The following is a 56,551-nucleotide window of genomic DNA, read 5'->3' as shown; positions in this document are numbered from 1 at the left end:
CACGCGAACCTGCGCCGCCCCGGTACGAGAACCTCTCAGCGGTCGCGCGAACGTCACCGCTGAGATCCGTGTGCCGTGTTCGACCCACGCGCTTTCAGCCGTCTCACGGCTGAACCAAGACGGTCGGCGCCTCGCGCGCCGCCGCCGCACGGCGGCCGGAGCCACCACTCGGGGGATGGCTCCGGCCGCCGGAGCGGAACCCGTGCAGTGCTGAGCCTTCCTCTGCCGAATCACTGCGCAGCCGGAGAAGTTCCCGGTGCGGCAAACACCGGTACACGTGCACTTCTTGATGCCCCCTCACCGGTGACAACTGGCTGAATGGCTTGCTTCCTGCCAGTCGGACCTGACCGGCCGGACCTGGAGAACGTAGTGGTCTCCACCGTCGGGGCCTTGCCCGCCTTCTCGTACTCAACACCCTTGCGAACGAGGACGGTTGCGTCACCGCCGTCGTCCAGGATCATGTTCGGGCCGCCGGTGGGCGAGTCCGGCCAGGTCAGCGTCTGCTCCGTGCACCACCAGTACTCCTGAAGCGACTCGCCCTTCCACGCGAACACCGGCACGCCCTGAGGGCTGTCCGCAGTGCCGTTCGGGCCCACCGCGACCGCGGCGGCCGCGTGGTCCTGGGTCGAGAAGATGTTGCAGGACACCCAGCGCACCTCGGCACCCAGCGCGACCAGCGTCTCGATCAGAACCGCCGTCCGAACCGTCATGTGCAACGAGCCGGTCACCCGGGCGCCGGCCAGCGGCTGCGAAGCGGCGTACTCCTTGCGGATCGCCATCGGACCGGGCATCTCATGCCCGGCGAGGGTGATCTCCTTACGGCCGAAATCGGCGAGGGAAAGGTCCGCTGCCCTGAAATCACCGGTGATCAGTGAGGGCATCGATACTTCCCGTTTCCTGTGTCTGATCTATGTGTTGAAGGCCCCGGTGAATGTCCAGGGCTGCCGTGGAGCGGTTGAGGGTGATGTAGTGAAGACCGGGGGCGCCCTCGTCCAACAACCGCTGTGCCATCGCGGTCGCGTGTTCGACACCGAGCTGGTACGAGGCCGATGGGTCACCCCGCGTCAACTCCAGCCGGTCCGCCAGCTTTCGGGGGAACACAGCGCCGCTCAGTTCGGCGAACCGGCGGATCTGGCGTACGTCGGTGGCGGGCATGATCTCCGGGATGATCGGGGTGTCGCAGCCCGCCGCCGCCACTCGGTCGCGGAACCTCAGATACGCCTCGGCATCGAAGAACATCTGCGTGATGGCGTAGTCGGCACCGGCCCTGCACTTGGCGATGAAGTGGCGCAGTTCTGTCTCCGGAGACGTAGCGCGGAAGTGCCCTTCGGGGAAGGCGGCCACGCCAACGGTGAATGCGCCCAACTCCCGTACGAGACTCACCAGTTCATGGGCATAAGTGAAGCCGTCAGGGTGTGGGGTCCAGGTGCCGCGAGGGTCGCCCGGTGGGTCACCACGCAGTACCAGCACGTCACGTATGCCGGCGTCCGCATAGTGACCGATGATGCTCCGCAGTTCGGCGACCGAGTGGCCGACAGCCGTGAGGTGGGCGGCCGGCCGCAGGGTTGTCTCCGCAGCGATCCTCTTGGTCACGGCGATCGTGCGGCCCCGGGAGGACCCGCCCGCGCCGTATGTGACCGACACGAACGTAGGAGACAGCGCCTCGACCCTGCGGATCGCGTGCCACAGTGCCCGGTCCCCGGCCTCGGTCTTGGGCGGGAAGAACTCGAACGAGAACGTCTTCTCTCCCGCGGCTATCAACCCGGGCGTCCTCGGCGCCGGGTTCATGAGAGCTCGGCTGCCTTGCGCAGTGCGTCGACGCGGTCGGTGCGCTCCCAGGTGAGGTCGGGCAGGTCGCGGCCGAAGTGGCCGTACGCGGCGGTCTGGGCGTAGATGGGGCGCAGCAGGTTGAGGTCGCGGACAATGGCGGCGGGGCGGAGGTCGAAGACCTCGGAGATGGCGGCCTCGATCTTGCGAGTGTCGGCCTTGTGGGTGCCGAAGGTCTCGACGAAGAGGCCGACGGGCTCGGCCTTGCCGATGGCGTAGGCGACCTGGACCTCGCAGCGGGCGGCGAGGCCTGCCGCGACGACGTTCTTGGCAACCCAGCGCATGGCGTACGCCGCCGAACGGTCGACCTTGGAGGGGTCCTTGCCGGAGAAGGCGCCGCCGCCGTGGCGGGCCATGCCGCCGTAGGTGTCGATGATGATCTTGCGGCCGGTCAGGCCCGCGTCGCCCATGGGGCCGCCGATCTCGAAGCGGCCGGTCGGGTTGACCAGGAGGCGGTAGGTGTCGGTGTCCAACGTGATGCCGTCGTCGGCCAGTTGGGACAGGACGTGGTCGACGACGTGCTCGCGGATGTCGGGGGTGAGCAGGGCGTCCAGGTCGATGTCGCCGGCGTGCTGCGAGGAGACGACGACGGTGTCGAGGCGGACCGCCTTGTTGCCGTCGTACTCGATGGTGACCTGGGTCTTGCCGTCGGGGCGCAGATAGGGGACGGTGCCGTCCTTGCGGACCTCGGACAGGCGGCGGGAGAGCTGGTGCGCCAAGTGGATGGGCAGCGGCATCAGTTCGGGCGTCTCGTCGCAGGCGTAGCCGAACATCAGGCCCTGGTCGCCTGCGCCCTGCTTGTCCAGCTCGTCCCCTTCTTCACCTGCGGCGGTACCTGCCATACGCTGCTCGTACGCGGTGTCCACACCCTGCGCGATGTCGGACGACTGCGCGCCGATCGACACCGACACGCCGCAGGAGGCGCCGTCGAAGCCCTTCTTGGACGAGTCGTAGCCGATTTCGAGGATCTTCGCGCGGACGAGCGACGCGATGTCCGCGTACGCCTTCGTCGTGACCTCGCCGGCCACGTGGACCTGGCCGGTGGTGATCAACGTCTCGACGGCGACTCGTGAGTTCGGGTCCTCCTTGAGGAGCGCGTCGAGGATGGTGTCGCTGATCTGGTCAGCGATCTTGTCGGGGTGACCCTCGGTCACGGACTCCGAGGTGAACAAGCGGCGGGACATCTACTCATCCCCTTCTTCGCGGGTATGGCGGGTATGGCGGAAAGATCACGGCATTGGCCGGGCCGGGGTCCCGGTGGGCCTCACCGGGGCCCCGGCAGAGGCGGCCCGCCCTGAACAGCCGTGGATCACGGTGTCCCGGAGACGTGGGTGGCGGGGAGTGCTTGTGCCCGCTCCCGCAGCAGGTTCTTCTGGAGCTTGCCCGTCGAGGTGATGGGCAGCTGTCCGAAGACGACGCGCTGCGGAGCCTTGAAACGCGCGAGCCGGGACCGCACGAATTCGATCAGCTCCTGTTCGCCGACAGAGCCTCCGGGGCGATGGGTGACGAAGGCGATCGGGACCTCGCCCCAGACTTCGTGCGGGCCTGCGACCACAGCCGCTTCGGCGACCTCGGGGTGCGCGGTGAGCGCATTCTCCACTTCCACCGAAGTGATGTTCTCGCCACCGGAGATGATGACGTCCTTGGCGCGGTCCCGAATCTCGACATAGCCATCGGGATGACGTACCGCGAGATCCCCGGTGCGGAACCATACGCCGTCGGATGCCTTGGCGGTGGCTTCGTCGTCCCGGTAATAGCCCAGCATGAGGTTATTGCCGCGGAGCAGGATCTCGCCGAGTGAACTCCCGTCGGCGGGAACCTCCCTTCCTCCGCGGTCGACTACACGCGCGGGTTCGCCGACAACATTGGCGATGCCCTGCCGGGCGACTCTGTGCGCCCATTCGTCAGGAGACAGTTCCGGCCACTCAGGTTGCTGGACGCCCAGCAGAGCGTTTCCGAACGTCTCTGTGAGTCCGTAGAAATGCGTGACGTCCAGGCCCAGTTCGTTCATCCGCGCAAGCAGCGTTGGCCGCGGCGGCGCGCCACCGGCAAAGACTCGTACGGAGTGCGTGACGGTAGCCGCGTCGGGATGCCCGGCGAGCATCGCCAGCACGGTCGGAGCCGCGCAGAGATGAGTGATGCCCTCACATTGGAGCACTTGCCAGATCTCGGCCGGGTCGACCTTGCGCAGGCAGTGGTGCACTCCGCCGGCCGCGGTGACCGCCCACGGGAAGCACCATCCGTTCGTATGGAACATCGGCAGGGTCCACAGATAGCGGGTCGCCGTATCCATCTTGGTGTGGAAGGCCATCGCGAGTGCGTTGAGATAGGCGCCCCGATGGTGGTACATCACTCCCTTCGGGCGGCCGGTGGTGCCGCTGGTGTAGTTGATCGACAGCAGCCCCCGCTCGTCTGTCACCTCGATCCGGAGCGGTGGGGCGGTGTCGACCGCATCGTCGTAGTGGTCCGAGACGAGGACCCCGGGCTTCTCGGGGAGTTGCCTCAGCGCGTGCTTGAGAAGCGGCTCCAGTTCGGTGTCGACCAGAACCAGTCGGGCACCGCTGTGTTCGAGAATGTAGGCGATCTCACCGGCGGACAGCCGGGTGTTGAGGGCGATCAGCACCGCGCCGGCCAGGGGCACGCCGTAATGTGCTTCGAGCGTCATATGGGTGTTGGGGGCGAGCACACATACCCGGTCGCCCGGCTGCACACCGTTTTTCGCGAGCAATCCCGCCAGTCGCTGGGCCCGTTCCCACAACTCGGCGTAGGTACAACGGAATTCTCCGTCGACTACGGCGGGGCGGTCGGCGAACACGGCAGCGGCACGCCGCAGGAACGAGACCGGTGTCAGCTCGGTGAAGGCATGACCGGGCGCGTACGGTGGCGGCACTGTCATGCACGCCTCGCGACAATCGCGAACATGTCCAGCGAGAGCGGAAGGACGGAGTGGAGGGCGAGGCCCGAGCGGTCGAACAGGTCGGAGTACTCCTGTTCGCTACGCTCGGTTCCACCGACCAGAACCATCATCTGCATGTCGAACCAGAGGCCGAGGGACGATTCGCCAGTCGGCGGGATCGTGCGCTCCAGGACGATGACGGTGCCGTCCGGGTCCATGGCGTCACGGCAGCGCTTGAGCAGGTCGACGCAGGATTCGTCGGTTCGGCTGTGCAGGATGCGCGACCACAGGTAGACATCTCCCCCGGAGGGCAGCGTCTCGGTGTAGTCGCCCGTTGCGTAAGAGACCCGCTCCGTCAGTTCGCGGCTCGCCATGGCCTGCTTCGCGGCTTCGATCACATGCGGCTGGTCGAACAGCACACCTTGGGTATTCGGGGACGCCTTCAGGACCTCGGAGAGCAGCCCACCGGTGCCTCCAGCGATGTCGACGACCGTCCGGGTCTTGGAGAAGTCGAAGACGCGGGGCAGATCGGCGAAGAATGCGCCGCCGGCCATGGTGCCGTCGAATCGGCGAGCGGATTCTTGATTGGCGGTGAAGTACGGGTACATCGAGGCGCCAAAAGTGGCCTCGAACGCCGGTTGGCCGGTCTGGACATTGTGAAGAAGATTTCCCCACGTCTGGTAAAACTCTTCGCCGTACATAAGCACGAGGTCACGCAGGGAATCCGGCGCATCCTCCTTGAGGAGCTCGCTGCTCGGCGTGAGCGAGAAACCGGTTTCCTCGTCTCCCTGCAGTACGCCGAGCCCGACGAGGAAACGCATGAGCTGGAACAGTGAGCGCTCGTGAGTGCCGGTGACCTTGGCCAGCTCCCGGCTGGTGGTGTGACCTGCCGCTATGTGCTCGGGGAGGTTCAGCTTGGTGGCCACATAGACGCTCTGCGACGCCCAGTAGCCGGTCATCAGGTCCAGTACATTGCGAGTCGGTGACGCAGTCATTCGCATAGCCTTTCCAGTATTGAAACGCCTGGCTGTCCCAGGTTTCATGGTCTTTCTGACTCCGCACGCGCTCTGCGGAGCCCGCGCGTCGCATGAGCCGGACACCGATCCGTACTCATCGGTGTCCGGGGGCCCGTTTCGGGACGTTCTGAAGCCGCAGCTGGCCACGAGCCAGCGGAGTGCCGTCCACATCGGTCAATATCTCTACGGACCAAACCTGTTGGAGTTCTCCTTGGAACACCGGATGTGCCGTCACTAAGGCCAGGCCCTTGGCCGTGGTGACGAACACATCTGTCGCGTTGTGCACACCGACGGCGAAAAGGCCATGCTCCTCGACGGCTCGTGATGCGCCCACGCTGGCCGCTCGCTCGACAACGGTGCTGTAGACGCCGCCGTGAACGACGTCCCAGGCGTTGTGGTGTTGCGGGCCCAGCTCTATACGGCCCGTCACAGCGTCGGCCCTGACCTCGTCGAACTCCAACCCCAACGCCGCCACAAAGCGGTTCGCCGAATCGAGGCTCAAATCGGGAAATGTGGCCATGCCTTCTCCTGTCACAGCTGAATAGGCGTCAGGCGAGGGCCTGGTTCCGGTCGATGTTCTGCAGGCGGACCTGGCCGCGAGCGAGGGGCTGTTCATCAAAGATCGTGACCGCCCAGATCTGCTGAGTACGCCCTTGGTGCACAGGCTCGGCGAGGACGCGAGCACGGCCATGGGTCCGCGATCGCAGCAGGTCGGTGGAGATGTTCAGGGCCACGGCGTGCTGGCCGCGCCCGGCCACCGCCGCTGATGCGCCGATAGAGGCCGCACTTTCGACAGCCGTGGTGTAAACGCCGCCATTCACGATTCCCCATGGGGTGTGATGGTCCGTACCGAGGTCGATATGCCCGCGTACGCGGGTGCCACTGACCTCATCGACGACCAGTCCGGATGCCATGACGAATTCACTGGCGTTGGCCAGGTCGAAGTCCGGCAGTGGGACCGAAGTGGCGTTGTCGCTCACAGAACTTCCTGTTCGTCGGCGGACTTCTGTTCAGCGGAACGCTTGGACACCGGTCACCGCCTTGCCAATGGAGAGCATGTGCATTTCCTCGGTGCCCTCGTATGTCAGCACGGTTTCCAGATTGACCATGTGCCGGAACACCGGGTATTCCAGGGTGATTCCGTTGCCGCCCAGGATGGTTCGAGCGCTACGGGCGACATCGAGCGCCGCGCGTACATTGGCCAGTTTGCCCACGCTGATGTGCGTCGGATCCAGCCGTCCGGCGTCCTTGAGCCGGCCGAGCCGGGACGCCAACAGGGAGGCCTGGGCGACCTGTACGGCCATCTCCGACAGCTTTTGCTGGATCAGCTGGAAGCCGGCGATGGGCCGGCCGAACTGCTCCCGCTGGCCCGCGTAGGCCAGCGCCGTCTCGTAGCAGTCACGGGCGGCGCCGACCGCACCCCAGATAATCCCGAATCGTGCCTCGCTCAGGCAGGCCAGCGGACCGGACAGCCCCTTTGCCCCGGGCAGCACCGCATCTGCGGGCAACCGCACTGATTCAAGGACGAGTTCACCGGTTGCCGAAGCGCGCAGGGAGAGTTTCCGCGTGATCTGGTTGACAGTGAATCCGGGAGTGCTGGTCGGGACGACGAAGCCCCGAATGCCCTTTGCCCCCTGCTCGGGATCGGTCTGTGCCCAGACCACGGCCACATCGGCGACCGGGCTGTTGGTGATCCACATCTTCGAGCCGTCGAGCACCCAGTCGTCCCCGTGGCGCCGGGCACGCGTACGCATCGCGCTGGGATCCGAACCGGCGTCCGGCTCCGTCAGGCCGAAGCATCCGATCGCCTCGCCCGCCGCCATCGCCGGAAGCCACTGCTGCTTCTGCTCCTCCGAGCCCCACCGGTGGAGGGCGTACATGGCCAGCGACCCTTGCGTCGATACGAACGAGCGCAGCCCCGAGTCGACGGCCTCCAGCTCGCGGCAGGCCACGCCATACGCCGTAGCACTGGCCCCCGCACAGCCGTATCCCTCCAGATGCATCCCCAGCAGTCCCAGTGCCCCGAGACGCTTGGTGAGATCCTTCGGCATGGTGCCGGCTTCGAACCACTCGGCGATATGGGGAGCCAGCTCGGACCGAGCGAAGGACCGTACGGTGTCTCTGATATCTCGTTCAGTCTCTCCGAGTTCTTCATCAACCGCGAGAATGTCTATGGGGTCCAGTTCCGAAGTGGAAAGCGGGGACATGTTCTACTTCCTCCTCGTATCAGGGAAAACGGAACGGTCAGTCACGCGGAGATTTCCAGTACGGCACGCGCGATGGAATCGCTGTCGCCCACCGTGATGGAATTGACATTGGGGCGAATTCCGGTCTCGGTGACCCAGTTCGCCCCTTCCGTCGGCACCCCGAACACATAGCGTTTGGGGTGAATGGATCCGTCGCTCCTGATGACACGGAAAGGCCGCTCGGTGACCGCCACACCCCCGGTGATGTACTCTCCGGTTGAAGTGGTCTGCACCGTGAAGTGCTTCACCTGCTGCTGCTCTTTGAGATGAACGAGAATCGAGTTGTTCGTTCTGGCGAGATCCACCTTGGGGAGTCGCGCATCGATCAGAATCGTACTCTTGTGGAGGTCATCGGGAACTATCGAACGCCCGACGAATACTCCTTCTGCGCGGTCGACATCCACAGAGAATTGAGGCCCGGCCACTTCGACTACACCGGCGTTCATCAAGGCCACCAGCTCTTCGATACGGCTCCAGGGCGGCCCCAGAGACAAAAACGCGTGCAGGGAATTGAACCAGCCCTCCACATCCTGCTGGTAGGAGCTGCCTTCGATGCCGCCGTTGTTCATCACGTAGCGCATCTCGTTGCGGATGTCGCGCAGGACGTCCAGCGCGGACTTCACGGGGCTGCTGATGTTTCCCTGACGCGCTTCGAAAATATCGGCCACAAGATAGGGCCGTAAGAACTCGGTCCAGGAACTGGGCGAATCCACATCGCTTTCAGTCCACGGCTGAGCCACTCGGGACCAGTCCCAGTACTGCTGCTCAGGCACATGGAACTTGCGCAGGACGATGCGTTCCGATTCGCAGGCCCACGGCAGGTAGCTGTAGATCAAATTGAATTCTGCTGCGGCTTCTTCCGATTGCCCGATCTCTACCAGGCGCGTGTAGTAGACGGTTTCGACTTCCTTGGCGATCAACGGCCAGCAGTCACGTCGGAAGTCCAGCGCGCCATCGGGTTCGGCGTTCGACCGTAGCTTGTCGATGTGCGCTTCGGTGAGGACCTTCGGCTCGTAGCGCCTGTCGCCCTTTTCGTTGTCTGCCCTGCCGTGCAGCGGCACACCCCGCCGCGAACCGCACACGATGTGCGGCTCCTTCCCGGAGGGGAGGTAGCTCAGTCCACGGTCGTCTCTCACGTACTTGCCGCCGCGGCCGGCGGTGAGCAAAGACATGTAGTCGAAGAGGGACAGGCCGAGGCCGCGGATAAGTACGGGCTGACCGGGGGCGATTCCGTTCAGGTCGACATCGGCCGGGTTGGCCGGCGGATAGAACAGTCCCCCCACTTCATCGGCGAAGTCCCGAAGGGACTCTTCCACGGCGGACAGTTCCACCGCTCCGTGCCCCGTGGCCAGCACCAGTTGGTCAACCTCGACAGTCTGGCCGCTGTCCGAGGTGACGAGCTGGCCGCCCTCGTCGGTGTCGACCACCGAGACGACCTTGCCGCGGTGCTCGCGTATCTGGATGGTGGCAGGGCAGTTGCGCACTATCTCGTGGTAGGCCCATTCGAGATAGTGGCCGTAGAAGGACCTGCGGCAGTAACTGTTCTCGTGGACTTCCCTGGCCTCTGCGAGAACCTCTTCGGAGTAACTTTCCGAGATCTCGCCGGCGGCCAGCTTCGTCGACCACTCGTACAGGCTTGGCCCCCTCCGGACCGGGCCGGACATCATCACAGTGTCGTCTGCAAAGGCGGTGATCTGAGAGGAGACGATGTTCATGATGAGGTAGGGGGACTGGTCAGTCCGCCAGACATCACCCGAACCAAAGTTATGCGGTTCGAAGAGGTTGATGACGATCGGGGTGTCGATCCGCTCGCGCGCATTCTCAACAATGCGTTCCAGGACAGACAGCCCGCGAGGGCCCACGCCAACTACTCCAACTGTTTGCACTGTCCTCTGTTTCATAGTGGGACTCCGTCAGGTTTTCCCAATTATGCTGGTGTGGAACATGCAGACCGACGAGCCTGTGACAGGTTGCTGCCTTGGCGGCAGAGTTGCCAGGGTCGTTGATCAAGAAATTTCATCGCTAATCTGCTTGATCGACCGTACGGTGTCGATCGCGGCAGGAACTCCGCAGTACACGGAGCATTGCAGAGCGACCTCTACCAGTTCATCGACCGAACACCCGTTACGTATTGCACCGCCGATGTGGAGTTCGAGCTCATGCTTGCGATTGAGCGCCGTCAGAATGGCGACGGTGAGCAGGCTCCTGGTCTTCGTGTCGAACGTCGGCCGCTGCCAGATGGTGCCCCACGCGAATCGCACCACCAGATCCTGCAATTCGGCTGCGCCGGCCCATGTATCGGATACGCCGTCAACGTATTCATCGCCCAGGACCTTGCGCCTCAGCGCATCGCCGGCTGCCCACTCGGATCCGGACATGCGTAACCCCCTGAAATACATGGACTTCTTGCCGCCGTAGGGCGGGCAGCTCCTGACAAGAGTTGTCGACGTGGCTTCGGGAAAACTCTGGCAGTCGGCCGTCACATGACGAAAGGTTCATGAACCTTCATGATCGCGACTGTCGTAAACAGGAGGGCCGCGAAACGGGCGTGCTGGACTATTCGCCTGCAGGGGTGGGTCTGTGCACCGGAGCAACCCCTTGGTGCGACACCGCACATGTGCTGCGCCCGCGCCGACGAGAAGCGAATGGGTCCGACCCTGGGAAACGCGACTGCCCGGCAGCGGCGGAGCCGTTGCCGGGCAGTACGGCCCCTGTGACGAGGCCGCCCCTCAGAGGCGGGGGGTGGTGCGCACTGGCGTCGCGAACAGGTCGGTCAGTAGGCGGTGCGGGCCGTTGCGCAGTGCCACGCTGACCCGGTCGTCGCGCAGCGTCGGGTCCGCGCCGGGCCCTTGGCGGATCAGGAGGTCCTCAGGAGGGGGGGAGGTGTCGCAGGCAGGGCACCAGCCGTGGTCGGTGATGTCGGTACCGCACGTCACATGGCTGAAGATCCGCCGTGCGCCTTGTGGGGCGAGCCACTGTTCTCCCCAGAGCGCCAAGGCGAACACCGCCGGCCAGAGGCTGACGCCGCGCTCGGTGAGGGCGTAGTCGACCTCGGCCTTCGTGGCATGCGAGTGCCGCTCCAGCACCCCCATGGCCACCAGAGCTTTGAGGCGATCGGCGAGCACGGCCCGCGGGATGCCGAGATGGGCATGGAAATCGCCGAAGCGCCGTACCCCGTAGAAGCAGTCTCGGAGTACGAGGAGCGTCCAACGCTCCCCGACCACTTCGAGTGCTCGGGCAAGCGAACAGTCCTGACCTTCATAACCGCGCCCCAATGCCACGGTGCCAGCTTAGCAGTATGTTCACCGAACCAAGTGGTTCAATGAATGAACCACCCCTGCTAGAGTTCCCGCACTCAGTACACCGACTCCTTGGGGGTAGTAGTGACGACCGAAGCGGTCGCGCCCCGTTCCTCCGCCCGTGCGACTCTCGCGGTCTCGTGCGTGGCTACTCTTCTTGTGCTCATCAACTTCACCGCCCCCGTATCGACTGTGCAGGTCATCAAGACGGCACTCGGCTCCGGCCCGTCGGGACAGACCTGGATCCTGGGCAGCATCAGCGTCGGCCTCGCGGCATGCCTGATGGTGGCGGGAACCCTCGCCGACGACTACGGCCGCAAGCGGATATTCGTGATCGGCGGCGCGCTGCTCGCGCTCGCCACCGTGGTGTGTGCCATCGCGCCCTCCACCCCGGTGTTCGTGCTGGGCCGGATCGTCCAGGGCGGAGCGAGCGCCGCGCTCCTGGCATCCAGCCTCGGCCTCCTGGGCCATGTTTTTGCCCCGGGCCCCGAGCGGGCACGGGCCACCGGGCTGTGGGGAGCGATGGTCGGCGGCGGTATCGCCATCGGACCGGTCTTCTCCGCCCTGCTGGGAAAGGTCACTGATTGGCGGGTCACCTATGGGGTCCTCGCGGTTCTCGCCGTGCTGGTCATGCTCTGGGGCATCCGGACCCTGGAGGAGTCGCGCAGCGAGCACCGCCGCAGCTTCGACATCGCCGGTGTGCTCACCCTCGGCCTGGGCATCACGCTGCTGATCGCGGGGCTCACCGAGGGGCGCAGCGGCTGGACCCAGCCGCATGTCGTGATCTTCCTGGTGGCAGCGGTGCTGCTACTGGCCGGCTTCGTATGGGTCGAGAAGCACGTCGCGGAACCGATGCTGGACCTCGGACTCTTCCGGCGCCCCGCGTTCATCGCGTCGATCGTCGGTGCGCTGGCGACCGGCATGGGCGTGATCGGACTCATGACGTACGTCCCGACCGCGGCACAGAGCATGCTCGGACTGAGCCCTCTGGGGAGCGCCGGCCTGCTCGCGTTCTGGTCCGGGCTCTCCTTCGTGGCCGCACCGCAGGCCCGTCGGTTCGTCACTCGCGTCGGCGATCGCCATCAAGTCGCGGTCGGCCTGGTGGTGTGCGGAATCGGCGAACTCGCCCTGATCGGAATCGACGAGCAGTCCTCGTGGTGGCGGTTCGTGCCCGGCCTGGTCCTGGCGGGTCTCGGTAGCGGAGTGGTCAACGCGGCCCTGGCCGGGCTGGCCGTACGAAGCGTGCCGGCCCATCGTGTCGCGGTGGGCTCCGCGGCGAACAACGCATCGCGCTACCTCGGTTCGTCGTTGGGGGTCGCGCTGGTCGCGGCCGTTCTGGCGCTCGCTCCGCGTGGTGGCGGAGCCGCCCATGAGATGGGTACCGGCATGAGTTACGCCGCAGTCATCGCTGGAGTGCTGACGATCGTCGGAGCCATCCTCGTCGCCGTCTGCCGGGAACGCCCGGAACCGGTGAGCACTGTGGAGACCTCGGACAGCCCGAAATTGGCACAGTCGGTGTGAGCCGTGTGCGCCGCCCCGGCCGCGCGGGACTTGCACACGGCCGGGGCCTTCCGACGGAGCACCGGGCTCCGCGATGAGCAGAGTCGCTACGGGAACGAAAGATGCGACACAGCGGTCGGCACACAGCGGCCCGTCGTGTGGGACGTGCCGTTCCCCTGAGGAAGGCAGTCGGCGTTCACGCCCCCAGCCCCCCGTGTTCCCGCAGCAGAAAGCCCAGTTGAAGGCGGCTGGACGCACCGAGCTGCTGCATGATCTCGGAGACATGGCGTTGACACGTGCGAACTGAGATGCCCAGTGCGCGGGCGGTCGTACGATCGTCGGCCCCGTCGATCAGGTGCTGGAGTATGGACCGCTTGGTCTGGTTCACGACCCTCTGGGTGAACGTTCTCTCCCGTGGTGCGTTGATGGGTTCAGCGGTGGACCACAGTGCATGGAACATGTCGACGGCAGAGGCGATGAGGTCGGAGTTGCGCACCACGAGCGCTCCGCCCGGCACACTCTGGAGCGGCACGAAGAGCACTTCGCGGTCGAAGACGGTGAACCGGGCGAGATCGCCGCTGACCGTCCTGACCTCGGCCTCTTCCCCGGCGGTCCCCTCCGTGAACTGCGCTGTCGGCGGATGGAAGCGCGTCGCGTACTGATAGAGGGCGCGCATTCGTACGCCGCGCTTGAGCAGCGCTTGGTACCGGTGGCGGACATCGAGTAGTTCTGAATCCGGCCCGGGTCTGCCCGGCCGGGCAGACAGGACTTCCTGGCGGCACTCGTTGGCATGTCGCTCCAGGGCCCGGGTCACTTCTTCGGGCGATTCGATCCGCTCCCACTGGGGCCCTTGGAAGGAGTGTTGCTGCGCTTCGTAGATCAGGCCGAGTTCGGCGAGCTGACCGCGCATCCACAGCAGGTCCAGCTGTGCGTTCTGCACCTGTTCCTTCCGCTTCTCAAGGAGGCGGTCCGACACACTGGCGGGGTCGACGACGGCCAGACAGTCGGCTCCCACTCGTCGTACCAGTCCCGAGTCAATCAGCTGGTTCACCGCTGGGACGCTGATGTCGTCGTGACCATCGGACAGTAAATCCTCGCCCCTCACGAGACCTTGTTGGGCGATATAGCGGTAACAGGCCAACTCCGCGGAAGTTAACTCCACCGACCTGGCATCGACCGCTGTTCGTTCGTTTACCAACGTGTCCATTTGAGTACCTCTCTGCTACATCGAACGCAATAAAGGCATGGGGAACTGCGTGGCATCGCGTGGGAGTACACGGTTGCCTCTGGATATCTGCTTCGCGACGTATCGGCCACGATGGGCCCATCGCCGAGCCTCTGCCGATGCCTCCTGCATGTCCTTTGCGTGACGTTAGGGGGATCAAACGCCACTGACGGTGGTGGGCGTGCAGCGCGAAGTGAATCTGCCGACTGCTCAGCAGTCGACCGAGCTGCTGCGCCACAGCGTAGATGCAGGGAATGGGTGGCAACTGTTAAAAATCACCCCAGATCGCCAGGCGCTTTTCCAAGGTATTACCTGCAACTTTTTGCACACCATGTTCTGTTTGAGGGCGACCCCAGTTGGTTACAGGGCTGCAGGCGTCGCACGAGCCGCGGCAGACAGAGCCGCCCGGCCCCGGAGTAGAGCTGGCTGCGGGCGGGGCCCGGGCGTGGGCGAGGTCTTGCAGATTTCCGTTTCTCCGTGCTCGACCGCGCATTGAGCCGGCCTTGACGCCTCGCTGCTCTGTTGGCTGCGGAGCGTTGACGTAGGATCCTGGGCCCATGAGCATGTCTGCGGGGTGGCCGTCGTATCAGCCCTGCATCCGCGCCCCTGAGCCGGGGCGCTATGTCACTGCTAGGGGGACAGTGTCATGCCTGAATCGGTGCCTGCATCTATAAACGCCCCCGGTGGCCGGAATGCGGCGCCCGCGGCCCTCGAACTCGGGCCGGCCGGGCTGCTGCGAGCATGGCGTGCCGCCGCCGGCGAGAAGCGCGGCTTGGGTAGACCGCTTACCCAAAAGGAGGTGGCGCGAGGCATCGGTCGGAGCGTGCGCTGGTACATCGAGCTCGAAGGCAGTGCCACGCCCCGCCTTGAGCGATCGGTACTCGACGCGCTCGCCCGGGAACTGATGCTCGACGCCGACCAGGAGGCAAGCCTCCACCTGCACGCCCTGGGGGGCGCGGTGACCAGGGCGGCCCCCTCCCTCAGTGCCGAAAAAGCGGCCTTGCTGCAGCACCTGCTCGACCAGCAAATGCCCAATCCAGCGTACATTTGCGACGTCAACTGGGACATCATCGGATATAACGCAGCAATGGTTGAGTGGTATCCCTGGGTGCTGCAAAGTGGCGCGAACCTTATGCGCTGGGTTCTGTGCAGCGATGAGGCCCGTAAACGCTTCGTCAATTGGGAGCAGGACGCCATTGTCCATCTGGAACAGCTACGCTATTCCTTGGCTGAACATCCCCGTAACATTCAGCTTCAAGAATTACTTGAGTGTGTTCTTCAGGACTCTGATTGCAGGCGGTTGTGGGATGCCAACGTGAATGTCAGGAGGAGTGGCGACGGTCATCACTTCTTCCAGGTCCTGCCGCCTCACGGCTGCGAGATCGTCCACCTGGTCAGAAATATCCTGTATCCAGCCTCTCTCCCTCACTCCCGCCTGGTCGTGATTAATTCGCTCGGAAACGACGACGCGGCGCCGGAGTCAGTCGACAGTGAGTCGGCAGTGCCCCTGTCGACTCACCTCAACAAGCGGTCAGTTCTGCAGGCCCGACGAGTACAAGCAACTGCTTCGTGCGCTGCTCCCAAGTGATCCGCAGCGAGCGGTGGACCGGCATGATGAGCTTCTGCCCGGCCAACTGGCTCGAATGCAATATCTTGCCGAAATGCGCCGGGAGCTGAGCGAGCAGAACCTCGACAAGGGCTCACCCGCAAACGCCTGCACGGTCTGTCAGACGGCGATGGGACGAGTGGCGGCCGGGCCGGATCCGGAGCCGCGCCCCGCATGGCAGTGGCTGCGGCGGTCTGCTGAAGCGACGGAGGAGTGAGACGGTGAGCCTCCCGGCTCGATACGCATCGCCAGCCCTACGACACCCAGGCGCGTTACGGGCACAAGCGTGGGCAGGGGTGGTTCGGTGACAAGGCCCACGTCGCCTTCCCGCCCGTCGGCGGCTTCCGCTGTCACGAGCGGACGCGCTGCATCCGGGCGAACACCAGCGGCAGGGGCCTGACTTTCCGCCCCGCGCCCACTACGAGGCCCGGCAGCGTATCCACGCGCAGCCGGTCACGGACGCGTGGAAGCAGCGCTACGCCCGATGTTCCGGAGTCGAAGGCGCCGTCGCCCAGGCATCCCGTCGCAGCGACATCCACCATGCCCGCTACCGGGGACTGGACCGGGCTCGCCTCCAGCGCGTCCTGACCGCACTGGCCATCAGCATCGTCCGCATCGACTCCTGGCTCAAGGGGCAGGAATCAGCGGGAAGTTGGACCACACGGCTCACCCGCCTCCATCGTTCCCTCGCCCCCCCGCTCTGTGAAGGGGCCGGCAGCGTCCCAACGGGGGAACCTCAATGCGCCAATCGTCAGAGGTCCGGGAGCAGGTGATGAGGAAGGCGGAGTCCGGGCGCAGGCGGGCAAGCTCCTCCGGGAGCGCCGGACCGGCAGGCTTGCCCCGCAGGTCAAGATCGCTCGGGCCCGCCTCGCCGACGGGAGTACGGGAGCGGTGTCGCCCCCTTGTTTACGTGCTGCATGCAGCTTCTTGCTCCTGCGTTCCGACCTCGTGAGGTGGCGCCGGGTCAACCCCGTCGTGCGACGATGCCGTTATGAATCGACTGGCTGACTCTCAGTCGCCCTACCTGCTCCAGCACGCGTCCAACCCGGTGGACTGGTGGCCGTGGGGGGAGGAGGCGATGGCGGAAGCGAAGCGGCGCGATGTACCCGTACTCTTGTCGGTCGGTTACTCCGCGTGCCACTGGTGTCACGTCATGGCGCACGAGTCCTTCGAGGACGAGGCGACCGCCGCCCTCATGAACGAGCACTTCGTGTCCGTGAAGGTGGACCGCGAGGAGCGCCCCGACGTCGACGCCGTCTACATGGAGGCCGTGCAGGCCGCCACCGGGCAGGGCGGCTGGCCGATGACCGTCTTCCTCACCCCGGACGCGCAGCCCTTCTACTTCGGTACGTACTTCCCGCCCGAGCCGAAGCACGGCATGCCGTCGTTCCCGCAGGTACTGGACGGGGTGCGGGCCGCGTGGGCGGAGCGGCGGGCCGAGGTCGACGAGGTCGCCGGGCGGATCGTGCAGGACCTGGGCGAGCGGTCGCTGGCCTTCGACTCGCCCGAGCTGCCCGGCGAGGAGGACCTGGCGGCGGCACTCCTCGGGCTGACCCGCGAGTACGACGCACGGCACGGCGGCTTCGGGGGAGCGCCGAAGTTCCCGCCGTCGATGGTGCTGGAGTTCCTGCTGCGGCACGCGGCGCGCACCGGCTCCGAGGGGGCGCTGCAGATGGCGTCCGACACGTGCGAGGCGATGGCGCGCGGCGGCATCTACGACCAGCTGGGCGGCGGCTTCGCCCGCTACTCGGTGGACCGGGAGTGGGTGGTGCCGCACTTCGAGAAGATGCTGTACGACAACGCGCTGCTCTGCCGGGTGTACGCGCACCTGTGGCGGGCCACCGGATCGGACCTGGCCCGCCGGGTCGCGCTGGAGACCGCCGACTTCCTCGTCTCCGAACTCCGCACCAACGAGGGCGGGTTCGCGTCCGCGCTGGACGCGGACAGCGACGACGGGACCGGCAAGCACGTCGAGGGCGCGTACTACGTCTGGACGCCGGAACAGCTGCGCGAGGTGCTGGGCGAGTCCGACGCGCTGCTGGCGGCGGCGTACTTCGGGGTGACCGAGGACGGCACCTTCGAGGAGGGCGCATCGGTCCTCCAACTCCCCCAGGGGGACGGGGTGGTGGCCGACGCCGCCCGCGTCGAAGGCATCCGGGAGAGCCTCCTCGCGGCCCGCGCGCAGCGGCCCGCCCCCGGCCGGGACGACAAGGTCGTCGCCTCCTGGAACGGCCTCGCGATCGCCGCGCTCGCGGAGGCGGGCGCGTACTTCGAGCGCCCGGACCTGATCGAGCGGGCGACGGAGGCCGCGGACCTTCTGGTACGGGTGCACATGGACGACACGGCGCGACTGGCGCGCACTTCCCGGGACGGCCGAGCAGGCGCGAACGCGGGGGTGCTGGAGGACTACGCGAACGTCGCGGAGGGCTTCCTCGCACTGGCCTCGGTGACCGGCGAGGGGGCGTGGCTCGACTTCGCGGGCTTCCTGCTCGACCACGTGCTGATGCGGTTCGTGGGGGAGGGCGGCGCGTTGTACGACACGGCGCACGACGCGGAGAAGCTGATCCGCAGGCCGCAGGACCCGACGGACAACGCGACCCCTTCGGGCTGGACGGCGGCGGCGGGAGCCCTGCTCTCGTACGCGGCCCACACGGGCTCCGATGCGCACCGGGAGGCGGCGGAGGGGGCACTGGGCGTGGTCAAGGCCCTGGGCTCGCGGGCCCCGCGCTTCATCGGCTGGGGGCTGGCGGCGGCGGAGGCGGTGCTGGACGGGCCGCGGGAGGTGGCGGTGGTGGGGGACCCCGCCGATCCGGCGGCCCGCGCCCTCCGCCGCACGGCCCTGCTGGGCACGGCGCCGGGCATGGTAGTGGCCTTCGGCGCACCGGACAGCGACGAGTTCCCGCTGTTGGCGGGGCGGCCGGGGGCGGGGGCGTATGTCTGCCGACGGTTCGTGTGTGCGGCGCCGACGGGGGATGTGGGTGTGCTGAGGGAGCAGGTGCAGGTGCAGGTGGGAGGGGCGGGGGTGTAGGCGGGCGGTCGCGGAGGGGCGTGCCGCGTGGGGGGGCAGCCCCCTTGCCCACCCTTCCCCAAGCTCTTAAGGAGCAGGGGAGACCCCACTGCCCCCGGGGGGCGGCCCCGCTGCCCAAGAGGGCTAGGGGGTCGGCGGCGTCAGCCGCCCGGAGGGCAGGCTTTTAGGGGCGCGGGGAACTGCGCGGCCAGCCACGACGTACCCGCACGTCAATCACCCGCCGCCCCGCGCAGCGGTCGGTGGCCCTACCCTGCCGGGTCCGGGACCCGTTCCTCCGCTCGGTCCGGGAGCCCGGTACTGGCCCCGCGCCGCCGCCCGTACAGCCACCTGTCCACCACCAGGAACCGCCCCGCGAACACCAGCACCATGCTGAGCGCCGTCGCCGCCACCGGTGCGAGGGACGCCGTCGTCACGAGCAGTGCGGTCAGTGGGATCCGGGCCAGCAGGTCCGCGTTGCCGACCGCCGCGAAGCTCAACAGCCGGGCGGGCCACCGCCGTTCGCCCCGTTGCGTGCGATAGAGGAATGCGTCGACCAGGAGGAAGTTCCAGAGCAGCCCCGCCTGGTTGGCGATGATCTCGGCGGGGGCGTAGTGCATACCCCCCGACCCGTTCAGCACCCACAGCAGCGCCAGGTTCGGTACGAAGCCGGACAGGCCGATCAGCCCGAAGACGACCATCCGGGCCCGGGGGTCGGCCGTCCGCAGCGTCACCAGGTGGCGCAGGAAGCGCAGCCCCTCCCGCACCGTCGACTTCGACTCGCCCGCATGCCGTTCCCCGAACGCGTACGGCACCTCCGCGATGCCGCGCGGCCGGCACCGTACCGCCAGCTCCAGCAGGATCTTGTACCCCAACGGCTGCAGCCCGCCCGCCGCCGAGGAGTCCACCGCCTCCCGCCGGATCGCGAAGAACCCGCTCATCGGGTCGCTCAGCCCCCGCAGCGCCCGCGGGAACAGCGCCTTCGTCAGCAGCGTCGACGCCCCCGACACGACCAGCCGGTACCCGCCCGCGAGCCCCGGCCGGCTGCCGCCCGCCGCGTACCGGCTCGCGACGACCAGTTCGGCGCCGCTCGACTCTCCCCGCGCGATCAGCTCGGGTATCAGCTCGGGCGGATGCTGGAGATCCGCGTCGATCACGACGATCCACGGGGCGCGGGCCCGCCCGATGCCCTCGACGACCGCCCCGCCGAGCCCTGCGGCCGGTACCTCCCGGTGGTGCAGCACCACCGTCAACGGGCAGCCGGGCGCGGCCCGTTCGATCACCTCGCAGGTGCCGTCCGTCGAGTCGTCGGCGAAGATCACCTCGGTGGTGAGGGGCGAATGCGCGAAGGCAGAGGCGAGCCTCCGTAACAACTCCCCGATGTTCTCCGCCTCGTTGAAGGTCGGTACGACGATGGAGAGGTCCACCGGAGGGTCGGGCTCCGAGGTCACCGAGCCTCCTGGGACTGGGCGTTGCCGACGGGATGCGCGCCGGTTCGTTGTGCGCGCCGGTTCGTTGTGCGGGCCTGCCCACCCTGCCCGACCGCGCCCCGCTCGGCCAGAGCGCGACCGCCACCCTCTCCTCAAGCGCCTTCTCCCCAAGCCCTCATCCGTCGAGCCGGGTGAGGCCCCCCTCGAAGGTCCGCAGCATCCGGTCGATCAGCCCGACCAGATCGTCCCGCTGCCCGCGCTCCGCCCAGTACAGCGTCGTCTCCAGTACGGCGGCGAGCAGCCCGGTCGCGAAGATCCGCACCTCCAGCTCGCCGGCGTCCCGCCCGGTGCGCTCGGCGATCACCCGGCACAGCATCCGGCTGGTGACGCTCACGCTCTCCACCATCCGGGCCCGTACCGCGGGCACCTCCAGCATCAGCCGGGTGCGCAGCAGCACCTCTTCCGGTGCCGCGTCGAGCGAGTGGCGCAGGGCGGCCGTCAGTACGGCCCGCAGAGATTCGATGAGCGGCTCTTCGGCCGGGCGCATCCGCAGGGCGCCCTCCATCACCGGGTCGTACTCGTCGGTGAGGACGATGTCCTCCTTCACCGGGAAGTACCGGATCACGGTGCTCGGCGAGACTTCCGCCTCCGCGGCGATCTGCTCGATGGTCGTGGCGTCCCAGCCCTGGGCGGAGACCAGCCGGAAGGCGGCCCGGCGGATTTCGAGACGCGTCTTGATCTTTTTGCGTTCGCGCAGACCGGGGCGGGCGTCCGGGCTGCTGGGGGAGGTACGGGGCGCGGTCATGGCGCCATTGTCGGCGATCTTCACGCACCTTTGACGGCCGATCGATCGTACGGGCGCGGGCACGGTCTCAGCCCGAGTAGGCCACCAGCGAGATGCCGACGTAGTGCGCGACGAAGGCCGCGAGGGTGAAGGAGTGGAAGACCTCGTGGAAGCCGAACCACCGGGGGGAGGGATTGGGGCGCTTGAGGCCGTAGATCACGCCGCCCGCGCTGTAGAGCAGCCCGCCGACGACGACCAGGACCAGTACGGCGATGCCGCCGGCCCGCATGAAGTCGGGCAGGAAGAAGACGGCGGCCCAGCCCATCGCGATGTAGCAGGGGGTGTACAGCCAGCGCGGGGCGCCGACCCAGAAGACCCGGAAGGCGATGCCCGCCAGTGCCGCCGCCCAGACCGCCCAGAGCAGGGTCCTGCCGGTCGACTCGGGGAGCAGCAGCACGGTCAGCGGGGTGTAGGTGCCCGCGATGATCAGAAAGATGTTCGCGTGGTCGAGGCGGCGCAGCACGGCTTCGCCGCGCGGACCCCAGGTGCCCCGGTGGTAGACGGCGCTGACGCCGAAGAGCAGGCACGCGGTCAGCACGAAGATGCTGCACGCGACGCGGGCACGGGTGGAGTCGGCGAGTGCGATCAGCACGATGCCGGAGGCCAGTACGGCGGGGAACATGCCGGCGTGCAGCCAGCCGCGCATGCGGGGCTTGACCGGGGGCGGGGCGATCTCGGTGACCTGGGCGGGCACGGCATGCGACGTCATGCCCCGAATGCTACCTACGGGTCCGTAAGTTCTGGCTACGGCCCAGGGGTCGCATTCGTCACGGGGTGCGGGAGCGGTCGGGAGTGGTGATGCTCACGTGTGCGGCCCTCTGGACATATGGGCGGAACACCCGGATGATCAAATGAGTGCGGTCGGCACCGGATGAGCGCCAGAGGGTCTGTTCCAGCTACACATGTGAAGCATCCGGGTCGCAGCCCCCACGGGGCAACAAACCACAAAACCCCTCAACAAGGAGCAATCGTGGCGCGCGACATCGCGGCTCCCACCACCGTCCCGACCAACCACCAGGAGCTCGTCTCCTGGGTGGGCGAGATCGCAGCCCTCACCGAGCCCGACCGGATCGTCTGGTGCGACGGTTCCGAGGCCGAGTACGAGCGGCTCTGCGCCGAGCTCGTCGCCAAGGGCACGTTTCTGAAGCTCGACGAGACCAAGCGCCCGAACTCGTACTACGCCGCCTCCGACCCGTCCGACGTCGCCCGCGTGGAGGACCGCACCTTCATCTGCTCCGCGAAGGAGGAGGACGCGGGCCCGACGAACCACTGGAAGGCCCCCGCCGAGATGCGGGAGCTGTTCCAGGGCAAGGAAGGCAACGGCGGCATCTTCCGCGGCTCCATGCGCGGCCGCACGATGTACGTCGTCCCGTTCTGCATGGGCCCGGTCGGCTCGCCGCTGTCCGCGATCGGCGTCGAGATCACCGACTCGGCGTACGTCGCCGTCTCGATGCGCACGATGACCCGGATGGGCCAGGCCGTCCTCGACGAGCTCGGCACCGACGGCTTCTTCGTGAAGGCCGTGCACACCCTCGGCGCCCCCCTCCAGGAGGGCGAGGCCGACGTCCCCTGGCCCTGCAACACCACCAAGTACATCTCGCACTTCCCCGAGGACCGCGAGATCTGGTCCTACGGCTCGGGCTACGGCGGCAACGCCCTGCTCGGCAAGAAGTGCTACGCCCTGCGCATCGCGTCCGTCATGGCCCGCGACGAGGGCTGGCTCGCCGAGCACATGCTGATCCTGAAGCTCACGCCCCCGAGGGGCGAGTCGAAGTACGTCGCGGCCGCGTTCCCGTCCGCGTGCGGCAAGACCAACCTCGCCATGCTGGAGCCCACGATCTCCGGCTGGACCGTCGAGACCATCGGCGACGACATCGCCTGGATGCGGTTCGGCGAGGACGGCCAGCTGTACGCGATCAACCCGGAGGCCGGCTTCTTCGGCGTCGCGCCCGGCACCGGCGAGCACACCAACGCCAACGCCATGAAGACCATGTGGGGCAACTCCGTCTTCACGAACGTCGCGCTCACCGACGACAACGACGTCTGGTGGGAGGGCATGACGGAGGAGGCTCCGGCCCACCTCACGGACTGGAAGGGCAACGACTGGACCCCCGAGTCCGGCACGCCCGCCGCGCACCCCAACGCCCGCTTCACCGTCCCGGCCGGGCAGTGCCCGATCATCGCGCCCGAGTGGGAGGACCCCAAGGGCGTGCCGATCTCGGCGATCCTCTTCGGCGGCCGCCGCGCCACGGCCGTGCCGCTGGTCACGGAGTCCTTCAACTGGCAGCACGGTGTCTTCCTCGGAGCCAACGTCGCCTCCGAGAAGACCGCCGCCGCCGAGGGCAAGGTCGGCGAGCTGCGCCGCGACCCGTTCGCCATGCTGCCGTTCTGCGGCTACAACATGGGCGACTACATGGGCCACTGGGTGAAGGTCGGCGCGGACAAGGCCGACCAGTCCAAGCTCCCGAAGATCTACTACGTGAACTGGTTCCGCAAGAACGAAGCGGGCAAGTTCGTGTGGCCCGGCTTCGGTGAGAACAGCCGCGTCCTGAAGTGGATCGTGGAGCGCCTGGAGGGCAAGGCGGAGGGCGTCGAGACGCCGATCGGCATCCTGCCGGCCAAGGGCTCCCTGGACACCGAGGGCCTGGACCTCTCCGAGGCCGACCTCGACTTCCTTCTCACCGTGGACAAGGAGGTGTGGAGGGAGGAGGCCGCGCTGGTCCCCGAGCACCTCAACACCTTTGGGGACCACGCGCCGAAGGAGCTGTGGGACGAGTACCGGGCGCTGGTCGAGCGCCTGGGCTAGTACGTCCCGCCAAAGACGTGTCGGAGCCGGCCTGTTCCCCGGCTCCGGCCATCCCCGCTTCCCGCCCTCCGGGTGCACGAACACCCGGGGGGTGGGCGGTGGGGGCCGCTCTCGGATCGTCACGACACCGCCCTGACCTGTGGGATCACCGGGACGAGACGCGGAAGCCACGGCCCCCGAAGCCCCCTCACGGCTTCGGGGGCCGCGGCATTTCCCGGGGCGGGCTCCGCGTGGGGTCCGCCCCCTTGACCACCCGGGTGGGGTCAGTTTCTGCGGCGGTCCTTCAGGTAGTGGGTCAGGGACTCCTGGCGCTGGGTCTCCGCGTCCTGCAGGGCCGCGGCCAGGGTCGTCAACTCCTCGTGGATCAGGGTGAGTTGGTGCTCCAGCTGGCGTTCCGGGGGTTCGTTCCCCGGGGTGAATCGGGTCCACCAGCGGGCTCGGACGAAGGTCTCCACCGCTTCCGGTACGTCCTCGCGGACCGCTCGGGCCAGGGTGTGGAAGGAGTCCGGGTCCGTGTGCCACTCCCCGTGCGCGACGAGCGCGTCCAGCAGCCCGTCCAGTTCGGTCAGCCGTCCCGAGGCCGCCGGAGGGAGCTGGATCGACGCCAGGTACTGCCGGAGTCGTACGAAGTCCTCGCGCAGCACGTCCAGTTGCTCCGCCGCGTCCGGGAAGTGCGGTGCGGCGACGCGTTCGGGCGGGGCGATCAGTGCGCCCGCCCCGTAGAGGCCCGCGACGACGAGCGGCCAGTAGGAACCGGCCGCGCCCGTGAAGGTGAGGGCCAGCCCGGCGAGTCCGCCCGCGCAGCCGGCCAGGTTCTTCCGGGACTCCGCGAAGCGCAGAAGCCGACGGCCGACGGGGCGTGCCCTACTGGTAGCCACGGATCTCCTCGAAGGCCCGGTCCAGCGACCCCTGCTTGGCGTCGAAGAGCTGCCCGCCCGTGAGCGACGCGAGGTGCTCCAGTTCCAGGCGGCTGGCGTCTCCGAAGAGGACGGGGAAGACGGGTGTGCCGCGCCGTTCGGCGGGCAGCGCCGCGTAGTAGGCGTCGAAGTCCTCGGCCGATTCGCCCTCGGTGTTCTTGCCGTCCGTCATCAGCACGATGCTGGTGAAGGCACCGCCCGGCGGGCCCAGCCGTTCGTACGCCTCGCGCAGACTGCTGTAGATCGCGGTCCCGCCGTACGGTTCCAGACCCGCGGCGTCCGCCCGGATCGCGTCGAGCGCGGTGCCGGGCCGCGCCGGGTCGACCGTGTGCCGCACGACCCGCCTGACCTCCGTCCCGAACGGCATCAGCGTCACTTCCTCCCGGTCCCGGAAGCGCTGCCCCACCGGGGAGTCGGCCGTCCCCGTCAGCCGGCCGAGCGCGTCCTTGAGCTGTCGCAGCCGCTCGCCCGCCATCGACCCCGACGTGTCGAGGACGTACACGGTGCGCGAGGGGCGGCGCAGTACGTTCTCGTACGAGGCGAGCAGCCCGTCGGCGACGGACCGCGACCCGGGGAACGGCAGCTCGCGCCGCGCGGAGGCCCCGGACGCGGGCGGCACGCCGACGACCGGCCGCCGGAAGGTCCGGGCGGCGAGGGACTTCTGGACGTCCGCCCGGCGCAGATGTGCGGTCAGCTTCGTCGCGTCCTCCTTCGCCCGCTCCGATGCCGAGGCCAGCAGTGAGAAGGGGTAGTCGGCGGTGACGACGCCGTCCCGGGGCCGGATCACGGTCAGTCCGGCCCGCCTGTCCCGGTTCATGGTCAGCAGCACGGACTCGTAGTTGATCAGTGCGTCGACGCGGCTGCTCCGGGTGTAGGCGTTGGCCAGCCACCCCGAGGACCCGGAGGTCAGCTCCTGTCCGACGAAGAACTCCTTGAGCCGGGGCGTGACCTTCCGGACGTCCGCCTCGGTGAGCGCGCCCTGTGCCTTCGAGAGCCCCGAGGCGACCGAGATCAGCGCGGCGAAACCGGAATGGGAGCGCACCGGGTCGGTCATTCCGTACGTCAGCCTCCCGGCGGCGACGGCCCGGTGCACGTCTGTCCAGCCGACGTCGTCCGGCTTCCAGCCCAGCCGCTTCAGCTCAGCCGTCCGTACCCCGATCGCGACCGGGGAGGTCATCACGGACGTCTCGGAGGTCAGCTTCCCGGCCGCCTCGGGCCGCAGCCGCAGGTAGTCGTTGGAAGACAGCCACACCGCGTCGTACGCCCCGTCGGCCTTCCCCGACGCGACCTGCTCGACGGCGTCCAGCGTCCCGGCCCAGGTGGCCCGCACCTCGACCCCGGTGTCCTTCCTGGCCCGTTCGAGGACGGGCGCCATGTCGGACAGCTCGCTCGAAGCGAGCACCCGCAGCGTCCCGGTCCGGTACGCGCCGTCGTCGCGCGGCGGGTCGTCGGCATCCGCGCACCCGGCCAGCGTCGTCGCCAGGAGCAGGGCGAGCGCCCCCGCCCGTACGCGCCCTCTCATCGAAGGCCTCCCTCGGATCCCCGGCTGCGCTCCAAGTACCCGCCTGCGGCGGCGAGTTCGCCGGAGAGCGACTCCACCGTCGTCGCCATCGCCTCGGTCGCCTGCGCCTTGTACGTGTCGATGGCGTCCAGCGTCGCGAAGATCTCCCGGAACGCGACCCGCAGCGTCTCCGGGCCCACCGCCGGGTCGGCGGCGATCCGCTGGATCTCGCCGCTCTGCGTGGCGAGCATCTGCGCGTTGGCCCGGATCAGTTCCTCGGTCGTGCCGCGCAGGGCGTTGACCTGCCCGATGACCTTCTGCTGGTTCTCCAGCGCGGACGCCAGCATCACCGCGATGCGCAGTGCGGTGACGGTCGTGGTGGCGGCGCGCTCGACGCCCTTGATCAGTTCTTCGTTGTTGCGGCGTACGACGTCCATGGCCAGGTAGCCCTGTGCGCAGACGGCGAGCTGGGTCAGCAGGTCCTGGTGCTTCTGTCGTACGGGGAAGAGCACATCGGCCCGCAGTGCATCGGCCCGCACCGGGTCGGCCGTCTCCGCGGCGGTCACCCGCTGCTCGACGGCCTCGTCCAGCGCGGCGGTCAGTACGGCGTACTCCTGGAGCTTGCCCATGGTGTCCCAGAGCCGGGCCCGCTCGGTGTGCAGGGCGGCGTTGTCGCGCCGCAGTTCGTCCTGGCCGCCCCGCAGCGAGCCCACGATCTGGTTCAACGTCCCTTGTGCGGAGGCGTACTTGGCGAGGTGGTCGCGGAACCGGTTGCCGCCGGGCAGCTTGCCGAGCAGCCGCCGGACGCCCCGCCCCGGAGTGTCCCCGGGATCCAGGTCCTCGACGGTGCGCAGGAGCTCGACCAGCGAGGAACCCACCCGGGACTGCGCGTCCTCGCCCTCGCTCGTCAGCGACCGTACGGTCCGGTCGAGCATCCGGTTCGACTGCTGGGCGGCGCCCCGGATCTCCCCGCCGCCCAGTGCGGTGATCTCGTTGATCCGGGTGGCGAACTCCGGGGACCGCGCGTCGAGCCCGGAGAGCGAGTCCACGTACGCGGCGGCCCGGCGCGCCATCTCCTCGCGCACCGCCTCGTCCACCGGAACCAGCCCGGCGGCCTGCTCGGCCCGCACCGGCGCGACGGCCTCCGGTGGTGTCAGTACCAAAGGCGTTTCCGCTGTCGTCATCACGATCCCCCCTGTGCGCGCCGCGCCAGCGCGTGCAGCACCGCGGAGGTGGGCACGGGCGCCTGGCGGACACCGGTCAGCGTCCGATTCAGATACGAGGCGTACGGCGCGGTCGCCGCCGCGAAGTCACCCGGAGCGCCCTGCGGCCGGAACCCGTGCCGCACCGCGAGGGCCCGCAGCCGGGCGTCCGACACCAGCAACTCGCCGAGCTCCCGGCCCACCCGGGTGACCGGAACCACCGTGTGGTCGCTGCTCACGGTCGTGTCCGGGTAGAGCACCACCAGGTCCCCGGCGGCCTGCTTCTGCATCAGCAGCGAAGCCACCTGTGACTCGTACACCAGCACCAGCGGATTGCCCACCCCGCTGATGAAGTCCCGGAACGGCGCGTCACTGCTGGTCTGCTGCGCCCCCTGGACGGCGACGAGCTTGCGCAGCAGCGGCGCGGTGCGCCCCACCGCCGCGTCCCCGTCCGCGACCCGCCCGCCGTCGGCGACGTACGAGGCGGCGGCCAGATACAGCGCCCCGGAGCTGGAGGACCCCGGATCGGTGGTCGAGACGAAGACCGCCCCGCCCAACTCCCCGTACTTCTCCGCCCCCTTGAGCTGCTGCCAGCTGCGGTCCGCCCCCGCGGCGGCGAGGAACTCCTTCATCCGCAGCGTCCCGGAGTGCGTGCCGCGCAGTGTCACGAGCCCGGCGTCGGCGAGCACCCGGGCCGCGTTGCTGTGCGCGACGACGACCAGCGGCGAGTAGAACGGCCGCAGCGGGCCGCCGCCCCCGCCGGTCTTCCTCCGCAGCTCGTCGGCGGGTGCCCGGCTCGAAGGGAAGACGAAGTCGTAGCCCTTCAGGGGCAGTTGCTCCATCGCCCAGGACCCGGACGTCTCCGCCCGTACGGTGTATCCCCTGGCAGCAAGGGCCTTCACCACCTCCGGGTCGGCGAAGAACTCTGCCTTCTCCGATCCGATCACTCCTCGCACGGTCTTCGTTGCCGTGCCCGGGCCTGTGCCCGTGTCCTGCTCTTCGCGACCTGCCACGACGGCAACTGCCACACCGCCGATCAGCAGCACCGCCAGGACGATTCCCAGGATGCGTCTCACAGCTGCAGAGTGCTCCCGGAAACCCACGTTCCGGGCGGATCCGGGTGAACGGCAGGTGTACGTCCCATCCCAGTACGCAACCGGAACTCGGCCTGCCGGTGCGGGAGTTGGGGGTCGTACCCGTCAAAGGGAAAGTTGGTGGCACCCGGTCCACGGGCCTCCGCGGCCGTGGACCGGGGCCGATCAGAGGCCGGCCGGGGTGACCGGGTCGGCGGACGCCGCCGCCGTGTGCGCGTCCATGCGCTCGGCGGCGAGGATCGCAGCGGCGGTGTCCGCGCGCGAGGCGGCGACCACGAGGGCGCGGCCCGCGAGGGCGTGCGCGCGGCGGTGCAGGGCGGCGGGGGCCTCCCGGCGGTGCCCGGCGTGCCGGGCGGGCGGGGCGCCGCGCAGCCGTGCGACCTGTACGGCGATGCGGTCGGCAGCCGTGCCGAGCCCGAGTTCGTCCGTGACGGCGAGGAGGGCGGACAGGTGCCCGGCGAGCTGGATGTCCAGCTCCTCCTCGCGCGTGCGGTGCGGGAAGCGGGTGTCGGCGTCGGTCATGGAATGGACCGACTTGGTGCGGATCGGCTCGTACATGACGGATGGCCTCCTGCTCTCGCGTCAGGAAGCCATCCTATCTTAGATTCGGTCTAAAGTAGAGCGCCTAGGGGCGCGGGGAACTGCGCGACCAGCCACGACGAAGCCGCACGTACGAAACCCGCCCCCTGCCCCCTGCCCCCGCCCCCGCGGAGAGCGCTCAGTGCTGGCCGTATCCGTCCAGGAAGTTCCCGATCCTCGTCACCGCGTCCGCGAGGTCCTTCGCGTTCGGCAGCGTCACGATCCGGAAGTGGTCCGGCTCCGGCCAGTTGAAGCCCGTGCCGTGCACCACCATGATCTTCTCGGCCCGCAGCAGGTCGAGGACCATCTGCCGGTCGTCCTTGACCTTGTAGACGTTCGGGTCGAGCCGCGGGAAGAGGTACAGGGCGCCCTTCGGCTTCACGCACGTCACGCCGGGGATCTGCGTCAGCAGGTCGTACGCCGTGTTCCGCTGCTCCAGGATCCGCCCGCCCGGCAGCACCAGGTCGTCGATCGACTGCCGCCCCCCGAGCGCCGTCGCCACCGCGTGCTGCGACGGCATGTTCGCGCACAGCCGCATGTTGGCGAGGATGGTGAGCCCCTCGATGTACGACGAGGCGTGCGCCTTCGGGCCGCACACCGCCATCCAGCCGCTCCGGAAGCCCGCCACCCGGTAGTTCTTGGAGAGCCCGTTGAAGGTGAGGACCATCAGGTCGGGGGCGATCGCGGCGGTCGGGGTGTGCGTGGCGCCGTCGTACAGGATCCGGTCGTAGATCTCGTCCGAGCAGACGATCAGGTTGTGCCGGCGGGCGATCTCGGTCAGCCCGCGCAGCATCTCGTCGTCGTACACCGCACCCGTCGGATTGTTCGGGTTGATGATGACGATCGCCTTGGTGCGGTCGGTGATCCTGCGCTCGATGTCCGCGAGGTCGGGCATCCAGTCGGCCTGCTCGTCGCACCGGTAGTGCACGGCGGTGCCGCCCGCGAGCGAGACGGACGCGGTCCACAGCGGATAGTCCGGGGCCGGGACGAGTACTTCGTCGCCGTCGTCGAGCAGTGCCTGCATCGACATCTGGATCAGCTCGGAGACGCCGTTGCCAAGGTAAATGTCCTCGACGTCGAGGTCGATTCCCTTGGTCTGGTAGTGCTGCATCACCGCACGCCGCGCGGACAGCAGCCCCTTCGCGTCCCCGTACCCGTGCGCACTGCCGAGGTTGCGGAGCATGTCCTCCAGGATCTCGGGCGGGCACTCGAACCCGAAGGCCGCCGGGTTCCCGGTGTTCAGCTTGAGGATGCGGTGTCCGGCCGCCTCAAGACGCATCGCCTCCTCAAGCACCGGTCCCCGGATTTCGTAACACACGCCTGCGAGCTTCGTTGACTGGATCACCTGCATGACGGCGAGCTTACGGCCGGGTAAAGCGGGATGCGCGTGATTACGCCCCGGTCGCCCGCAGGAGTGCGCAGCCGCCGCCCGCCGCATCTTCCATCGCAAAGCGCACACCGGCCACGGCCCGCCGAAACACAGGGGCCGCCCCGGCCGACGGCTACGAAACCGCCCGAAGGTCCGGTCCGGGTGTCGTGCGTCACGCTCGGACCCCGCCCGCTGCCGTCGGCCCCGCCGTTACCCCGCCCTGCGCACCGCCCGCCCCGCCAGCACGTCCGTCCGCCGGCCGTCCCGCATCACGAACCTCCCGTCGATGAGTACGTGCGGAATGCCCACCGGCAGCGTGCGCGGGGCCTCGAAGGTGGAGCCCGCCGCGACCGTCGCCGGGTCGAAGAGGACCAGGTCGGCCCGGTAGCCCTCGCGGACCAGGCCCCGGTCCGGGAGCCGCAGCCGGGCGGCCGGGCGGGAGGTCAGGTGGGCGACGGTCTCCTCCAGCGAGAGGATGCCCAACTCCCGTGCGTACCGGCCGAGATACTGCGGGAAGGTGCCGTACGCGCGCGGGTGCGGCTTGTAGCCCTGGAGGATGCCGTCGCTGCCGCCGGTGTGCACGCGGTGGCGCATGATGGCCCGCACGTTCTCCTCGTGGCCGACGTGCTGGAGGATCGTCGAGCCGAGCCGGTCGTTGATCAGCAGCCGCCGGGCGGTCGTCCACGGGGCCTCTCCGCGCTGGGCGGCCGAAGCGGCGATCGTCTTGCCGACGCAGCCCGCGAGACCGGGGTCGGAGACGCCCGAGACCTCGATGGTGTCCCACTCGATCGGCACGCCGTGACAGCCGTCCGCGCCGATCACCTCCATGTGGTGGCGGATCTTCTCGGCCGTCGCGTCGTCCTGGAGCCTGGCCATGATCGAGTCGGGGCCGCCCTCGCTCGCCCAGCTCGGCAGCATCGCGACGAGCGTCGTACAGCCGGGGGTGTAGGGGTACGTGTCGAGGCTGATGTCCGCGCCGTCGGCGAGCGCCTCGTCGAGGAGGGCGATCAGGTCGGGGGCCCTGCCCTTGTTCACGCCGAAGTTCATGGTGGCGTGCGCGAGGTGCAGCGCGCACCCGGCGGTGCGGGTGAGCTCGACCATCTCCTCGTACGCTTCGAGCGCCCCGGCGCCGTACGAGCGGTGGTGCGGGCAGTAGTAGCCGTCGTACGAGGCGACCACCCGGCACAGCTCGGTCAGCTCGGCGTCGTCCGCGTACATGCCGGGGGTGTACGTCAGCCCGGAGGACATCCCGACCGCGCCCTGCTCCATGCCGTCCGCCACCAACTGCCGCATGCGGTCCAGCTGTCGGGGGGTGGCGGGCCGGTCGTCCCAGCCGACGGCGTGCATGCGGACGGTGCCCTGCGGGATCAGGTACGCGGCGTTGACCGCGATGCCCTGCCCGCCGAAGTTGCGGTCGAGCCGGTCCAGGTACTCGCCGACCGTGCGCCAGTCGAAGTCGATGTCCGAGCCGTCGCCGTTCCACCCGGTGATCGCGGTACGGACGGCGGCGAGGGTGCGGTCGTCGACGGGCGCGTACGAAAGGCCGTCCTGCCCGAGCACCTCCAGCGTGACGCCCTGCGCGGCCTTCGCGCTGTGGTCCGGGTCGCGGAGCAGGGCGAGGTCGGAGTGGGCGTGCATGTCGATGAAGCCGGGGGAGAGGGCGAGCCCGTCGGCGTCGAGGACGCGCGTGCCGGTGAGACGTCCGTCCCGGGAAATGGTGGTGATACGGCCTTCGGTGATGCCGACGTCGGCGCGGTACGACGCACCGCCCGAGCCGTCGATCACCTGCGCGCCGCGTATGACGAGATCCATGACGGCGGCCCTCTCAGAAGAACGTACGGACGAAGTCGACCACGCGGCCTTCGGCGTCGACGACCGGGATGAGCTGCCACTTGTCGAAGATCGTGCACGGGTGGGACATGCCGAGGCCCACCCAGTCGCCGACCTCCAGTTCGGCGCCCGCCTCGGTGCTCAGCCAGCCGTGCTGGTCGGAGAGGCCGGTGAGCGTGATGCCGGTCGCCGGGCGGACCTGGCCGTCGCGCGCGGAGCGGACGACCTGCGCCTCGGGGAGATGGAGGTCGTACGCGGCGTCGCGCTTGCCCGCGTTGACGAACGCCTGCGCCGGCGTCGGCCGGGACACCACCTGCGCCCAGAGCCGGAAGGCGGGCTGCAACTCCCCTTCCTCGGGCACCCGGTTGAAGGGGGTCAGCTCCTTGTAGTGGCCGTCGTCGTGCGAGACGTACGCACCGGAGCGGAGCAACTTCAATACGGGGCGGGAGAGTTCGGGGATCTCGGCGAAGACGTCGGCGACCGCGTCGAACCAGGCGCTGCCGCCCGCGCTGACGACGATCTCCTCCGGGCCCTCGGCGAAGCGCCCGGCGCGGTCGAACTCGACGGCGAGGGTGACGAGTTCGCGCAGCCAGGACCGGACGCGCCCGCCGTCTGCCTTCGGCACCTCGCCCTCGTACCCGGCGACGCCCACCAACCGCAGCGTGCCCGTCGCGGCCACCGCGTCGGCGACCCGCGCGCAGTCGGCCGGGGTGCGGGCCCCGGTGCGCGCACCCTCGCCCGCGCCCAGCTCCACCACCACGTCCACCGGGCGGGAGCCGCCGGCGGTGCGCAGGGCCTCGTCCATCAGCTCGACGCCGCGCACGGAGTCGACGTAACAGACGAAGGTGAAGCCGGGGTCGGCGTCGAGCTCGGCGGAGACCCAGCGCAGGGCGGCGGCGTCGACGAGCTCGTTGGCGAGGAAGATCCGCGGGATGCCGTACGCGCGGTACACGCGCGCCTGGTGCGGGACGGCGGCGGTGATGCCCCACGCGCCGTGCTCCAGCTGGCGGGCGAAGAGCTGCGGGGACATGGAGGTCTTGCCGTGCGGGGCGAACGCGAGGCCGTGGCGCTCGGCGTACGTCTCCAGCAGGGCGAGGTTGTGCTCCAGGGACTCGGCGGAGAGCGCGAGGAGCGGGGTGGTGAACCCGCCGTCGAAGACGTTGCGGCGCTGGGCGGCCAGCTCGCCGACGGTCAGTCCTGCGGCCTCGGCGTCCGGGGGGAGGGCCTTGAAGCGGTGGGTGACGGGCTCGTGTGCGAGCTCCTGCACCTCCGGCGTTGCCTGCTCGGCTCCCATGGGGCTCCTCCCTCCAGGGCGTTGCAAATATTGCAACGCCCATTGCGTATATCGCTCCCCGATGTCTAACATCCGAGCCGTGTCCGCACAACAGCCAGGTACAGGTACCCAGACCGCCCACGGCGAGGTCAACGCCGGTGTCGACGTTTGCGCCGTCGATGCTTCCGCTGCCGCCGTCGACGCCCCCGTCGACGTCGACGTCGTCTGCCTCGGTGAGTCCATGGTCACCTTCCTCCCCTCCCGCCCCGGACGTCTCGCCGACGTGCCGTCCTTCGGCCGCACCATCGGCGGCGCCGAGTCCAACGTGGCCTGTGCGCTGGCCCTGGGCGGGCACCGGGCGAAGTGGGTCAGCCGGGTCGGCGAGGACGGCTTCGGCACACATCTGCTGGACGCGATCGGCGCGTACGGCGTCGACGTGTCGGACGTCGCCCGCGACCCGCACCGCCGTACCGGCATCTACTTCCGCACCGCCGACGACCGCGACGACGCCACCCACGAGGTCGCCTACTACCGGGCGGGCTCCGCGGCCTCCGCGATGTCGCAGGACACGGTGGAGCGCGAGGCACTGTTCGGTGCGCGGGTGCTGCACCTGTCCGGCATCACCGCCGCGCTGTCCGCGGACTGTCTGGCCCTGATGCGTACCCTCTGCACCCCCGCCGACGGCCGCCCGCTGCTCTCCTTCGACGTCAACCACCGCCCCGGGCTGTGGAGTTCGCCGGAGGAGGGCGCCCGGGTGCTGCTGGACCTGGCCCGCGGCGCCGATCTCGTCTTCGTCGGCGAGGACGAGGCGGAGGCGGCCTGGGGCGTACGGGGCGGAGTGCACGCGGTGCGCGAGGCCCTGCCGGAACCGGCGGTCCTGGTCGTCAAGCAGGGTGCGGCGGGAGCCACCGTCTTCGCGGGAGGTCCCACCGACGGCGAGGGGGGCGGCGAGGTCCACCACGTCCCGGCCCCCCGCGTCGACGTCGTCGCCCCGGTCGGGGCGGGCGACGCCTTCGCCGCCGGGTTCCTCTCCGCGACACTGCGCGGACTCGACGTACCGCTGCGGCTGCGGCACGGGCACCTCGCCGCGGCCGCCGCGCTCACCGTGCCCGGCGACGTGGCCGCGGTGCCCGCCAGGGAGCACGCCGACGCGCTGGCCGCACTCGACGCGGACGCCTGGGGGAGACTGCGTCTGGGCCCCGGATGGACCGAGACCGGGCCGCACCAGGAGGCACGTACAGCATGAGTCAGACCGTGGACCGGGCTTTGAGTATTCTTCCCCTGCTCGCTCAGGGGCCCGCCGACCTCGGGCAGGTCGCGGAACGCCTCGGCGTGCACAAGTCGACGGCGCTGCGCCTGCTGCGCACGCTCCACGAGCACGGCCTCGTACACCGCCAGCAGGACCAGCGCTACCGCCTCGGCGCCCGCCTCTTCGCCCTCGCCCAGGAGGCCGTCGAGAACCTCGACGTGCGCGACGTCGCGCACCCCTACCTCAAGGAACTCAACGCCGAGTGCGGACACACCGTCCACCTCGCGGTCCGCGAGGAGGGCGAGGTCCTCTACATCGACAAGGTGGAGAGCCGCTACCCGGTACGGATGTACTCGCGCATCGGCAAGCCCGTCGCGATCACCGTCGCGGCGGTCGCGAAGCTCCTCCTCGCCGACCTGCCGGAAGGCGAGCGGCGGGCGATCGCCGAGAAGCTCGAATACCCCCAGTACACCTCCCGCTCCACGCCCAACTCCGCGGCATTCCTCAAGGAGTTGACGCTCGTACGGGAGCAGGGCTGGGCCACCGACCTCGGCGGCCACGAGGAGTCCATCAACTGCGTCGGCGCGCCGATCAGGGGCGCCGACGGCAAGGTCGTCGCCGCGATGTCGGTGTCCGCACCGAACGTCGTCGTCACCCGGGAGGAACTCCTCACACTCCTCCCGCTGGTGCGCCGCACGGCGGAGGCGATCAGCCGCGAGTACTCCGGCACCGGAGAACTCCCCGGCACCCCCATTCCCCCGAACACCTCACACACAAAGGCAAGTTCATGACCGACAAGCTCCAGAAGACCGCGATCACCCCGTCCACGCACACCGCCCCGCCCGCGAAGTTCTCGCACGGCGTGCGCAAGGGCAACCTGCTCCAGGTCGCCGGTCAGGTCGGCTTCCTCCCGGCGGTCGAGGGGCAGGCCCCGACCCCGGCAGGCCCGACCCTGCGCGAGCAGACCCTCCAGACCTTCGCCAACGTCAAGGCGATCCTCGAAGAGGGCGGCGCGAGCTGGGAAGACGTCATGATGATGCGCGTCTACCTCACGGACGTGGACCACTTCGCCGAGATGAACGCGATCTACAACGAGTACTTCGCCGACCTCAAGGAAGCCCCGTCGGCCCGCACCACCGTGTACGTCGGCCTGCCGGCCGGCCTCCTCATCGAGATCGACGCCCTCGCGGTCCTCGGCTAAAACCCTGACCCAACCCCTCCGCCAACCCTCTCGCCCGACGCCCCCGGCCGAAGCCCCTCCGCCAAGCCTCCCGGACTGAAGCCTCCCGGACTGAAGCCTCCCGGGCCGAACCCTCCAAGGCCGGGGGCTTCCCGGGCCGAACCTCCTAGGCCGGGGGCCTCCTGGGCTGAGCTCGCGGCTGAGTCCCCGGCCGAGCCCTCCCCGGCCGAACCCTCCCTGGCTGAAGCTCCGCCCCCTCGGGGCCGAAGCCCCCTCTGAGCTCACGGCGCGGCGCGCTCCCCATCCCCCCCCCGTACGGAGGAGCCGCCGTGCCGTGATCCCCCCTGCGCCACATCCCCAGCAAGAAGTCCTTGCGCGCCCAAGTGAGCCCGGAAACAACGGAGTTCTCCCATGCTGCTCGCCGCCTCCGCACCCCCCGTGACAACGACACCGCACACGGGCGGTCTCCTCGCCCTCATCGGCGGAACGCCCGGCCTCCTCACCGTCGCCGCCCTCGGTATCGCCCTGCTCCTCCTCCTGATCATCAAGGTCAGGCTCCAGCCCTTCGTGGCGCTGCTCGCGGTCTCCATAGCCGTCGGCCTCGCCGCCGGGCTCTCGGTCACCGAACTCTTCGGCACCGTCCAGAAGTCGGCCCTCCCCTCGGTCATCGAGTCCGGCATGGGCGGCATCCTCGGCCACGTCGCGATCATCATCGGACTGGGCACGATGCTCGGCGCGATACTCGAAGTCAGCGGCGGAGCCCAGGTGTTGGCCTCCCGCCTGCTGGGCCTCTTCGGCGAGAAGCGCGCCCCGCTCGCGATGGGCCTCACCGGCCTGATCTTCGGCATCCCGGTCTTCTTCGACGTCGGCATCTTCGTCCTCGCCCCGATCGTCTACGCGGCGGCCAAGCGCAGCGGCAAGTCGGTCATGCTGTACGCGATGCCGCTCCTCGCGGGCCTGTCCATGACCCACGCGTTCCTGCCCCCGCACCCGGGCCCGGTCGCCGCCGCGGGACTCTTCAAGGTCTCCCTCGGCTGGGTGATCATCATGGGCATCGTCGTCGGCATCCCCGCCGTTCTCGCCGCCTGGGGCTACGCCGCCTGGATCGGCAAGCGCATCTTCGTACCCGTACCGCAGGACATGGTCGAGGCGGCCGAGGAGGCCAAGGCGGCCGTCGCCGCCGAACAGCAGGCGGCCGGCGTGCAGCCGCGCGAGGACCCGGTCTCCCTCGCCACCGTCCTCACCATCATCGGCACCCCGCTCGTGCTGATCCTCGGCGCGACCTTCTCCTCGATCGCCCTCGCGGAGTCCACCCTCCGCTCGGTCATCGAGTTCTTCGGCAACCCCTTCGTCGCCCTCACCATCGCCCTCCTCCTCTCCTACTACCTGCTCGGCATCCGCCGGGGCTGGTCCCGCAAGTCCCTGGAGGCGGTCTCCACCGCGTCCCTCAAGCCCGTCGGCAACATCCTTCTCGTCGTCGGCGCGGGCGGCATCTTCGGCGCGGTCCTCAAGGGCAGCGGCATCGCGGACGCCCTCGCCAAGACCTTCGACAACATCGGCCTGCCGATCATCGTGCTCGCCTGGCTGATCTCCGTCGTGCTGCGCGTGGCCCAGGGCTCGGCGACGGTCGCGATCGTCACGACGGCGGGCATCGTGGTCCCGATGGTCCAGGGCCAGGACCTCTCGCAGCCCCACCTCGCCCTGATCATCATGGCGATCTCGGCCGGCTCGATCTTCGCCTCGCACGTGAACGACGGCGGCTTCTGGATGGTCGCGAAGTACTTCGGCATCTCGGAGCGCGACACCCTGAAGTCCTGGACGGTCCTCGAAACGGTCCTCTCCGTGGCGGGCTTCGCGGTGGCGGCACTGCTGAGCCTGGTGATCTAGGGCGGGCAGCCCCCGGCCATACTGGGACGCCGACGAAGCGGCAGCGGGAACAGATCAGGAACAGAGGGGCTGAAGGCAATGGGTCAGTACGGACAGGGGCAGCAAGGCCCCATACCCCCGACCGCACCCGGCGCCTTCGGCCCGCCGCCCCAGGCCTTCGCCCCGGGCGGCCCACCGCCCACGGCTTTCGCTCCGGGAGGCCCGCCGCCCCAGGCCTTCGCTCCGGGCGGCCCGCCGCCCCAGCCCTTCACCCCGGGCGGCCCGCCGCCCCTCCACGCCCATGCCCCCGGCCCCGAGTTCCTCGCCGCCGACAAGCGTTTCGGGGTGGTCGTCGACTCGGCCGGGGTGGCCTTCGACGCGGACGGGCAGGGTGCCGAGTTCCCGTGGCACCAGCTGAGCACGGTGCAGTTCCGGCCGAGCCCGGTCGGTCATCGGCTGATGGTCGCGGCCGTCCTGCCCGACGGCCGCTTCTTCGAGTGCGTCGTGAATGCCCGAAAGGCGTCCGTGCTCCAGCAGTGGCTCGGCGAGCTCGCGTACGTCACCGGGCACTACCTCGCTGCCCGCGGATACCCGAACAGCACCCCGTAGCGGGCTCGAACGGCTGCGATACGGAGACGATCCGCCGCGCGCTCTTGTGCTGAGCCCGCCCGCCCGTCACGGTGATCCGGATCACCACGGGGGACAACGGGAGGCAGGAAACACCATGTCAGACAGCGTGCAGCGCAACGGCGGGAGCGCCGGAGCGACACCCGAACTCGCCGACTCCGGTATGCGCAAGGCGAGTTGGAAGTACATCGGCCCCGGCATCGTCGTCGCCGCCACCGGCGTGGGCGCCGGTGACCTCGTCGCGACCCTCATCGCGGGCAGCAAGTTCGGGTACACGCTCCTCTGGGCGGCGATCATCGGCTGCCTCGTGAAGATCTCGCTCGCCGAGGCGACCGGCCGCTGGCACCTGGCCACCGGCAAGACCCTCTTCGAGGGCTGGCGCAGCCTCGGCCGGTGGACGACGTACTACTTCGCGGTGTACGTGGTCGTGTGGGGCTTCGTGTACGGGGCGACGGCGATGTCCTCGTCCGCGCTGCCGATCGCGGCGCTCTTCCCGGACGGCCCGAGCATCAAGTTCTGGGCGATCCTGTGCGGCCTGCTCGGTCTCGCCTTCGTGTGGTTCAACCGGTACGCGGTCTTCGAGAAGTTCATGACGGTCGTCATCGGCATGAAGTTCCTGGTCGTCGTGTACGTGGCGATCCGCGTCGCCCCCGACCTCGGCAATGCGCTCAAGGGCCTGGTCCCCACCCTCCCGGACGGCTCCCTCTTCTACACGCTCGGCCTGGTCGGCGGCGTCGGCGGCACCATCACCATGGCCGCGTACGGCTACTGGGTGAACTCCAAGGGCTGGACCAACGCGAGCTGGATGAAGGTGATGCGGCTCGACAACCGCGTCGCGTACATCACCACCGGCGTCTTCGTCGTCGCGATGCTGATCATCGGCGCCGAGCTGCTGCACTCGTCGGGCGTCGCGCTGGGCAAGGGCGACAAGGGCCTGGTCGACCTGGGCGGCGTACTGGAGGACAAGTTCGGCGCCGTCACCGCGAAGCTCTTCCTGATCGGCTTCTTCGCCACGTCGTTCGGCGCGCTGGTGGGCGTGTGGCACGGGGTGAGCCTGATGTTCGCCGACTTCGTGGAGCGCTTCGTGCGGGAGCGCAAAACGGGGCAGCCGGTGACCGGCATGGTCGAGGAGGTCGCGGCGGGCAAGCGCGAGAAGTCGGTGCCGTTCCGGGCGTACCTGCTGTGGCTGACGTTCCCGCCGATGGCACTGCTCTGGCTGGACCAGCCGTTCGGCCTGGTCGTGGTCTACGGCGTGCTCGGCGCGTTCTTCATGCCGTTCCTGGCACTGACCCTGGTGTGGCTGCTCAACTCGTCCCGTACGCCCGGCGAATGGCGCAACGGCCTGCTGAGCAACGTCATGCTCGCGCTGGGCGGACTGCTCTTCGTGGTGCTGTGCGTGAAGCAGGTCATCGACCTGTTCTAGTGCGTCTCGTACGGTACGGGGGGCGGGGGTCACGCGCGGACCCCCGCCCCCGTACCGTCGAAGCCCTTCAGGAGCCCGTCCTACGGCATCGCCCGCACGTGCGCCCCGACCGACTTCGACCACTCGTGCCCGTCGGTGGCGTCCCAGTTGGTGGACCAGGCCATCGCGCCGCGCAGCCCCGGGTACGTCTTGGCGGGCTTGAACTTTCCGCAGCCGGTGCCCTTGGTCAGGCAGTCCAGGGCGTTGTTCACGACGGCGGGTTCGACGTAACCGGCGTCCTTGTTCCGCTTGTTGGAGGGGAGGCCGAGGCCCACCTGGGACGGGTCGAGGCCGCTCTGCAGCTGGATGCAGGCGAGTGCGGTGAGGAAGTCGACGCTGCCCTGCTGGTACGTCTCGCCGTCGCAGCCCTTCATTGAGCCGGAGTTGTAGAACTGGGTGTTGACGACGGTCAGGAAGTCCTTGATGTTGAGCGCGGTCTTGAAGTAGTCGCTGTCCTTCGACTGCATGTCCACGGTCTGCGGCGCCATGGTGACGACGAGCTTCGAACCGACCTTCTGATGCAGTGACTTGAGGGCTCGCGTCATGTACTCGGCGCTGAGCCCGTTCTCCAGGTCGATGTCGACGCCGTCGAAGCCGTACTCGGTCATCACCTTGTGCACGGAGTCCGCGAACCGCTTCGCGGAGGCCCCGTCGTCGACCTCGACCTTGCCGTTCTCACCGCCGACCGAGATGATCACCGACTTGCCGGCCTTGCGCTTGGCGGCGACGTCCGCCTTGAACTCGGCGACGGTGTACCCGCCGAGTGCCTTCGAGGCGAGGGTGAAGCCGACCTCGCCCTTCTCGCCCGCCAGGTCGGCGAAGGAGACGGCGATGATGTCGTACGCGTCGGGGACGTCCCGCAGCTTCTCGACCTTGGCGCCGTTGGTGAAGTTCTGCCAGTAGCCGGTGAGGGCGTGCGCGGGGACCTGGGGCGCACCCGCCGCCTTCCGGGCAGGGCTCTTCTCCGCCGGACCTGCCCCGTCGTTGTCGTCCGGGGACGAGCACGCCCCGAGGGCCCCGGTGACCAGAACGGCCGCCGCCGTGCCGATCGCGAACCGGCGGCGGGTACGGGATGTGCTGAGCACGTGCTGTCTCCAGTCGGAAGAGGCGTCTGAAAAGGGGTGAACCGATCAAAGTGGTTCAGACCAATCCAGATGTCAAATGGATTCAGTGGATCTGGGGCGGATCCAGGTGGGCAACGTCCAGTGGATCACGGAAGCCCATTGTCGGCCGCTTCCGGCCCCGGCGCCGAAGAATGGCGTGAAACCCACTCCCGTCGACCCCAAGTGGAACGCATGATCACAAGCGGTAGCACCACGGTGACATGCGGTCGCCGCGACCCGAGCCGGAAAAGCGGAGCCAAACCTTCACTTCGCAATGATCAACTTCTCCGTAATTCAGGTGAGTTGAGAGGCGTACGGGATCTCTGGAAGCTGTTCTCTACCACGAATGACGTGGCTAAAGTGCTGATGCACCACGTGTGAGCGGGGAACGGGCGGGCGACGAGGAGCGGGGACATCGACGTGCCGACAGCGATAGCCGTGACCAGTGCCGACCTGGTGCTGCCGCCGACCGACCACCAGACCCCGGCCGCGATCCTCCTCCAGGGCCCCGACACCCAGTCCCTGGACGACGCGCTCGCCGAAATGACCGTCACGCTCGAACGGCACGGACACGTCGTCGCCCTCTACCCCGCGTCGATCTCCGCCGCCCACGAGCGCCGGCTGCACACGGTCCGCTCGGTCCTCGAAACCGACCGGATCGCCCTCCTCAAGCTCGACCTGCCACCGCTGGGCATCGCGGTCCTCACCCGCCAGCTGCGCCAGCTCTCCGTCTGCGACTTCAGCGCGGGCGTCGTCGCCTCCGCCGCCCGCCTGCTCTCCCACTACGTCTACGCGGGCGCGCTCCTCAACTCCGTCACCAAGCTCGACCGCATCCCGGTCAGCCTGAAGTCGCACGCGAAGTCGTGGATGCCGGGCACCCAGTTCGCCGTCACGGCCAACCCGGAACCGCAGCTGATCAAGGTCGGCGGCGAGGAAACCCTCTCCGGCCCGGAATTCTCCACCCAACTGGCGATCGCCCACGGCCAGTTGTCCGCCACCTGGGTCACGGAGACCCTGGCCCCCGGCTGGCAGGTCCAGGGCATCCAGGAGGTCGAACTCCCGGCCGGGTCCTCCACCTGGTGGGGGACCTCCAAGCTGGTCGAGTTCGCGGCCTTCCTGCCCGACATCTCGGTCCTCTACCAGCTGGTTTCCTCGGTACGGCGCGAGCAGTGTCACTGGTGCGGAATCCAGCTGATAGGAGACCGCTGCGGCTTCTGCTCGGCCCCGGTGGCGCCGGCCGAGAACCAACTGCACGCGGCGGGTGTCCTGAACCGTGGCTCGACGTAACGCACGTACATGTACGCAACGCACGTACATGTACGCACCGCACACCACACAACGCACGCAATGCCCGCCACGCACCACCTGTGCCCGCCCCCTCCGCCCCCTGCCCGCGCACCACCACGCTCACCGTCCGTCGAAGGCCCGCTCCCCCCGGGTCCCACGTTCCTGATCGAGGTAACCGGCACCATGAATTCACGTCAGCGCCGCGGCATCATCCTGCTGCTCCTGTCGGTCCTGTGCGCCATCGGCGCGTTCGTCGGCGTGCTCTCGGTGATCCGCGACGTGAACTCGAAGGTCGGTCCCGAAGTGACGGCGTACCGGCTCAAGGGGGACGTGGCCCCGTACAAGGCGCTCAGCGACGCACAGTTCGAGAAGATCGAGATGCCGAAGCGCTGGCTCTCGGAGAACGCGATCACGGACATCTCCGAAATCCGCGGCAAGATCGCCGTCACCCAGCTCAAGGGCGGCTCGCTCCTCCAGACGGACATGCTCGTCAAGAAGCCGGAACTGGCCGCGGGGGAGCAGGAGATCGCCATCATGATCGATGCGGCCACGGGGGTGGCGGGGAAGATCAATCCGGGGGCTCGGGTGAACATCTACGCGACGTTCGAGGGCAAGGAGAAGACCGAGGCGGACCAGTCCCGGGTCATCGTGGCCGGGGCACGGGTGCTCGACGTCGGCAAGATCACCGTTCTCGAACCCTCCAGGGAGGACCGCAACCGCGCCAACACGGACGCGGTTCCGATCACCTTCGCCCTCAGCACCCTCGACGCCCAGCGCGTCGCCTACGCCGAGTCGTTCGCCAAGCACGTCCGGCTGGCCCGGGTGGCCGACGGCAGCGACCCGAACGTCACTCCGCGGGACCGTACGTACACGCTCAACGGGGACAAGTAGTGATCCGGAGCCACGCAGTCACTCGGGGACAAGTAGTGAGGACGGCCGCATGACGACGCGTATCCTCCCGGCGGTGGGCGACCCGGACGCCGCCCGCGCCATCATCACCCTGCTCAGCCAACTCCCGGACGCCGAACCGGCCTCGCCCGCCCCCGACTCGACCTCGCTGCTCGACACGCTCGCCCGGCTGGCGGGCGAGTCGCTGGACGAGCTGCCCGAGGTGGTGCTGGTCCACGAGCGGATCGGCCCCGTGCCGGCCCTGGAGCTGATCCGCGAGGTGGCGCTCCGCTTCCCCGCCGTCGGCGTCGTCCTGATCTCCGCCGACACCAGCCCGCAGGTGTTCACCGCGGCGATGGACTCGGGTGCGCGCGGCATGATCGGACTTCCGCTCGGATACGAGGAGCTGGCGGGCCGGGTGCACAACGCGGCCTCCTGGTCCGTGGGCGTACGACGCCACCTGGGTGCAGGCCCTGACGTCTTCGCGGGGCCCGGCGGCACCGTCGTCACCGTGACCGGCGCGAAGGGCGGCATGGGAGCGACCCTGACGTCCGTCCAACTCGCCCTGGCAGCGCGGGCGTCCGGCAGGTCGGTCGCCCTGGTCGACCTCGACCTCCAGTCCGGGGACGTCGCCTCGTACCTCGACGTGCAGTTCCGGCGCTCCATCGTCGACCTCGCCGGGATCTCCGACATCTCGCCCCGCGTCCTCCAGGACGCCCTCTACACCCACGCCACCGGCATCGGCCTGCTCCTCGCCCCCGCCGAGGGCGAACGCGGCGAGGAGGTCACCGACCGGGTGGCCCGCCAGGTCGTCAGCGCCCTGCGCAACCGGTACGAGGTCGTGGTCGTCGACTGCGGAACCCAGATGAACAGCGCCAACGCCGCAGCCGTCGAAATGGCCGACCAGGCGCTCCTCGTGGTCACCCCCGACGTCGTCGCGGTACGGGCCGCGAAGCGCATGGTCCGGCTCTGGGAGCGGCTCCAGATCCGCAAGGCCGAGGAGACGACGACCGTCGTCAACCGGCACACCCGCAACAGCGAGATCCAGCCCTCCCTGGTCGAGCGGATCACCGGCACCAAGGTCGCGCGCAGCGCCGTCCCCTCCCACTACAAGGAACTCCAGTCGGCGGCCGACGCGGGCCGCCTCCAGGACCTGGACAGCCGCAGCACCGTCAAGCAGGCGCTGTGGGCGCTGGCGGGGGAGCTGGGTCTGGTGAAGACGGCGGAGACGGCACAGGGCGGCCGCGGCGGCCGGCTGCGCAGCGACAGGGGGGCGGTCGGGCTGCGGGGGCGCAGGGACCGTACGAAGGGCGACAGGGGCGCGCTCACCGTCGAGTTCGCCGGGATGGCGCCGCTGATCCTCTTCGTACTGGTGCTGCTCTGGCAGTGCGTGCTGTGGGGCTACACCTTCACGCAGGCGGGGAACGCGGCGGACGAGGGAGCACGGGCGGCGGCGGCCGCGTACGCGTCGGGCGGCGACGGAGCGGGGGCGTGCCGGGAGGCGGCGTTGAAGAACGTGGCGGCGAGCTGGCGGGCGGGCGCGGACGTGGGGTGCCTTCCCGCCGCTGCGGGCGGGGTCGTGACGTCGACCGTGAAGCTGAAGACCCCGATGCTCTTCCCCGGCGCGGTCAACCTCCCGTGGATCGTCACCGGCAACGGCGGAGCGGCCAGCGAGGAGGCCCCGGAATGAGCACGCCGGTAGCGCACACGACGACTCGGCCACGGCTGTGGGACGCCCTGCGCGCCAAGGACCGCCGCGACCGTGGCTCCGCGATCCTCGAATTCACCGGCTTCCTGCCGATCCTGCTGATCGTCGCCGTCGCCGTCATCCAGCTCGGTCTCATCGGGTACGCGGGCTCGCAGGCCGGTACGGCGGCGAGAGCGGCGGCGCGGGCGGCATCTCTGGAGCCGGGTACCGGTCAGGCCGCAGGTCTGGCCTCGATCAGTGGCTGGATGCGGGGCGGCGCCACCATCTCCGCCCCGGACGGAGATTCCGTGGTCGGTACGGCCACCATCCAGGTCCCGTCCGTGTTCCCCGGGATCAACCTCTTCGGCCCGGTGACCCGCACCGTCACCATGCCGCGCGACGAGCCCCTTTAGAGGAGCCCGCGCACCCCGCACCCTCCACCCCGCACACGTACAAGAAACGGACCCACATGAGCCTGCGGCAACGTATCGCCGCCCCCGAGGACCACGGCGGGGGGCGGGAGGACGGCCACCTGGTCGCCACCTACCGGGCGAAACTGCTCGAAGAGATCGACCTCGCCGAGATGTCGTCCCTCGCGGCGGCCGAACGGCGGGCCCGCCTGGAGCGCGTACTCGGCCACATCATCAGCCGCGAGGGCCCGGTCCTCTCCACCGCCGAGCGCTCCCAGCTGATCCGCCGCGTCGTCGACGAAGCCCTCGGACTCGGCGTCCTCGAACCGCTCCTCGAAGACGCCTCCATCACCGAGATCATGGTGAACGGCCCCGACTCGATCTTCGTCGAGCGCGCCGGGCGAGTCGAACAGCTCCCCATGCGGTTCGCCTCCACCGAGCAGCTCATGCAGACCATCGAGCGCATCGTCTCCACCGTCAACCGCCGCGTCGACGAGTCCAACCCGATGGTCGACGCCCGCCTCCCGTCCGGCGAGCGCGTCAACGTCATCCTCCCGCCGCTCTCCCTCACCGGCCCCACGCTCACCATCCGGCGCTTCCCGAAGGCGTACCGCCTGGACGAGCTGATCGCGCTCGGCACCCTGGACCACCAGATACTGATGCTGCTGTCCGCCTTCGTCCGGGCCCGCTTCAACGTGATCGTCTCCGGCGGTACGGGCTCCGGAAAGACCACCCTCCTCAACTCCCTCTCCGGCCTCATCCCGGAGCGCGAGCGCATCATCACCATCGAGGACGCCGCCGAGCTCCAGCTCCAGCAGGCCCACGTCATCCGCCTCGAAACCAGGCCGCCCAACGTCGAGGGCAAGGGCCAGATCACCATCCGCGACCTGGTCCGCAACTCCCTCCGCATGCGCCCCGACCGCATCATCGTCGGTGAGGTCCGCGGCGGCGAGACCCTCGACATGCTCCAGGCCATGTCCACCGGCCACGACGGCTCGCTCGCCACCGTCCACTCCAACAGTGCCGAGGACGCGCTGATGCGCCTCCAGACCCTCGGCTCCATGTCCGAGGTCGAGATCCCCTTCGAGGCGCTCAAGGACCAGATCAACAGCGCCGTCGACGTACTCGTCCAGCTGGACCGCCTGCCCGACGGCTCCCGCAAGATCAGCGAGATCGCCCTCCTCGTCTCGCACGGCCGCGAACAGTTCCAGATCGCGACCGTCTCCCGCTTCCTGGCCCAGCCGATGAGTGCCGACCGTCTCGTCCACGGCTACTTCGAGCACCTGCCGCTGCCGCGCCGCACCGCGGAACGGCTCTACCTCGCCGGCGAACCCATCCCGCCCGCCTTCGGCGTGGTCGACGACCACAACCCCCTCCTTCTCCGAGAGGCCCAGTAGGTACGGCTATGGACAACCCCGCAATGCTGGCGACGGGCGCGACGCTGCTCTGCTGCGTCCTGGCCGTCCTCGGCATCCACACCTACTCCTCGGGTCGCGCCCAGCGCGCGGCCCTGGAGGACCGCCTCGCCCTCACCACCGGGCACTCCTCGGGACGGCGCCGCAACTTCGCAGCCATCGACCGCAGGCTCCGCAGGACGGCCCTCGGCAAACGCCTCCAGCTGCGACTGTCGGCGACCGGACTCGACCTGACACCGGGCGAGTTCTTCGTGTACGTCCTGGGCGGCGCGGCCGCGCTCTGGCTGATCGCCAGCTCGGTGCTCGCCCCGTTCTTCGGCCCGGTCGCGGGCCTGGTGGCGATCTGGGCGGCCAACACCTTCCTCAACTGGCAGCGCCAGAAGCGCATCGAGGCGTTCATCAACCAGCTCCCCGACCTCTCCCGCATCCTCGCGAACGCGACGGCTGCGGGCCTGGCCCTGCGCACGGCGCTCGGCATGGCCGCCGAGGAGCTGGAGGCCCCGGCGGGAGAGGAACTGGCAACGGTGGCGAGCCAGTTGGCGGTGGGCCGCTCGATCGACGACGCCCTCGGTGAACTCGCCGAACGTCTGCCGTCCCGCGAACTCGTCGTCCTGGTCACGACGCTGGTGCTCTCCAACCGGGCGGGCGGCACCGTCGTCGGCTCCCTGCGGAACCTCACCGAGACGTTGGAGGAGCGCAAGGAGACCAGGCGGGAGGTCCGCACGATGCTGTCGGAGGTCAATGCCACCGCGTACACGATTCCGTTGCTGGGGCTCGGGGCAATGATCATGCTGAACTCGATGACGCCCGGTTCGCTCGCCAAGATGACCGGCAACCCCATCGGCCAGGCCGTCGTCATCGTCGCCATCGCCCTCTACGCACTCGGATTCATCGTCATGCGACGTCTCGGCAAGATCGAAGTCTGAGGGGAGGGCGGACGGACATGATCGGACTGCTGCTCGCACTGGCCCTGGCGCTGAGCGTCACCGGCATCATCTACGGCATCAAGATGTACCGGGCGGAGGCGAAGGTGCCCGGCGACCTGGCCGTCGCCCTCGAAGTCGGCGCGTCCCGGGTCTCCGGCAAGGACTCCTTGATCGACCGCTTCGGCATCCGCTTCGCCCCGGCGGTGCTCAGGGCGATGGGTCCGGTCATGGTCGACAAGAAGCGCCGCAAGATCGACATGGCGGGCAACCCGGGCGGCCTCACCGTCGACAGGTATGCGGCCCGCCGCGCCTCGTACGGCATCTTCGGCCTCGTCACCGGGTTCCTCCTCCTCATCAACGGCATGACGCTCTTCGCGGTCTTCGCCCTGGCCTACGGATGGTTCGCCGCCGACGTGCTGATCTGGCAGGCGGTCCGTGAGCGCAAGGACGTCATCGAACGGACCATCCCGGACTTCCTCGACGTTCTCGCCGTCGTCGTCAGCGCGGGCCTCAGCTTCCGCCAGGCACTCGAACGGGTCGCGGAGAAGTACGAGGGCCCCTGGGCGGACGAACTCCGCATCACTCTCCGGCAGATGGACATGGGGGTCAGCCGGCGGCAGGCCTTCGAAGCGCTCCGCAGGCGCAACGACTCCGAGCAGGTCTCCCAGTTCGTCACCGCGCTCCAGCAGGGCGAGGAGCTGGGCTCGCCGATCGCCGAAACCCTCATCCAGATCGCCAACGACATGCGCCGCACCGACGCCCAGAACTCCCGGCGCCGAGCGGCCAAGGCCATCCCCAAGACGACCGTCGTCACCCTCGTCTTCATGGTCCCGGCGACCCTGATCCTCATCGTCGCGAACATGTTCCTAGGCTCCGACGCCGACTTCGGCTCACTCTTCAGCGGATGACGACGATGTTCCTACCGAGCCTTCCCAGCGGCCTCCGCAGCAGAGCCGGAGGGTTCCTGGGCGGCGCCCACGCGCAGGAACCCGCCCCGGCGTCGGCCCTGGCCGAGGACGCCCCGGCCCCCAGCATCCGCATCCAGACCAACGCGCTCCAGGCCCTCTGCCGCCAGGTCTTCGGCTTCCGGCTCGCGATGATCGCGCTGGGCGCGCCCTTCGCCCTGGAGCGGGCCGAAGGAAACTTCGGTGTGGGCCTGGTCGGTGCGGCGGTGGTGGCCAGCTTCGTCGGCTCGTACGCCATGCTGCGCGACTGGGAGACCTTCGCCCCGCTCCTCATCAAGTACCGCTCGCTGATGGCCGCCGACCTCGCCTTCGGCTCCGTACTCCTGCTGACGGCCTCGCCCGACTCGGCACTCGGGTACGCGACGGTCTGCACGCCGCTGCTCGCAGGCCTGCTGTACGGCTGGCGGGGAGCGGGCATCTTCGCGGTGGTCCAGATACTCCTGCTCGGGGCGGCGTACGTGGCCTGGGCGAGCAGGATGTCAGGACCGGCCAGCACCCTGCTGATAAGCGGGTTCTGCGTGGCGGCCGGAGTCGTCGGGGTGACCCTGCGCAATCTGATGTTCCGCTTCGGCGAAGCCACCCAGGCTCTGTCGGAGGCCAAGGCCCGGCTCGCCGTCACGGACGCGGTCGGCGAGGAGCGGGCCCGCCTCGCCCGCGAGATGCACGACTCGGTCGCCAAGACCCTGCAGGGCGTGGCGATGGCGGCCGAGAGCCTCGCCGTCTCAGCCGACCGCATGGACCCGATGACGGTGAAGCACCAGGCGGGGATGGTGGCGCGCTCTGCCCGCCGGGCGGCGGCGGAGTCCCGCGAGATCCTCTCGGACCTGCGCCGCCAGGCGGACTACGAGGACGGCGGAGTGGACGTGGCGGAGGAACTGACCGCGCGCGTCAAGGACTTCACCGACCGGACCGGCATCTCCGCGCACCTCACCCCGGTGGGCCCGACGCCCGTCCCCTCCGTACCGCACGCCGTGGCCCGCCAGCTCGTCACCGTCGCCACCGAGGCCATGGAGAACAGTCACCGCCATGCCCACGCCCAGCACGTCACCGTCGAACTGGGCACGCTCGACGGGATGTTCCGGGTCAGCATCCTCGACGACGGCACCGGCCTGCCGCCCGGCCTCCGCCTGGACGACCTCCGCAGGGCGGGCCACTTCGGCCTGGTCGGCATGGTGGAGCGGGCGGCCGGCATCGGCGCGCGCATCCGCATCGGGCGGGGCCGCAGCGAGGGCGGCACGGAAGTACGCCTGGAACTCCCGGTGTCGGCGCTCACCGCACCTGCCGCAGTACTACTCGCACACCCGGACTGAACCGCTCGCTCCCTCCCCGTCCCCACTCCCGAGAGGAGGCCGCACCATGTCGGAAGCACGCTACGAAAGCACCTCGTACCACTCAGGCCCCCGGTCCGCGTCGACGCACGTGTCCCAGCACACCTCGTCGCACACGGTCGAACCCCGCTCGGAACACACCCCGCACGGGACTACCGTCCCTCCCCTTCCGCCGGAGGCGGCGTTCCCGACCCACTTCCCGATCCCTGATTCCCCCGACCCTTTCGGCCCGCTCCCCGTCCTGCGGGTGGTGATCGTCGACGACAACCCGGTCGTACGGGCCGGACTGACCGCGCTCCTGGGCTCGCGTGCCGACATAGACGTGGTCGCCGAGGCCAACGACGGCCGCCAGGCACTCGCCGCGGCGGAGCACTTCCGCCCGGACGTGGTCCTGTTGGACGTACGAATGCCGGGCGTGGACGGCCTGTCCGCGTTGCCCCACCTGGTGAAGGTGGCGCCGGTGATGATGCTGACGTACAGCCGCGAGAGCGAGATCGTGCAGGAGGCGCTGCGGCTCGGCGCGGGCGGATACGTGGTGCACGGGGAGTTCACACCGGACCAACTGCTCTGTGCGGTAAGGGACATCAAGGAGGGCCGGGCCCACTTCACGGCCTCGGCACAGAACGCCCTGCTGGCCCACATGCGGGGCAATACGGGAGCGACGAAGCTGCCGGAGGGACTGGGCTTGGGCTCGGTGTACGCGACGGGCGTCCCGTACGCAGGTCGTAGTGCGACTGCACATACATGGGAAGACCCCAACTCAAAGCCAGATGTCTCAAGTTCCTCACATCGGGGCGCAAGTCCTTCGCACCTGCAACCAGGCGTGCCACAGTACCCGTTGGAGTACGAGCGGCAGGCGTACGGGCTGAGTGCGAGGGAGGTGGAGGTCATGGATCTCATCGCCGCAGGCATGAGCAACCAGCAAATCGCCGCCACCTGCTTCATCAGCGAGAAGACGGTCAAGAACCACATCAACCGCATCTTCGCGAAGCTGCACAGTGCGACGCGGAGCGAAGCGATCGCGAAGTGGGTCGGCACGGCGAGGAATGGTCGGCGGGGCATCGGGGGAGGGGGGAACAGCCGTGGCTAAGTCAGCGATCTGGGCCCAGGGTTGGGCCCACGGACCCTCTGTGCGGCGGGTGCTTCAGGAGTATCTTTCCGGCAGATCGAGCGACCGCACTGACCAAGGAACGTACGCCGGACTCGGAGGGCCTCACCATGGCGCAGGACATCTCGCTCAAGGCAGCAGCGAAGGCAATGATCGCGGTCGGGCAGTGGCGCGACACGGTCGTCGAGCGGATGCACAAGAAGGCGGACAAGGGCGCGAGCATCGTGGAGTATGCGGGCCTGGTGGTGATCATCGCGCTGATTGTGGTGGCGGTGAAGGGGACGAACTTGGGCGCGTTGATCGCTGGCGCGCTCACGGCGGCGGTCGGTCGGATCACCGCTGGCTGAGGCTTGCCCGCAGGGGCGGTGACCGGGGGCAGACCCTTCCCATGTACGTCGTGGTGGTGGGGGGTCTGCTCTTTCTTGCGTTCGCCTACTTCGCCTTCGCTCAGGCTGCGGTGGCGCGGAATGGTGGCCAGTCGGCAGCGGACGCGGCAGCACTGGCGGCGGCACAGGACGTACGGGACGAGTTGACTCAGGGCTTCTTCGACGACATCGCCAACCCTGAAGCCCTGGTGGATTGGCTGGACGCGAAGGGCTTTGAGGGTAACGGGCAGGGTGCAGCCGCCCAGTTGGCCGCGTCGAACAGGTCCGACCTGGCCGGGATCCAATTTGCCTGGGTGCAAGGAGACCCGGCCTTCAAGGCGAACATCCGGACTCGGTATACAGTCGGCAATTCAATCCTCCCCGGAACGGAGAGTACCCACGCAAACGCCAATGCCACAGCGGTTATTAAGCCCCTGTGTGTGATTGCCCCCGATGCGGATCTCGCGAAGCTCGTCGTCATCGACTGCAAGGGGAGTGGGATCTGGGAGATAGATCCCACGAAGATCGCCGACTTGGATCCCGATACGCTCCCCAAAGCGAATGACTTGTTCTCCGTCCATCTTGCCGAGTGACGTGCGAATTTCAAAAAGAAGGAAGAATCCCTGATGACCATGCGGCGCACCATGAAGGCCCGAAGGGCACTGACCGCTGTAGCGATCACGACTGGCTTGGCCATTGCGGTGGCTGGCTGTGGGGGTGGGGAGAAGGACGGCCAGACGCCCCCGCCTTCTTCTCCGCAGCCCCCTGCAAAGGGTGCCGACAGGGGTACCGCGTCACAGTCTGCGCAACCACCAGCGGGAGATACCGTTCTGGCAGAGGTCAAGGGTGGGGACAACATCACCCTTACAATTAACTCGGCCATTCGTGACCAAGGTGGTTTTGTCACGCTGAACGGGAAAGTGAAGAATGGAGGAGCCGTGCTCTGGTCGGCTCCCAATTGGCAGGGGAGCGAGCAGGAACTGGCTTCTAATCAGTCGTCCTTGGCGGGTGCTTCACTGATTGACAAGAAAGGTAAGAAGAAGTACCTAATTCTCCGAGACACAGACGGTCGTTGCCTGTGCACCAAATTTGCGAACGGGATTCCGGCGAAGCAGGAAACAATCTGGTTCGCCCAGTTCCCAGCACCTCCGGCAGGAACGAAGAAGGTCGATTTCCAGGTTGGTGACATGCCCCCGGCTGCCATTGAGATTTCGGATGGTGAGTGACCATGTCCTTCATCTACTCCCGAAGTCGACCAGCCCCAGTCGTCACTGCAGTCTGCGCTACAGCGTCTTTGATTGTGGGTTTGGGTGCCACCGTCGCCGCCGCAGATCCCGGTCCGACACCCAGCGTTCCCCCAGGCAGCATCACCGCCGCTGAGCCCCCCAAGGTGGACGCCAATTCTCCTGGCCTCAAGCTCAGTGACGGCGGCACCTTGGCCCCCGCCCGAGTGATCGACATCAAGTCCGTCATCGAAGACACAGGCGGCGAAGAACGCCGTGAAGACACCAACTCCGACGTCAAGTTCGCCCTCCAGGCCGAAGTTCTCTTCCCCAAGGACAGCGACAAGCTCAACGCCGCCGCCTCGTCCCGCATCAAGGCCATCGGGGAGGAGGCCGTTGCCAACAAGACCACCAAGATCCGCGTCTTCGGCTTCACCGACAACCTTGGCTCGTACGAGCACGGCCAGAAGCTCTCCAAGAAGCGCGCGGACATGGTCCAGCTGGAGCTGACCAAGACCCTCGGCTCCAACGTCACCTTCGAGGTACGCGGCTACAGCGAGGACTACCCCATCGCCGACAACGCCACCGAAGAGGGCCGCAAGAAGAACCGCCGCGTCGAGGTCACCTTCCCGCGCGGCGACGCACCCAACACCGGTACCACACCGGGTGCTTGAGCCCAGGCCCGGCCGCAGAAGCCTCGCCCCGGCACCCGGCACCTGGCACCCGGCCGCCGGCCAGCTGCCGGGGCGAGCGCACGACCAGCGGACATCGGCCCCGGTCTCGATCCCTCCCTCACATAGGCACCATCGCGACCTCTGACAAGGCCCTCCCTGTCCAGGCGTGACGGGCTGGAGCGGTGGTAACTGCCGCTGTGTGCACGGCACAACAGCCACGGAGCGGGCGGTGTGAGGTGGGCGGTGTGGAGCGGGCTGGGGTGGGCGGTGTGGGGGTGGGGCGGGGTCGGGGGGTGGGGGTTTCGGGCTGCCCCCTTGGCGGGATAGTGGCGCTTCCGGGGGCCCTGTCAAGGGCGCTCCCTGCGGTCGCGTCGGCTGCGCCGATTGCGCTGCGCTTCACCCTTGACAGGGCCCCCTCCAGCGCAAGTGAGAGTAGCCAAGGGGGCAGCCCGAAAAGACGGGTCCCGGGGGAGGTGCGGGGAGTGGTGCGGGTTTCGCTGCCGGGTGGTGGGTGTGTGGGTGGGGGCGCCGGGAATCCCTGCGGGTGGACTTCAGATCCCGTCCGCCGGTGGGTGGGGGCTTCGGGAATCCCTGCGGGTGGATGCCAGGCCCTTTCCGCCGGTGGGTGGGGGCTTCGGAGATGGGTGGTCGTTGGTTCGACCTGTTGGTGTGGGTGGGGGTGCGCCGACCTGAATGGGGCTGCTGGGCTGAGCTCAGCGGCTGTGCGTGGGTGGGGAGATGGGGTTCAAGCTGGTGGTTGGTGTGGGTGGGTGTGGGTAGTGCGGGCTGTGGGAGCGCGCGGGGCGTGGGGCATGGGTGGGGAAGTGTGGCGGTGGGAGGGGGAGTCGTCGCATTTCGCTGTGAGGGGGTTAGGGGGCGGATTGATGTCTTGGTGGCTCGTGTAAGCGAGACATTCTTCTGAGGGGGCGACCGGGCGAGGGCGGGAGGGATGTGAGGCCCGGCCCGCATAAAGAGGGCAAGGGGTGCGGGCAAGGAGCGCGGGCACGGACAGGGGCAGGGGCACGGGCAGGGGCACGGGCAGGGGTGCGGGCAGGGGTGCGAGTTTGGGCCAGGGCCGGAGGGCCGGTCTCCGCCCATGAGTCCCGCTTCCGCTCGGACCTCCGCTCCCACCTCCGCCTCCTCCCCGTCTTCGCCCCTGTCCGGGGATTCGGCCCCCGTCAGGCCGGTTGCCCGGGGCGGCGCTTCACGTGGTGCACCACACCAGGCTCTGTCGCCCCACGTCTCTCCTCCTGTCACTGGGCGGACGGGACTGGGTGGATTACCGAGCGTTGATCGCAACTTTCCCCACACAGTCGCCTCTCCCGCACCCCGCCAGGGATACGCCCCCACTCACCGGTCACGTCCCAGCGCTACGGCCACCCCTCCCCCAGCCCCCCACCCACCGGCACTCAGGTCCACCACCATCCGCACCACTTCCCGGCACCCCCACCCACCGGCGCCCAGGTCCACCGACCACCGGACCACTTCCCGGCGCCCCCACCCACCGGCGCCCGCGATTGCGCACAACCCGGACCACTTCCCGGCGCCCCCACCCACACACCCGCAGCCCGGCCACGAAACGCCGGCCGATTCCCGGCCTCCTCCGTGGCCACCCCCCGGGCGCCCCCCCTCAAAAAACCCAGCGCTGGAGGGGGCCCTGTCAAGGGTGAAGCGCAGCGGAATCGGCGCAGCCGACGCGACCGCAGGGAGCGCCCTTTACAGGGCACCCGGAAGCGCGACCATGAAAAGAGGGGCGGCCCTACCGGAACCCCTCCAACACCGCACCCGTCTCCCGCACCCGCCTGGACGCCGAGCCCGTCTCCCGAGCCGGTACGTCAGGAGCCGAGCTCGGTGTCCAAGCGGTCAGGCCAGTTCGCGTGGGCCAGGTCGGCTGCTACCAGCAGGTCGCGCCAGTCGGTCTTCGCGAGTCGCACGGCCTCGTGGAACTTCTGGGCCTCCCCCCGGGCGAGCAGCACGATCGCAGCCTGTACGCGCTCACTCCCGAAGTGTTTCGCGTCGTAGCCTGCGGCGTCCGGCAGCTCTTCGAGCATGCGCAGGATTTCGAGTGCCGAGCCGGGGTCGGGGAAGTCGTGCCGGATGCGTCGTTCGAGACGTCCGCTGAGGGGCACCGGGCGGCCCTGACCTTTCGTCGGAGATCGGAGATCGGAGACGGGTTCGTGCGTGGATGTCACGTTAGCCCTCAACGGGGCAGGTTCACCCACGACTTGATACCCCGGTGCGGTGGCAGTGCATCGCACGCGCCCCACTCCCCGCCCCAGTCCTCGACCGCCTCTGTGAGGAGCCACAGAGCGTTACGCCGTCGTACGAAACAGAGCGAGGCGGCGTCCGGGTCGGTGTGCGGCGGGTGCTGGTCCCAGACGATGAGCCGTAGCGCGTCGTCGCGGTGGCGGAGGGATACGTACAGGTCGGCGTCGCACGTCAACCTGCTTGCCACGGCGATGAGTTCGGTGGCGGCGAGGGCGGTCACCGGGCAGTACCAGTCGAGGTGGTGGGCGTGCAGGGCGGCCCCGATGGCTGTCCGTACGATCCCGGCGCTGCGCGGCTCGCCCCGCACGGTCAGGCTGAGGGCGAGGTCGTCGGCCTCGTCGTACGTGGTTCTGGCCTGGGTTGCCACCGGGTGGGCGGCGGCCGGGCAGAGGATGGCGTGCGACATGGCTGAACTCCCTTGTTCAGTGCGGCTGTTGGGTTCGCACCCGGTACGCCGGTGAGCAGTGGCCTGTCTCCCTGGCGCGGGCCCGCCCCTCCCAGGGAAGGAGGCTGCGGGCAGGCTCGCGCGATGCACTTCCAACTCACGTAAGTAGTCGGTGCGTTACTGACTGTAGAGTGAGGCGGGATCAATTGACCACCTGTTCTCAGATTTGTGTCACCTTCTCGTGCGCGAGGCCGCTCGGACACGGCAGACTTCCGGGAGAAACCCGAGGAGGGAGCAGCATGGCGGCGAGAATCTCACCGACCGAACGCCAGAAGCGACTCGGCAGCGAGCTGCGCAAGATGCGCATTGCTGCCGATGTGTCAGCGGAGACCGCAGCCGGGCTGCTGGGTGTCGACCGTTCCAAGGTGTCCAACATCGAGCAGGGCATCCGTGCGATCAGCGAGGAGCGTCTGCGTACGCTCGCCTGCAACTGTGACTGTGCCGACGAGGCGTACCTCGAAGCGTTGGTCGACATGGCCCGCCCGCGCTCGCGGAGTTGGTGGGACCGCTACCGGGGCTCGCTGCCCGCGGCCCTGCTGGACATCGCGGAGCTGGAGGCACACGCACCGCGCATGCGCTCGGCGCACTCGGTGCACATCCCGGGCATCCTT

At 68.7% G+C, this 56,551-nt stretch carries 51 protein-coding genes and 1 pseudogene (1 of these 52 cut by a window edge); 26 read left to right on the top strand and 26 right to left on the bottom strand.

Annotated elements, in window-relative coordinates; all coding sequences use genetic code 11:
• Positions 1–371 precede the first annotated feature (371 nt).
• The 11 genes and pseudogenes from ACH4SP_RS22500 to ACH4SP_RS22450 form a co-directional block, all read right to left on the bottom strand.
• Positions 372–881: pseudogene (locus tag ACH4SP_RS22500) on the bottom strand (adenosylhomocysteinase); the annotation flags it as partial.
• Entirely contained in the window at positions 859–1,788 is a 930-nt protein-coding gene (gene metF / locus ACH4SP_RS22495) for a methylenetetrahydrofolate reductase [NAD(P)H] (RefSeq protein WP_398417323.1), read from the bottom strand. The pseudogene ACH4SP_RS22500 and the gene metF, both read right to left, overlap by 23 nt.
• Entirely contained in the window at positions 1,785–3,011 is a 1,227-nt protein-coding gene (metK, locus tag ACH4SP_RS22490) for a methionine adenosyltransferase (protein ID WP_398417322.1), read from the bottom strand. The genes metF and metK overlap by 4 nt, the downstream gene beginning before the upstream one ends.
• Before the next feature lie 125 nt (positions 3,012–3,136).
• On the bottom strand, positions 3,137–4,723 hold the full coding sequence (locus tag ACH4SP_RS22485; protein WP_398417321.1) for an AMP-binding protein: 1,587 nt from the start codon (positions 4,721–4,723) through the stop codon (positions 3,137–3,139).
• The gene (locus ACH4SP_RS22480; RefSeq protein WP_398417320.1) at positions 4,720–5,682 is read right to left on the bottom strand and encodes a methyltransferase; all 963 of its coding nucleotides are present in this window, start codon (positions 5,680–5,682) and stop codon (positions 4,720–4,722) included. The genes ACH4SP_RS22485 and ACH4SP_RS22480 overlap by 4 nt, the downstream gene beginning before the upstream one ends.
• A 151-nt stretch (positions 5,683–5,833) precedes the next feature.
• Positions 5,834–6,259 (bottom strand): PaaI family thioesterase, encoded by a 426-nt coding sequence (locus tag ACH4SP_RS22475; RefSeq protein WP_398417319.1) that lies wholly within the window; start codon positions 6,257–6,259, stop codon positions 5,834–5,836.
• 28 nt (positions 6,260–6,287) lie between these two features.
• Positions 6,288–6,719: a PaaI family thioesterase gene (locus tag ACH4SP_RS22470; RefSeq protein WP_398417318.1), complete on the bottom strand. Its 432-nt coding sequence runs from the start codon at positions 6,717–6,719 to the stop codon at positions 6,288–6,290.
• Positions 6,720–6,749: 30 nt separating this feature from the next.
• Entirely contained in the window at positions 6,750–7,946 is a 1,197-nt protein-coding gene (locus ACH4SP_RS22465) for an acyl-CoA dehydrogenase family protein (protein WP_398417317.1), read from the bottom strand.
• A gap of 41 nt (positions 7,947–7,987) precedes the next feature.
• Entirely contained in the window at positions 7,988–9,847 is a 1,860-nt protein-coding gene (locus ACH4SP_RS22460) for an FAD/NAD(P)-binding protein (protein ID WP_398417316.1), read from the bottom strand.
• Between the two features lie 144 nt (positions 9,848–9,991).
• On the bottom strand, positions 9,992–10,363 hold the full coding sequence (locus tag ACH4SP_RS22455; RefSeq protein WP_398417315.1) for a carboxymuconolactone decarboxylase family protein: 372 nt from the start codon (positions 10,361–10,363) through the stop codon (positions 9,992–9,994).
• Between the two features lie 351 nt (positions 10,364–10,714).
• A complete protein-coding gene (locus tag ACH4SP_RS22450; protein ID WP_398417314.1) occupies positions 10,715–11,266 on the bottom strand; it encodes a winged helix-turn-helix transcriptional regulator in 552 nt (183 codons plus the stop codon).
• A gap of 162 nt (positions 11,267–11,428) precedes the next feature.
• Here ACH4SP_RS22450 and ACH4SP_RS22445 point away from each other — a divergent pair, with 162 nt between their 5' ends.
• Positions 11,429–12,805, top strand: coding sequence for an MFS transporter (locus ACH4SP_RS22445; protein ID WP_398417313.1), 1,377 nt, complete (start codon positions 11,429–11,431; stop codon positions 12,803–12,805).
• 175 nt (positions 12,806–12,980) lie between these two features.
• On the opposite strand, the gene ACH4SP_RS22440 is transcribed toward ACH4SP_RS22445, so the two are convergent.
• Complete coding sequence (locus ACH4SP_RS22440) at positions 12,981–13,991, bottom strand: LuxR C-terminal-related transcriptional regulator (RefSeq protein WP_398417312.1); 1,011 nt, start codon at positions 13,989–13,991, stop codon at positions 12,981–12,983.
• A gap of 664 nt (positions 13,992–14,655) precedes the next feature.
• Between ACH4SP_RS22440 and ACH4SP_RS22435 the strand changes: the two genes are divergently transcribed.
• From ACH4SP_RS22435 to ACH4SP_RS22420, 4 genes are all read left to right on the top strand, one after another.
• Positions 14,656–15,597 (top strand): helix-turn-helix transcriptional regulator, encoded by a 942-nt coding sequence (locus ACH4SP_RS22435; protein ID WP_398417311.1) that lies wholly within the window; start codon positions 14,656–14,658, stop codon positions 15,595–15,597.
• A gap of 73 nt (positions 15,598–15,670) precedes the next feature.
• On the top strand, positions 15,671–15,832 hold the full coding sequence (locus tag ACH4SP_RS22430) for a hypothetical protein (protein WP_398417310.1): 162 nt from the start codon (positions 15,671–15,673) through the stop codon (positions 15,830–15,832).
• 130 nt (positions 15,833–15,962) lie between these two features.
• Positions 15,963–16,388 (top strand): transposase, encoded by a 426-nt coding sequence (locus tag ACH4SP_RS22425; RefSeq protein WP_398417751.1) that lies wholly within the window; start codon positions 15,963–15,965, stop codon positions 16,386–16,388.
• A gap of 218 nt (positions 16,389–16,606) precedes the next feature.
• Complete coding sequence (locus ACH4SP_RS22420) at positions 16,607–18,643, top strand: thioredoxin domain-containing protein (protein ID WP_398417309.1); 2,037 nt, start codon at positions 16,607–16,609, stop codon at positions 18,641–18,643.
• Between the two features lie 245 nt (positions 18,644–18,888).
• Here the strand turns inward: ACH4SP_RS22420 and ACH4SP_RS22415 are convergent, their stop codons facing one another.
• The 3 genes from ACH4SP_RS22415 to ACH4SP_RS22405 all read right to left on the bottom strand — a co-directional run bounded on the left by ACH4SP_RS22415 (position 18,889) and on the right by ACH4SP_RS22405 (position 21,602).
• The gene (locus tag ACH4SP_RS22415) at positions 18,889–20,070 is read right to left on the bottom strand and encodes a glycosyltransferase (protein WP_398417308.1); all 1,182 of its coding nucleotides are present in this window, start codon (positions 20,068–20,070) and stop codon (positions 18,889–18,891) included.
• Positions 20,071–20,224: 154 nt separating this feature from the next.
• On the bottom strand, positions 20,225–20,854 hold the full coding sequence (locus ACH4SP_RS22410; RefSeq protein ID WP_398417307.1) for a TetR/AcrR family transcriptional regulator: 630 nt from the start codon (positions 20,852–20,854) through the stop codon (positions 20,225–20,227).
• 67 nt (positions 20,855–20,921) lie between these two features.
• The gene (locus ACH4SP_RS22405; RefSeq protein WP_398417306.1) at positions 20,922–21,602 is read right to left on the bottom strand and encodes a hemolysin III family protein; all 681 of its coding nucleotides are present in this window, start codon (positions 21,600–21,602) and stop codon (positions 20,922–20,924) included.
• A gap of 261 nt (positions 21,603–21,863) precedes the next feature.
• On the opposite strand from ACH4SP_RS22405, the gene ACH4SP_RS22400 reads away from it, so the two are divergent.
• Positions 21,864–23,699 carry a phosphoenolpyruvate carboxykinase (GTP) gene (locus tag ACH4SP_RS22400; RefSeq protein WP_398417305.1) on the top strand — a complete coding sequence of 612 codons (1,836 nt, stop codon included), beginning with the start codon at positions 21,864–21,866 and terminating at the stop codon, positions 23,697–23,699.
• A gap of 263 nt (positions 23,700–23,962) precedes the next feature.
• Here ACH4SP_RS22400 and ACH4SP_RS22395 read toward each other — a convergent pair whose 3' ends face one another.
• The 8 genes from ACH4SP_RS22395 to ACH4SP_RS22360 all read right to left on the bottom strand — a co-directional run bounded on the left by ACH4SP_RS22395 (position 23,963) and on the right by ACH4SP_RS22360 (position 33,485).
• Entirely contained in the window at positions 23,963–24,577 is a 615-nt protein-coding gene (locus ACH4SP_RS22395) for a hypothetical protein (protein WP_398417304.1), read from the bottom strand.
• Positions 24,564–26,138 (bottom strand): substrate-binding domain-containing protein, encoded by a 1,575-nt coding sequence (locus tag ACH4SP_RS22390; protein WP_398417303.1) that lies wholly within the window; start codon positions 26,136–26,138, stop codon positions 24,564–24,566. The genes ACH4SP_RS22395 and ACH4SP_RS22390 overlap by 14 nt, the downstream gene beginning before the upstream one ends.
• Positions 26,135–27,301, bottom strand: coding sequence for a toxic anion resistance protein (locus ACH4SP_RS22385; RefSeq protein ID WP_398417302.1), 1,167 nt, complete (start codon positions 27,299–27,301; stop codon positions 26,135–26,137). The genes ACH4SP_RS22390 and ACH4SP_RS22385 overlap by 4 nt, the downstream gene beginning before the upstream one ends.
• Positions 27,301–28,422 (bottom strand): hypothetical protein, encoded by a 1,122-nt coding sequence (locus tag ACH4SP_RS22380; RefSeq protein ID WP_398417301.1) that lies wholly within the window; start codon positions 28,420–28,422, stop codon positions 27,301–27,303. The genes ACH4SP_RS22385 and ACH4SP_RS22380 overlap by 1 nt, the downstream gene beginning before the upstream one ends.
• A gap of 156 nt (positions 28,423–28,578) precedes the next feature.
• A complete protein-coding gene (locus ACH4SP_RS22375) occupies positions 28,579–28,971 on the bottom strand; it encodes a hypothetical protein (protein WP_398417300.1) in 393 nt (130 codons plus the stop codon).
• Between the two features lie 160 nt (positions 28,972–29,131).
• Positions 29,132–30,343 (bottom strand): pyridoxal phosphate-dependent aminotransferase, encoded by a 1,212-nt coding sequence (locus ACH4SP_RS22370; RefSeq protein ID WP_398417299.1) that lies wholly within the window; start codon positions 30,341–30,343, stop codon positions 29,132–29,134.
• A 228-nt stretch (positions 30,344–30,571) separates the two neighbouring features.
• Positions 30,572–32,173 (bottom strand): amidohydrolase family protein, encoded by a 1,602-nt coding sequence (locus ACH4SP_RS22365; RefSeq protein WP_398417298.1) that lies wholly within the window; start codon positions 32,171–32,173, stop codon positions 30,572–30,574.
• 13 nt (positions 32,174–32,186) lie between these two features.
• Positions 32,187–33,485 carry an amino acid deaminase gene (locus ACH4SP_RS22360; protein WP_398417297.1) on the bottom strand — a complete coding sequence of 433 codons (1,299 nt, stop codon included), beginning with the start codon at positions 33,483–33,485 and terminating at the stop codon, positions 32,187–32,189.
• Between the two features lie 220 nt (positions 33,486–33,705).
• Here ACH4SP_RS22360 and ACH4SP_RS22355 point away from each other — a divergent pair, with 220 nt between their 5' ends.
• The 6 genes from ACH4SP_RS22355 (at position 33,706) to ACH4SP_RS22330 (ending at position 39,809) form a co-directional block, all read left to right on the top strand.
• Positions 33,706–34,710, top strand: coding sequence for a sugar kinase (locus ACH4SP_RS22355; protein ID WP_398417750.1), 1,005 nt, complete (start codon positions 33,706–33,708; stop codon positions 34,708–34,710).
• Positions 34,707–35,504 (top strand): IclR family transcriptional regulator, encoded by a 798-nt coding sequence (locus ACH4SP_RS22350; RefSeq protein ID WP_398417296.1) that lies wholly within the window; start codon positions 34,707–34,709, stop codon positions 35,502–35,504. The genes ACH4SP_RS22355 and ACH4SP_RS22350 overlap by 4 nt, the downstream gene beginning before the upstream one ends.
• Positions 35,501–35,914, top strand: a complete 414-nt coding sequence (locus tag ACH4SP_RS22345) for a RidA family protein (RefSeq protein WP_398417295.1) — start codon at positions 35,501–35,503, stop codon at positions 35,912–35,914. The genes ACH4SP_RS22350 and ACH4SP_RS22345 overlap by 4 nt, the downstream gene beginning before the upstream one ends.
• A 390-nt stretch (positions 35,915–36,304) precedes the next feature.
• The gene (locus ACH4SP_RS22340) at positions 36,305–37,780 is read left to right on the top strand and encodes a GntP family permease (protein WP_398417294.1); all 1,476 of its coding nucleotides are present in this window, start codon (positions 36,305–36,307) and stop codon (positions 37,778–37,780) included.
• 78 nt (positions 37,781–37,858) lie between these two features.
• Complete coding sequence (locus ACH4SP_RS22335; protein ID WP_398417293.1) at positions 37,859–38,368, top strand: hypothetical protein; 510 nt, start codon at positions 37,859–37,861, stop codon at positions 38,366–38,368.
• 181 nt (positions 38,369–38,549) lie between these two features.
• Positions 38,550–39,809, top strand: a complete 1,260-nt coding sequence (locus ACH4SP_RS22330) for an Nramp family divalent metal transporter (RefSeq protein WP_398417749.1) — start codon at positions 38,550–38,552, stop codon at positions 39,807–39,809.
• An 80-nt stretch (positions 39,810–39,889) separates the two neighbouring features.
• Here ACH4SP_RS22330 and ACH4SP_RS22325 read toward each other — a convergent pair whose 3' ends face one another.
• Positions 39,890–40,933, bottom strand: a complete 1,044-nt coding sequence (locus ACH4SP_RS22325) for a chitinase (RefSeq protein WP_398417292.1) — start codon at positions 40,931–40,933, stop codon at positions 39,890–39,892.
• Positions 40,934–41,371: 438 nt separating this feature from the next.
• On the opposite strand from ACH4SP_RS22325, the gene ACH4SP_RS22320 reads away from it, so the two are divergent.
• The 13 genes from ACH4SP_RS22320 to ACH4SP_RS22260 all read left to right on the top strand — a co-directional run bounded on the left by ACH4SP_RS22320 (position 41,372) and on the right by ACH4SP_RS22260 (position 53,227).
• Positions 41,372–42,238 (top strand): hypothetical protein, encoded by an 867-nt coding sequence (locus ACH4SP_RS22320; RefSeq protein ID WP_398417291.1) that lies wholly within the window; start codon positions 41,372–41,374, stop codon positions 42,236–42,238.
• A 183-nt stretch (positions 42,239–42,421) separates the two neighbouring features.
• On the top strand, positions 42,422–43,129 hold the full coding sequence (cpaB, locus tag ACH4SP_RS22315) for a Flp pilus assembly protein CpaB (protein WP_398417290.1): 708 nt from the start codon (positions 42,422–42,424) through the stop codon (positions 43,127–43,129).
• A 49-nt stretch (positions 43,130–43,178) separates the two neighbouring features.
• The gene (locus tag ACH4SP_RS22310; protein WP_398417289.1) at positions 43,179–44,816 is read left to right on the top strand and encodes a CpaE family protein; all 1,638 of its coding nucleotides are present in this window, start codon (positions 43,179–43,181) and stop codon (positions 44,814–44,816) included.
• Positions 44,813–45,226 (top strand): TadE/TadG family type IV pilus assembly protein, encoded by a 414-nt coding sequence (locus tag ACH4SP_RS22305; protein WP_398417288.1) that lies wholly within the window; start codon positions 44,813–44,815, stop codon positions 45,224–45,226. Before ACH4SP_RS22310 ends, ACH4SP_RS22305 begins: the two co-directional genes overlap by 4 nt.
• 56 nt (positions 45,227–45,282) lie before the next feature.
• Entirely contained in the window at positions 45,283–46,620 is a 1,338-nt protein-coding gene (locus tag ACH4SP_RS22300) for a CpaF family protein (protein ID WP_398417287.1), read from the top strand.
• Positions 46,621–46,628: 8 nt separating this feature from the next.
• Positions 46,629–47,564: a type II secretion system F family protein gene (locus ACH4SP_RS22295; protein WP_398417286.1), complete on the top strand. Its 936-nt coding sequence runs from the start codon at positions 46,629–46,631 to the stop codon at positions 47,562–47,564.
• A 17-nt stretch (positions 47,565–47,581) separates the two neighbouring features.
• A complete protein-coding gene (locus ACH4SP_RS22290; protein ID WP_398417285.1) occupies positions 47,582–48,472 on the top strand; it encodes a DUF5936 domain-containing protein in 891 nt (296 codons plus the stop codon).
• The gene (locus tag ACH4SP_RS22285) at positions 48,469–49,839 is read left to right on the top strand and encodes a sensor histidine kinase (protein ID WP_398417284.1); all 1,371 of its coding nucleotides are present in this window, start codon (positions 48,469–48,471) and stop codon (positions 49,837–49,839) included. Before ACH4SP_RS22290 ends, ACH4SP_RS22285 begins: the two co-directional genes overlap by 4 nt.
• Before the next feature lie 46 nt (positions 49,840–49,885).
• On the top strand, positions 49,886–50,947 hold the full coding sequence (locus tag ACH4SP_RS22280; protein WP_398417283.1) for a response regulator: 1,062 nt from the start codon (positions 49,886–49,888) through the stop codon (positions 50,945–50,947).
• 128 nt (positions 50,948–51,075) lie between these two features.
• Positions 51,076–51,312 carry a hypothetical protein gene (locus ACH4SP_RS22275; RefSeq protein ID WP_398417787.1) on the top strand — a complete coding sequence of 79 codons (237 nt, stop codon included), beginning with the start codon at positions 51,076–51,078 and terminating at the stop codon, positions 51,310–51,312.
• On the top strand, positions 51,309–51,923 hold the full coding sequence (locus tag ACH4SP_RS22270; RefSeq protein WP_398417748.1) for a pilus assembly protein TadG-related protein: 615 nt from the start codon (positions 51,309–51,311) through the stop codon (positions 51,921–51,923). Before ACH4SP_RS22275 ends, ACH4SP_RS22270 begins: the two co-directional genes overlap by 4 nt.
• Before the next feature lie 33 nt (positions 51,924–51,956).
• The gene (locus ACH4SP_RS22265; protein WP_398417282.1) at positions 51,957–52,556 is read left to right on the top strand and encodes a hypothetical protein; all 600 of its coding nucleotides are present in this window, start codon (positions 51,957–51,959) and stop codon (positions 52,554–52,556) included.
• A 2-nt stretch (positions 52,557–52,558) separates the two neighbouring features.
• Complete coding sequence (locus tag ACH4SP_RS22260) at positions 52,559–53,227, top strand: OmpA family protein (RefSeq protein ID WP_398417281.1); 669 nt, start codon at positions 52,559–52,561, stop codon at positions 53,225–53,227.
• Positions 53,228–55,062: 1,835 nt separating this feature from the next.
• Here ACH4SP_RS22260 and ACH4SP_RS22255 read toward each other — a convergent pair.
• Positions 55,063–55,356, bottom strand: coding sequence for a hypothetical protein (locus ACH4SP_RS22255; protein ID WP_398417280.1), 294 nt, complete (start codon positions 55,354–55,356; stop codon positions 55,063–55,065).
• Positions 55,357–55,427: 71 nt separating this feature from the next.
• Complete coding sequence (locus ACH4SP_RS22250) at positions 55,428–55,901, bottom strand: ATP-binding protein (protein WP_398417279.1); 474 nt, start codon at positions 55,899–55,901, stop codon at positions 55,428–55,430.
• A gap of 278 nt (positions 55,902–56,179) precedes the next feature.
• Here ACH4SP_RS22250 and ACH4SP_RS22245 point away from each other — a divergent pair, with 278 nt between their 5' ends.
• Positions 56,180–56,551 carry the 5' end (the start) of a helix-turn-helix domain-containing protein gene (locus ACH4SP_RS22245; protein WP_398417278.1) on the top strand. 480 nt of this gene lie beyond the right edge of the window, so only the first 372 of its 852 coding nucleotides appear in the window; its start codon is at positions 56,180–56,182; its stop codon lies beyond the right edge, outside the window.

The organism is Streptomyces sp. NPDC021093 (assembly GCF_044333135.1).
Classification (GTDB): Bacteria; Actinomycetota; Actinomycetes; order Streptomycetales; family Streptomycetaceae; genus Streptomyces.
Note: the sequence above shows the minus strand (reverse complement) of the source record. Positions and strands in the feature narration are given on the sequence as shown.

What these genes read in the sequence shown, in the direction of transcription:
- ACH4SP_RS22335 (WP_398417293.1), top strand. Translation starts at nt 37,859, where the DNA reads ATGGGTCAGTACGGACAGGGGCAGCAAGGCCCCATACCCCCGACCGCA.
- ACH4SP_RS22365 (WP_398417298.1), bottom strand. Translation starts at nt 32,173, where the DNA reads ATGGATCTCGTCATACGCGGCGCGCAGGTGATCGACGGCTCGGGCGGT.
- ACH4SP_RS22285 (WP_398417284.1), top strand. Translation starts at nt 48,469, where the DNA reads ATGACGACGATGTTCCTACCGAGCCTTCCCAGCGGCCTCCGCAGCAGA.
- ACH4SP_RS22405 (WP_398417306.1), bottom strand. Translation starts at nt 21,602, where the DNA reads ATGACGTCGCATGCCGTGCCCGCCCAGGTCACCGAGATCGCCCCGCCC.
- ACH4SP_RS22280 (WP_398417283.1), top strand. Translation starts at nt 49,886, where the DNA reads ATGTCGGAAGCACGCTACGAAAGCACCTCGTACCACTCAGGCCCCCGG.
- ACH4SP_RS22480 (WP_398417320.1), bottom strand. Translation starts at nt 5,682, where the DNA reads ATGACCGGCTACTGGGCGTCGCAGAGCGTCTATGTGGCCACCAAGCTG.
- ACH4SP_RS22360 (WP_398417297.1), bottom strand. Translation starts at nt 33,485, where the DNA reads ATGGGAGCCGAGCAGGCAACGCCGGAGGTGCAGGAGCTCGCACACGAG.
- ACH4SP_RS22355 (WP_398417750.1), top strand. Translation starts at nt 33,706, where the DNA reads ATGGTCACCTTCCTCCCCTCCCGCCCCGGACGTCTCGCCGACGTGCCG.
- ACH4SP_RS22435 (WP_398417311.1), top strand. Translation starts at nt 14,656, where the DNA reads ATGCCTGAATCGGTGCCTGCATCTATAAACGCCCCCGGTGGCCGGAAT.
- ACH4SP_RS22305 (WP_398417288.1), top strand. Translation starts at nt 44,813, where the DNA reads ATGAGCACGCCGGTAGCGCACACGACGACTCGGCCACGGCTGTGGGAC.
- ACH4SP_RS22410 (WP_398417307.1), bottom strand. Translation starts at nt 20,854, where the DNA reads ATGACCGCGCCCCGTACCTCCCCCAGCAGCCCGGACGCCCGCCCCGGT.
- ACH4SP_RS22430 (WP_398417310.1), top strand. Translation starts at nt 15,671, where the DNA reads ATGCGCCGGGAGCTGAGCGAGCAGAACCTCGACAAGGGCTCACCCGCA.
- ACH4SP_RS22290 (WP_398417285.1), top strand. Translation starts at nt 47,582, where the DNA reads ATGATCGGACTGCTGCTCGCACTGGCCCTGGCGCTGAGCGTCACCGGC.
- ACH4SP_RS22330 (WP_398417749.1), top strand. Translation starts at nt 38,550, where the DNA reads ATGCGCAAGGCGAGTTGGAAGTACATCGGCCCCGGCATCGTCGTCGCC.
- ACH4SP_RS22295 (WP_398417286.1), top strand. Translation starts at nt 46,629, where the DNA reads ATGGACAACCCCGCAATGCTGGCGACGGGCGCGACGCTGCTCTGCTGC.
- ACH4SP_RS22390 (WP_398417303.1), bottom strand. Translation starts at nt 26,138, where the DNA reads ATGAGAGGGCGCGTACGGGCGGGGGCGCTCGCCCTGCTCCTGGCGACG.
- metK (WP_398417322.1), bottom strand. Translation starts at nt 3,011, where the DNA reads ATGTCCCGCCGCTTGTTCACCTCGGAGTCCGTGACCGAGGGTCACCCC.
- ACH4SP_RS22275 (WP_398417787.1), top strand. Translation starts at nt 51,076, where the DNA reads ATGGCGCAGGACATCTCGCTCAAGGCAGCAGCGAAGGCAATGATCGCG.
- ACH4SP_RS22420 (WP_398417309.1), top strand. Translation starts at nt 16,607, where the DNA reads ATGAATCGACTGGCTGACTCTCAGTCGCCCTACCTGCTCCAGCACGCG.
- ACH4SP_RS22260 (WP_398417281.1), top strand. Translation starts at nt 52,559, where the DNA reads ATGTCCTTCATCTACTCCCGAAGTCGACCAGCCCCAGTCGTCACTGCA.
- metF (WP_398417323.1), bottom strand. Translation starts at nt 1,788, where the DNA reads ATGAACCCGGCGCCGAGGACGCCCGGGTTGATAGCCGCGGGAGAGAAG.
- ACH4SP_RS22455 (WP_398417315.1), bottom strand. Translation starts at nt 10,363, where the DNA reads ATGTCCGGATCCGAGTGGGCAGCCGGCGATGCGCTGAGGCGCAAGGTC.
- cpaB (WP_398417290.1), top strand. Translation starts at nt 42,422, where the DNA reads ATGAATTCACGTCAGCGCCGCGGCATCATCCTGCTGCTCCTGTCGGTC.
- ACH4SP_RS22485 (WP_398417321.1), bottom strand. Translation starts at nt 4,723, where the DNA reads ATGACAGTGCCGCCACCGTACGCGCCCGGTCATGCCTTCACCGAGCTG.
- ACH4SP_RS22375 (WP_398417300.1), bottom strand. Translation starts at nt 28,971, where the DNA reads ATGTACGAGCCGATCCGCACCAAGTCGGTCCATTCCATGACCGACGCC.
- ACH4SP_RS22345 (WP_398417295.1), top strand. Translation starts at nt 35,501, where the DNA reads ATGACCGACAAGCTCCAGAAGACCGCGATCACCCCGTCCACGCACACC.
- ACH4SP_RS22465 (WP_398417317.1), bottom strand. Translation starts at nt 7,946, where the DNA reads ATGTCCCCGCTTTCCACTTCGGAACTGGACCCCATAGACATTCTCGCG.
- ACH4SP_RS22310 (WP_398417289.1), top strand. Translation starts at nt 43,179, where the DNA reads ATGACGACGCGTATCCTCCCGGCGGTGGGCGACCCGGACGCCGCCCGC.
- ACH4SP_RS22370 (WP_398417299.1), bottom strand. Translation starts at nt 30,343, where the DNA reads ATGCAGGTGATCCAGTCAACGAAGCTCGCAGGCGTGTGTTACGAAATC.
- ACH4SP_RS22250 (WP_398417279.1), bottom strand. Translation starts at nt 55,901, where the DNA reads ATGTCGCACGCCATCCTCTGCCCGGCCGCCGCCCACCCGGTGGCAACC.
- ACH4SP_RS22385 (WP_398417302.1), bottom strand. Translation starts at nt 27,301, where the DNA reads ATGACGACAGCGGAAACGCCTTTGGTACTGACACCACCGGAGGCCGTC.
- ACH4SP_RS22340 (WP_398417294.1), top strand. Translation starts at nt 36,305, where the DNA reads ATGCTGCTCGCCGCCTCCGCACCCCCCGTGACAACGACACCGCACACG.
- ACH4SP_RS22300 (WP_398417287.1), top strand. Translation starts at nt 45,283, where the DNA reads ATGAGCCTGCGGCAACGTATCGCCGCCCCCGAGGACCACGGCGGGGGG.
- ACH4SP_RS22440 (WP_398417312.1), bottom strand. Translation starts at nt 13,991, where the DNA reads ATGGACACGTTGGTAAACGAACGAACAGCGGTCGATGCCAGGTCGGTG.
- ACH4SP_RS22475 (WP_398417319.1), bottom strand. Translation starts at nt 6,259, where the DNA reads ATGGCCACATTTCCCGATTTGAGCCTCGATTCGGCGAACCGCTTTGTG.
- ACH4SP_RS22265 (WP_398417282.1), top strand. Translation starts at nt 51,957, where the DNA reads ATGACCATGCGGCGCACCATGAAGGCCCGAAGGGCACTGACCGCTGTA.
- ACH4SP_RS22350 (WP_398417296.1), top strand. Translation starts at nt 34,707, where the DNA reads ATGAGTCAGACCGTGGACCGGGCTTTGAGTATTCTTCCCCTGCTCGCT.